At 51.5% G+C, this 54273-nt stretch carries 63 protein-coding genes and 5 pseudogenes (1 of these 68 only partly in view); 26 read left to right on the top strand and 42 right to left on the bottom strand.

All coding sequences use genetic code 11. From position 1 onward, the window contains the following. Both SK32_RS20560 and SK32_RS20555 read left to right on the top strand, forming a co-directional pair. Positions 1–645, top strand: partial view of an ABC transporter ATP-binding protein gene (locus tag SK32_RS20560; protein ID WP_004393997.1) — the 3' portion only. Its footprint begins 66 nt before the window's first position; only the last 645 of its 711 coding nucleotides appear in the window; the start codon falls outside the window, past its left edge; its stop codon occupies positions 643–645. Positions 646–673: 28 nt separating this feature from the next. After that, positions 674–907, top strand: coding sequence for a hypothetical protein (locus SK32_RS20555; RefSeq protein ID WP_231591594.1), 234 nt, complete (start codon positions 674–676; stop codon positions 905–907). A gap of 33 nt (positions 908–940) precedes the next feature. Here SK32_RS20555 and SK32_RS25295 read toward each other — a convergent pair. The 3 genes and pseudogenes from SK32_RS25295 to SK32_RS20535 all read right to left on the bottom strand — a co-directional run. Beyond that, a pseudogene (locus SK32_RS25295) lies at positions 941–1645 on the bottom strand (IS6-like element IS26 family transposase). Positions 1646–1837: 192 nt separating this feature from the next. Further along, positions 1838–2989, bottom strand: a complete 1152-nt coding sequence (nhaA, locus tag SK32_RS20540) for a Na+/H+ antiporter NhaA (RefSeq protein WP_001000602.1) — start codon at positions 2987–2989, stop codon at positions 1838–1840. A 160-nt stretch (positions 2990–3149) separates the two neighbouring features. Then, positions 3150–3392, bottom strand: a pseudogene (locus tag SK32_RS20535) (IS3 family transposase); the annotation flags it as partial. Between the two features lie 56 nt (positions 3393–3448). Here SK32_RS20535 and SK32_RS20530 point away from each other — a divergent pair. Then, positions 3449–4146 (top strand): IS1-like element IS1B family transposase gene (locus SK32_RS20530; RefSeq protein WP_231591593.1). Its coding sequence is split into 2 segments (ribosomal slippage): positions 3449–3698 and positions 3698–4146, totalling 699 coding nucleotides; the frame shifts between segments, so codons are not numbered across the junction. 126 nt (positions 4147–4272) lie between these two features. Here the strand turns inward: SK32_RS20530 and SK32_RS20525 are convergent. The 10 genes from SK32_RS20525 to SK32_RS20480 form a co-directional block, all read right to left on the bottom strand. After that, the gene (locus SK32_RS20525; RefSeq protein ID WP_000286799.1) at positions 4273–5502 is read right to left on the bottom strand and encodes an EAL and HDOD domain-containing protein; all 1230 of its coding nucleotides are present in this window, start codon (positions 5500–5502) and stop codon (positions 4273–4275) included. A gap of 104 nt (positions 5503–5606) precedes the next feature. Beyond that, positions 5607–6311, bottom strand: a complete 705-nt coding sequence (locus SK32_RS20520) for an IS6-like element IS26 family transposase (protein WP_023312637.1) — start codon at positions 6309–6311, stop codon at positions 5607–5609. Positions 6312–6395: 84 nt separating this feature from the next. Further along, complete coding sequence (locus SK32_RS20515) at positions 6396–6953, bottom strand: recombinase family protein (protein ID WP_001162010.1); 558 nt, start codon at positions 6951–6953, stop codon at positions 6396–6398. Between the two features lie 129 nt (positions 6954–7082). Then, on the bottom strand, positions 7083–7295 hold the full coding sequence (locus SK32_RS20510) for a DUF3330 domain-containing protein (protein WP_000993245.1): 213 nt from the start codon (positions 7293–7295) through the stop codon (positions 7083–7085). Between the two features lie 65 nt (positions 7296–7360). Continuing rightward, on the bottom strand, positions 7361–7597 hold the full coding sequence (merE, locus tag SK32_RS20505; RefSeq protein WP_001087807.1) for a broad-spectrum mercury transporter MerE: 237 nt from the start codon (positions 7595–7597) through the stop codon (positions 7361–7363). Continuing rightward, a complete protein-coding gene (gene merD / locus SK32_RS20500) occupies positions 7594–7959 on the bottom strand; it encodes a mercury resistance co-regulator MerD (RefSeq protein WP_001277463.1) in 366 nt (121 codons plus the stop codon). The genes merE and merD overlap by 4 nt, the downstream gene beginning before the upstream one ends. A gap of 17 nt (positions 7960–7976) precedes the next feature. After that, the gene (gene merA, locus SK32_RS20495) at positions 7977–9659 is read right to left on the bottom strand and encodes a mercury(II) reductase (protein WP_000281123.1); all 1683 of its coding nucleotides are present in this window, start codon (positions 9657–9659) and stop codon (positions 7977–7979) included. Positions 9660–9697: 38 nt separating this feature from the next. Beyond that, on the bottom strand, positions 9698–10105 hold the full coding sequence (gene merC, locus SK32_RS20490) for an organomercurial transporter MerC (RefSeq protein ID WP_000522993.1): 408 nt from the start codon (positions 10103–10105) through the stop codon (positions 9698–9700). A gap of 27 nt (positions 10106–10132) precedes the next feature. Then, positions 10133–10408, bottom strand: a complete 276-nt coding sequence (gene merP, locus SK32_RS20485) for a mercury resistance system periplasmic binding protein MerP (RefSeq protein WP_000732276.1) — start codon at positions 10406–10408, stop codon at positions 10133–10135. Between the two features lie 15 nt (positions 10409–10423). Then, positions 10424–10774, bottom strand: coding sequence for a mercuric transport protein MerT (locus SK32_RS20480; protein ID WP_001294660.1), 351 nt, complete (start codon positions 10772–10774; stop codon positions 10424–10426). A gap of 71 nt (positions 10775–10845) precedes the next feature. On the opposite strand from SK32_RS20480, the gene merR reads away from it, so the two are divergent. After that, complete coding sequence (gene merR / locus SK32_RS20475) at positions 10846–11301, top strand: mercury resistance transcriptional regulator MerR (RefSeq protein WP_001166628.1); 456 nt, start codon at positions 10846–10848, stop codon at positions 11299–11301. 32 nt (positions 11302–11333) lie between these two features. On the opposite strand, the pseudogene SK32_RS20470 reads toward merR, so the two are convergent. Then, positions 11334–11507 (bottom strand): annotated as a pseudogene (locus tag SK32_RS20470) (DUF4158 domain-containing protein); the annotation flags it as partial. 182 nt (positions 11508–11689) lie between these two features. Between SK32_RS20470 and SK32_RS20465 the strand changes: the two are divergent. The 4 genes from SK32_RS20465 (at position 11690) to SK32_RS20450 (ending at position 13269) form a co-directional block, all read left to right on the top strand. Then, on the top strand, positions 11690–11956 hold the full coding sequence (locus SK32_RS20465; RefSeq protein WP_016487057.1) for a nucleotidyltransferase family protein: 267 nt from the start codon (positions 11690–11692) through the stop codon (positions 11954–11956). Beyond that, positions 11953–12354 carry a HepT-like ribonuclease domain-containing protein gene (locus SK32_RS20460; protein ID WP_001293886.1) on the top strand — a complete coding sequence of 134 codons (402 nt, stop codon included), beginning with the start codon at positions 11953–11955 and terminating at the stop codon, positions 12352–12354. The genes SK32_RS20465 and SK32_RS20460 overlap by 4 nt, the downstream gene beginning before the upstream one ends. Continuing rightward, on the top strand, positions 12344–12700 hold the full coding sequence (locus tag SK32_RS20455) for a cupin domain-containing protein (protein WP_000215515.1): 357 nt from the start codon (positions 12344–12346) through the stop codon (positions 12698–12700). The genes SK32_RS20460 and SK32_RS20455 overlap by 11 nt, the downstream gene beginning before the upstream one ends. 254 nt (positions 12701–12954) lie before the next feature. Continuing rightward, positions 12955–13269: a hypothetical protein gene (locus tag SK32_RS20450; RefSeq protein WP_000091613.1), complete on the top strand. Its 315-nt coding sequence runs from the start codon at positions 12955–12957 to the stop codon at positions 13267–13269. Between the two features lie 335 nt (positions 13270–13604). Here SK32_RS20450 and SK32_RS20445 read toward each other — a convergent pair whose 3' ends face one another. The 3 genes from SK32_RS20445 to SK32_RS20435 form a co-directional block, all read right to left on the bottom strand. Next, entirely contained in the window at positions 13605–14609 is a 1005-nt protein-coding gene (locus SK32_RS20445; RefSeq protein WP_000427623.1) for an IS110-like element IS4321 family transposase, read from the bottom strand. A gap of 363 nt (positions 14610–14972) precedes the next feature. Then, positions 14973–15995 (bottom strand): IS110 family RNA-guided transposase, encoded by a 1023-nt coding sequence (locus SK32_RS20440; protein ID WP_048213815.1) that lies wholly within the window; start codon positions 15993–15995, stop codon positions 14973–14975. Between the two features lie 306 nt (positions 15996–16301). Next, complete coding sequence (locus SK32_RS20435; RefSeq protein ID WP_039265220.1) at positions 16302–16835, bottom strand: carboxymuconolactone decarboxylase family protein; 534 nt, start codon at positions 16833–16835, stop codon at positions 16302–16304. A gap of 121 nt (positions 16836–16956) precedes the next feature. Between SK32_RS20435 and SK32_RS20430 the strand changes: the two genes are divergently transcribed. The 6 genes from SK32_RS20430 to arsC all read left to right on the top strand — a co-directional run bounded on the left by SK32_RS20430 (position 16957) and on the right by arsC (position 22787). Then, on the top strand, positions 16957–17934 hold the full coding sequence (locus SK32_RS20430) for an AraC family transcriptional regulator (protein WP_231591592.1): 978 nt from the start codon (positions 16957–16959) through the stop codon (positions 17932–17934). Between the two features lie 545 nt (positions 17935–18479). Further along, entirely contained in the window at positions 18480–18833 is a 354-nt protein-coding gene (arsR, locus tag SK32_RS20420; RefSeq protein WP_001114073.1) for an As(III)-sensing metalloregulatory transcriptional repressor ArsR, read from the top strand. A gap of 47 nt (positions 18834–18880) precedes the next feature. After that, on the top strand, positions 18881–19243 hold the full coding sequence (arsD, locus tag SK32_RS20415; protein ID WP_000783215.1) for an arsenite efflux transporter metallochaperone ArsD: 363 nt from the start codon (positions 18881–18883) through the stop codon (positions 19241–19243). Positions 19244–19260: 17 nt separating this feature from the next. Next, the gene (gene arsA, locus SK32_RS20410) at positions 19261–21012 is read left to right on the top strand and encodes an arsenite efflux transporter ATPase subunit ArsA (RefSeq protein ID WP_001556710.1); all 1752 of its coding nucleotides are present in this window, start codon (positions 19261–19263) and stop codon (positions 21010–21012) included. Between the two features lie 47 nt (positions 21013–21059). After that, the gene (gene arsB / locus SK32_RS20405) at positions 21060–22349 is read left to right on the top strand and encodes an arsenite efflux transporter membrane subunit ArsB (protein ID WP_003026002.1); all 1290 of its coding nucleotides are present in this window, start codon (positions 21060–21062) and stop codon (positions 22347–22349) included. A gap of 12 nt (positions 22350–22361) precedes the next feature. Next, a complete protein-coding gene (gene arsC, locus SK32_RS20400; protein ID WP_000065758.1) occupies positions 22362–22787 on the top strand; it encodes a glutaredoxin-dependent arsenate reductase in 426 nt (141 codons plus the stop codon). Between the two features lie 30 nt (positions 22788–22817). Here the strand turns inward: arsC and SK32_RS20395 are convergent, their stop codons facing one another. Further along, positions 22818–23222 carry an ArsA-related P-loop ATPase gene (locus SK32_RS20395; RefSeq protein ID WP_004118313.1) on the bottom strand — a complete coding sequence of 135 codons (405 nt, stop codon included), beginning with the start codon at positions 23220–23222 and terminating at the stop codon, positions 22818–22820. 8 nt (positions 23223–23230) lie between these two features. Continuing rightward, positions 23231–23803: a recombinase family protein gene (locus SK32_RS20390; RefSeq protein ID WP_001556711.1), complete on the bottom strand. Its 573-nt coding sequence runs from the start codon at positions 23801–23803 to the stop codon at positions 23231–23233. A 163-nt stretch (positions 23804–23966) separates the two neighbouring features. Between SK32_RS20390 and SK32_RS20385 the strand changes: the two genes are divergently transcribed. Continuing rightward, a complete protein-coding gene (locus SK32_RS20385) occupies positions 23967–26975 on the top strand; it encodes a Tn3 family transposase (protein ID WP_012817690.1) in 3009 nt (1002 codons plus the stop codon). 131 nt (positions 26976–27106) lie between these two features. Here SK32_RS20385 and SK32_RS20380 read toward each other — a convergent pair whose 3' ends face one another. From SK32_RS20380 to SK32_RS20330, 11 genes are all read right to left on the bottom strand, one after another. After that, positions 27107–27418 (bottom strand): type II toxin-antitoxin system RelE/ParE family toxin, encoded by a 312-nt coding sequence (locus SK32_RS20380; RefSeq protein ID WP_015059150.1) that lies wholly within the window; start codon positions 27416–27418, stop codon positions 27107–27109. Beyond that, a complete protein-coding gene (locus SK32_RS20375; protein ID WP_014542884.1) occupies positions 27406–27684 on the bottom strand; it encodes a CopG family ribbon-helix-helix protein in 279 nt (92 codons plus the stop codon). Before SK32_RS20375 ends, SK32_RS20380 begins: the two co-directional genes overlap by 13 nt. Positions 27685–28358: 674 nt before the next feature. Beyond that, positions 28359–28853 carry a peptide-methionine (S)-S-oxide reductase MsrA gene (msrA, locus tag SK32_RS20365; protein ID WP_021243016.1) on the bottom strand — a complete coding sequence of 165 codons (495 nt, stop codon included), beginning with the start codon at positions 28851–28853 and terminating at the stop codon, positions 28359–28361. After that, positions 28843–29304 carry a peptide-methionine (R)-S-oxide reductase MsrB gene (gene msrB, locus SK32_RS20360; RefSeq protein ID WP_021243015.1) on the bottom strand — a complete coding sequence of 154 codons (462 nt, stop codon included), beginning with the start codon at positions 29302–29304 and terminating at the stop codon, positions 28843–28845. Before msrB ends, msrA begins: the two co-directional genes overlap by 11 nt. Before the next feature lie 23 nt (positions 29305–29327). Continuing rightward, positions 29328–29465, bottom strand: coding sequence for a hypothetical protein (locus SK32_RS26115; protein ID WP_021243014.1), 138 nt, complete (start codon positions 29463–29465; stop codon positions 29328–29330). 73 nt (positions 29466–29538) lie between these two features. Further along, positions 29539–30045, bottom strand: a complete 507-nt coding sequence (locus tag SK32_RS20355; protein WP_001567380.1) for a DUF417 family protein — start codon at positions 30043–30045, stop codon at positions 29539–29541. Positions 30046–30075: 30 nt separating this feature from the next. Continuing rightward, positions 30076–30336, bottom strand: coding sequence for a DUF1471 domain-containing protein (locus tag SK32_RS20350; RefSeq protein ID WP_001567381.1), 261 nt, complete (start codon positions 30334–30336; stop codon positions 30076–30078). A 212-nt stretch (positions 30337–30548) separates the two neighbouring features. Beyond that, complete coding sequence (locus SK32_RS20345) at positions 30549–31106, bottom strand: TetR/AcrR family transcriptional regulator (RefSeq protein WP_001567382.1); 558 nt, start codon at positions 31104–31106, stop codon at positions 30549–30551. A 96-nt stretch (positions 31107–31202) separates the two neighbouring features. Continuing rightward, positions 31203–31469 (bottom strand): YdgH/BhsA/McbA-like domain containing protein, encoded by a 267-nt coding sequence (locus SK32_RS20340; RefSeq protein ID WP_001567383.1) that lies wholly within the window; start codon positions 31467–31469, stop codon positions 31203–31205. A gap of 374 nt (positions 31470–31843) precedes the next feature. Continuing rightward, on the bottom strand, positions 31844–32848 hold the full coding sequence (locus SK32_RS20335; protein WP_047721751.1) for an IS110-like element IS5075 family transposase: 1005 nt from the start codon (positions 32846–32848) through the stop codon (positions 31844–31846). Positions 32849–32926: 78 nt separating this feature from the next. After that, positions 32927–35911, bottom strand: a complete 2985-nt coding sequence (locus SK32_RS20330; protein WP_021242989.1) for a Tn3 family transposase — start codon at positions 35909–35911, stop codon at positions 32927–32929. A 159-nt stretch (positions 35912–36070) separates the two neighbouring features. Between SK32_RS20330 and SK32_RS20325 the strand changes: the two genes are divergently transcribed. The 4 genes from SK32_RS20325 to SK32_RS20310 all read left to right on the top strand — a co-directional run bounded on the left by SK32_RS20325 (position 36071) and on the right by SK32_RS20310 (position 38463). Next, on the top strand, positions 36071–36655 hold the full coding sequence (locus SK32_RS20325; RefSeq protein WP_012695450.1) for a recombinase family protein: 585 nt from the start codon (positions 36071–36073) through the stop codon (positions 36653–36655). A 184-nt stretch (positions 36656–36839) separates the two neighbouring features. Beyond that, positions 36840–37397: an OsmC family protein gene (locus SK32_RS20320; protein WP_000108589.1), complete on the top strand. Its 558-nt coding sequence runs from the start codon at positions 36840–36842 to the stop codon at positions 37395–37397. Between the two features lie 141 nt (positions 37398–37538). Then, complete coding sequence (locus SK32_RS20315; RefSeq protein ID WP_020277920.1) at positions 37539–38120, top strand: TetR/AcrR family transcriptional regulator; 582 nt, start codon at positions 37539–37541, stop codon at positions 38118–38120. A gap of 4 nt (positions 38121–38124) precedes the next feature. Further along, the gene (locus SK32_RS20310) at positions 38125–38463 is read left to right on the top strand and encodes a carboxymuconolactone decarboxylase family protein (RefSeq protein WP_021242988.1); all 339 of its coding nucleotides are present in this window, start codon (positions 38125–38127) and stop codon (positions 38461–38463) included. 29 nt (positions 38464–38492) lie between these two features. On the opposite strand, the gene SK32_RS20305 is transcribed toward SK32_RS20310, so the two are convergent. After that, positions 38493–38822, bottom strand: a complete 330-nt coding sequence (locus SK32_RS20305) for a thioredoxin family protein (protein WP_021242987.1) — start codon at positions 38820–38822, stop codon at positions 38493–38495. Positions 38823–39035: 213 nt separating this feature from the next. On the opposite strand from SK32_RS20305, the gene SK32_RS20300 reads away from it, so the two are divergent. From SK32_RS20300 to SK32_RS20290, 3 genes are all read left to right on the top strand, one after another. Next, the gene (locus SK32_RS20300; RefSeq protein WP_021242986.1) at positions 39036–40142 is read left to right on the top strand and encodes an alkene reductase; all 1107 of its coding nucleotides are present in this window, start codon (positions 39036–39038) and stop codon (positions 40140–40142) included. Between the two features lie 65 nt (positions 40143–40207). Then, the gene (locus SK32_RS20295) at positions 40208–40909 is read left to right on the top strand and encodes a DsbA family oxidoreductase (protein WP_001194072.1); all 702 of its coding nucleotides are present in this window, start codon (positions 40208–40210) and stop codon (positions 40907–40909) included. A gap of 65 nt (positions 40910–40974) precedes the next feature. Then, positions 40975–41748, top strand: coding sequence for an SDR family NAD(P)-dependent oxidoreductase (locus SK32_RS20290; protein WP_004729618.1), 774 nt, complete (start codon positions 40975–40977; stop codon positions 41746–41748). Between the two features lie 185 nt (positions 41749–41933). Here the strand turns inward: SK32_RS20290 and SK32_RS20285 are convergent, their stop codons facing one another. Then, positions 41934–43157, bottom strand: a complete 1224-nt coding sequence (locus tag SK32_RS20285) for a MalY/PatB family protein (protein WP_023287190.1) — start codon at positions 43155–43157, stop codon at positions 41934–41936. A gap of 133 nt (positions 43158–43290) precedes the next feature. Then, entirely contained in the window at positions 43291–44160 is an 870-nt protein-coding gene (locus tag SK32_RS20280; RefSeq protein ID WP_001567390.1) for a DMT family transporter, read from the bottom strand. Between the two features lie 240 nt (positions 44161–44400). Here SK32_RS20280 and SK32_RS20275 point away from each other — a divergent pair, with 240 nt between their 5' ends. The 3 genes and pseudogenes from SK32_RS20275 to SK32_RS20270 all read left to right on the top strand — a co-directional run bounded on the left by SK32_RS20275 (position 44401) and on the right by SK32_RS20270 (position 46597). Then, positions 44401–45153, top strand: a complete 753-nt coding sequence (locus SK32_RS20275; RefSeq protein WP_004729622.1) for an alpha/beta hydrolase family protein — start codon at positions 44401–44403, stop codon at positions 45151–45153. Between the two features lie 26 nt (positions 45154–45179). Then, positions 45180–45493, top strand: a pseudogene (locus tag SK32_RS26110) (Tn3 family transposase); the annotation flags it as partial. A gap of 99 nt (positions 45494–45592) precedes the next feature. Further along, positions 45593–46597, top strand: a complete 1005-nt coding sequence (locus SK32_RS20270; protein ID WP_000427623.1) for an IS110-like element IS4321 family transposase — start codon at positions 45593–45595, stop codon at positions 46595–46597. A 396-nt stretch (positions 46598–46993) separates the two neighbouring features. On the opposite strand, the gene SK32_RS20265 is transcribed toward SK32_RS20270, so the two are convergent. The 9 genes from SK32_RS20265 to SK32_RS20230 all read right to left on the bottom strand — a co-directional run bounded on the left by SK32_RS20265 (position 46994) and on the right by SK32_RS20230 (position 53596). After that, positions 46994–47527, bottom strand: coding sequence for a phospholipase D family nuclease (locus SK32_RS20265; protein WP_000792636.1), 534 nt, complete (start codon positions 47525–47527; stop codon positions 46994–46996). Then, positions 47527–48183, bottom strand: coding sequence for a CpaF/VirB11 family protein (locus SK32_RS20260; RefSeq protein ID WP_000874714.1), 657 nt, complete (start codon positions 48181–48183; stop codon positions 47527–47529). The genes SK32_RS20265 and SK32_RS20260 overlap by 1 nt, the downstream gene beginning before the upstream one ends. Before the next feature lie 105 nt (positions 48184–48288). Continuing rightward, positions 48289–49056 carry a DUF1883 domain-containing protein gene (locus SK32_RS20255; RefSeq protein WP_001159650.1) on the bottom strand — a complete coding sequence of 256 codons (768 nt, stop codon included), beginning with the start codon at positions 49054–49056 and terminating at the stop codon, positions 48289–48291. Positions 49057–49182: 126 nt separating this feature from the next. Continuing rightward, the gene (locus SK32_RS20250) at positions 49183–49887 is read right to left on the bottom strand and encodes an IS6-like element IS26 family transposase (protein ID WP_001067848.1); all 705 of its coding nucleotides are present in this window, start codon (positions 49885–49887) and stop codon (positions 49183–49185) included. A 312-nt stretch (positions 49888–50199) separates the two neighbouring features. Beyond that, the gene (locus SK32_RS26105; RefSeq protein WP_119906220.1) at positions 50200–50529 is read right to left on the bottom strand and encodes a hypothetical protein; all 330 of its coding nucleotides are present in this window, start codon (positions 50527–50529) and stop codon (positions 50200–50202) included. A gap of 27 nt (positions 50530–50556) precedes the next feature. After that, positions 50557–50946, bottom strand: coding sequence for a hypothetical protein (locus SK32_RS20245; protein WP_040120332.1), 390 nt, complete (start codon positions 50944–50946; stop codon positions 50557–50559). Between the two features lie 65 nt (positions 50947–51011). After that, positions 51012–51770, bottom strand: a complete 759-nt coding sequence (locus SK32_RS20240) for a hypothetical protein (protein WP_040120333.1) — start codon at positions 51768–51770, stop codon at positions 51012–51014. 232 nt (positions 51771–52002) lie between these two features. After that, positions 52003–52734 carry a plasmid SOS inhibition protein A gene (locus SK32_RS20235; RefSeq protein WP_043016708.1) on the bottom strand — a complete coding sequence of 244 codons (732 nt, stop codon included), beginning with the start codon at positions 52732–52734 and terminating at the stop codon, positions 52003–52005. Positions 52735–52993: 259 nt separating this feature from the next. Continuing rightward, positions 52994–53596, bottom strand: coding sequence for a hypothetical protein (locus SK32_RS20230; RefSeq protein ID WP_004181720.1), 603 nt, complete (start codon positions 53594–53596; stop codon positions 52994–52996). Between the two features lie 223 nt (positions 53597–53819). On the opposite strand from SK32_RS20230, the pseudogene SK32_RS20225 reads away from it, so the two are divergent. Beyond that, positions 53820–54273 (top strand): annotated as a pseudogene (locus tag SK32_RS20225) (IS6-like element IS26 family transposase); the annotation flags it as partial.

Below are 54273 nucleotides of genomic sequence, written 5' to 3'. Positions count from 1 at the left end.
TTTGCCTTGAGAGACGTGAATATGCATGTTGCGCCTGGTGAAGTGGTGGGACTGATCGGCCCTTCCGGGTCCGGCAAGAGCACGCTGCTCAAGTGTCTGGGTGCGGTGATCGAACCGACCGCCGGTCGCATGACGCTGGGCGATGAAGTGATCTACGCCGATGGCTGGAAAGTCCGCGACCTGCGCGCCTTACGGCGTGACAAGATTGGTTTCGTTTTCCAGGCGCCGTACCTGATTCCGTTTCTCGATGTCACCGACAACGTGGCGCTGCTGCCGATGCTTGCAGGCGTCGCGAATGGAGAGTCGCGCGCGAAGGCACTGGAATTGCTCACAGCGCTTGATGTGCAACACCGAGCTCGCGCAATGCCCTCGCAACTCTCCGGTGGCGAGCAGCAACGGGTCGCCATCGCGCGCGGACTGGTCAATCGTCCGCCGGTGATCCTGGCCGATGAACCCACTGCGCCGCTGGATTCCGAGCGCGCCATGGCTGTAATCCGCATCCTCAACGACATGGCCCGGAAGTTCGAGACCGCCATCATCGTCGTCACCCATGACGAAAAGATCATCCCCACATTCAAGCGCATCTACCACATCCGCGACGGCGTGACCCATGAGGAAGCTGGCGAAGGGCGGGAGTTCGAATGAGAGAACGATTGAATTACAGGAGAATTTCATGACCCACCGCAAACACAGCCACGCATTTGGAACTATCACCCTGACCGTTACGGCCTGCCTGCTTTTATGGGGTTTTCAGTTGCCAGCTTGGGCTGGTGACGCTACCCAGGTTGAGCCACTGGCGCTACGCAAGATCATGCAGGAACTCGGGCGCAACATGCAGGCTATTACCGGTGCGATTTCGCAGGAGGAATGGGTTCAGGTCGTTCAGCTGGCACTGTTGCAAAGTTAGCGATGAGGCAGCCTTTTGTCTTATTCAAAGGCCTTACATTTCAAAAACTCTGCTTACCAGGCGCATTTCGCCCAGGGGATCACCATAATAAAATGCTGAGGCCTGGCCTTTGCGTAGTGCACGCATCACCTCAATACCTTTGATGGTGGCGTAAGCCGTCTTCATGGATTTAAATCCCAGCGTGGCGCCGATTATCCGTTTCAGTTTGCCATGATCGCATTCAATCACGTTGTTCCGGTACTTAATCTGTCGGTGTTCAACGTCAGACGGGCACCGGCCTTCGCGTTTGAGCAGAGCAAGCGCGCGACCATAGGCGGGCGCTTTATCCGTGTTGATGAATCGCGGGATCTACCACTTCTTCACGTTGTTGAGGATTTTACCCAGAAACCGGTATGCAGCTTTGCTGTTACGACGGGAGGAGAGATAAAAATCGACAGTGCGGCCCCGGCTGTCGACGGCCCGGTACAGATACGCCCAGCGGCCATTGACCTTCACGTAGGTTTCATCCATGTGCCACGGGCAAAGATCGGAAGGGTTACGCCAGTACCAGCGCAGCCGTTTTTCCATTTCAGGCGCATAACGCTGAACCCAGCGGTAAATCGTGGAGTGATCGACATTCACTCCGCGTTCAGCCAGCATCTCCTGCAGCTCACGGTAACTGATGCCGTATTTGCAGTACCAGCGTACGGCCCACAGAATGATGTCACGCTGAAAATGCCGGCCTTTGAATGGGTTCATGTGCAGCTCCATCAGCAAAAGGGGATGATAAGTTTATCACCACCGACTATTTGCAACAGTGCCAAAAATACCCTCAGCAATTAGTGTACTGAGGGTATTGTTAACCATCCGTAGGATCGTTCAACTGATCAATGCCTTAACTGATCGGTGTTATCCCGATTGGGAGGCTTTACAAAATAGCTCATTTTTATCTTACGCTTGCGCTTTCTTAGGCAAAGAAAAGTGCAGTAAGGCATAGCCAAGTAATGCTGCTGTCGTAGAACCCATTAAGATACCGAGTCGAGCATAGGTATCAAATTCAGGACTTACATTTCCGAACGCTAAAGAGGAAATGAAGATAGACATTGTAAAGCCAATACCACACAACACAGATACCGCAAAGATATGCTTGAAGTTAACGCCTTCAGGTAACTTAGCAACGCCCATTTTTACCGCTGCCCAGCTAAAGGTAAAGATACCTAGAGGCTTACCAACCAGTAGACCCAAAGCAATACCGAGTGGCAGCATTGAAGTTAGACCTGACATCGATACGCCTTCTAACGAAATCCCCGCATTGGCAAATGCGAATAGAGGCAGAATACCAAATGCCACGTATGGGTGAAGCGCGTGCTCCATATGTTTAAGTGGAGAATGTTCGCCCTGCTTTCCCTTTAGTGGGATAGCAAAACCAATCACTACACCTGCCAATGTTGCGTGAACACCAGATTTAAGCACCGCGAACCATAAGATCGCACCGACGATCATGTATGGCGTAAGTTTTGTTACTTCCTTCGCATTCAACATGAATAGGACACCAGTCATGATGAAGCCAACAAGCAACGCCATGGTCGACAGGTCACCGGTGTAAAATAGCGCGATAATAACAACTACACCTAAATCATCGATGATAGCAACCGCCAGCAAGAACACTTTTAGGCTTACTGGTACACGCTTACCTAATAACGCCATGATACCTAAAGCAAAAGCGATATCTGTCGCCGCTGGAATTGCCCAACCAGAAATCGCCTCAGGATCGTTGGCATTAAAGGCTACGTAAATAAGAGCAGGAGTTAATATACCGCCAACCGCTGCAATCGCAGGGAAAATTGCGGTTTCTTTTGATTTTAACGCACCTTCAAGCAGCTCTCGCTTAACTTCAAGGCCAATGAGTAAGAAGAAAACAGCCATTAGGCCGTCATTAATCCAGTGAGAAACTGACATACCAAATACATAAGTATGCAGTACAGATTGATAAGTTTCGCCCAGCGGTGAGTTAGCAATGGTCATCGCAATTGCCGCGGCAATCACGAGAAGAATACCACCAGCTGATTCCATTTTGAAAAAGTCACGAATGACATCGTTCATGGTTTCGTCCTTATATTTATTATCTTAATAAACGATTAACAAAGAATGATAAGAGTGTATAGCGGTCGAAAACTTTAGAATAATTGAATCGCCACGGATAATCTAGACACTTCCGAGCCGTTGATTGGACTGACCCCACGCCCGTAGACAAATTCTGTCCTCACGACGAGGCCTGTTCGAAGGCCTCCGGACTGACGCCGCCGAGGTGACTGTGGCGCCGGGCCCGGTTGTAGAACACTTCAATGTAATCGAAGATATCCGCCCGGGCTAGATCCCGGGTTTTGTATATTCTCTTCCTGATGCGCTCTTTTTTCAGTGAACTGAAGAACGATTCGGCCACCGCATTATCCCAGCAGTTGCCACGCCGGCTCATGCTCGGGACCAGGTTATTAGCCCGGCAGAAGGGTGATGCTGCCAACTTACTGATTTAGTGTATGATGGTGTTTTTGAGGTGCTCCAGTGGCTTCTGTTTCTATCAGCTGTCCCTCCTGTTCAGCTACTGACGGGGTGGTGCGTAACGGCAAAATCACTGCCGGACATCAGCGCTATCTCTGCTCTCACTGCCGTAAAACATGGCAACTGCAGTTCACTTACACCGCTTCTCAACCCGGTACGCACCAGAAAATCATTGATATGGCCATGAATGGCGTTGGATGCCGGGCAACCGCCCGCATTATGGGCGTTGGCCTCAACACGATTTTCCGCCATTTAAAAAACTCAGGCCGCAGTCGGTAACCTCGCGCATACAGCCGGGCAGTGACGTCATCGTCTGCGCGGAAATGGACGAACAGTGGGGATACGTCGGGGCTAAATCGCGCCAGCGCTGGCTGTTTTACGCGTATGACAGGCTCCGGAAGACGGTTGTGGCGCACGTATTCGGTGAACGCACTATGGCGACGCTGGGGCGTCTTATGAGCCTGCTGTCACCCTTTGACGTGGTGATATGGATGACGGATGGCTGGCCGCTGTATGAATCCCGCCTGAAGGGAAAGCTGCACGTAATCAGCAAGCGATATACGCAGCGAATTGAGCGGCATAACCTGAATCTGAGGCAGCACCTGGCACGGCTGGGACGGAAGTCGCTGTCGTTCTCAAAATCGGTGGAGCTGCATGACAAAGTCATCGGGCATTATCTGAACATAAAACACTATCAATAAGTTGGAGTTATTACCATGATAATAGTGTCTCGTTGTGTCTGGATAAGCGGATATAACGGCGTTCACCGGTATTTCTTTAATTAAAAAAATGATGTGTATGACTGATTTGTCTTGTGATAAATATCCTTAACAGACGGCGAGCTCGTCCGCCCATTTTGTTGCGGCCTGCATGGTTTCTATAACAGTGAACTCGCTGATATTGAGGGTATTACATATTTTCGCGGTTTCCTCCCAGTTAAGTTTCTCATAACATAACGACAGGGTCAGTATGTCAAAAAGTTCACCTTTATGTTCACAAAGCGCGGCAGTTACGTTTTGCGGGATTGAAATCTGTTTAATTAAATCGTCCATGGGGAGTTCAAGAATGACATCCAGCAATGAAAACAGACCGCATATAAATGCGTTATAGGATAATGAAACATTATTTATTTTTTCGGCAATTAATTCGCAGAATTTTCCGCGAACCATGCTCAGATGATAAAGTTCACTGATGCCGGAACGCCCCATATTTGAAAGGGCGGCCACCGCAACAAACCGCCGGAGTTCTTTGCCCCCCATATACATCAGCATTTCTTTCAGGGTAAGATTGTCCGCCTGAATTATGCCATGTGATTTAAACAGCATGTTTCTGACGTAGCGCATGATTTTATATGACAGCGTCAGATCGGTTTTAAGCAGACGTTCGACCGCGGCAAAGTCCGGGTTTTCCCTGTTCACCTCCATCATCAGCCTGGAGAGTGGCAGGGGGTTCTGGGAAAGGCATTTATTTCTGAGGATTTCCGGGCGACTGAAGAAAAATCCCTGGAAAAGCGCGAAACCCGCCCGGCTGTAAAGCTCAAACTCGTCCCTTGTTTCCACTTTTTCAGCAAGGAATTTTATGCCCTGCAGAAGCTGACTTTTTCTGTGGATATATTGCCGGATATCTTCATAGTCATTGTCTCTGACATCAAATTTGATGACAGAAATATACTGCATAAAGCGGTCCCATTCATCATCCATCGTGAAATCATCGAGCGCAAGCTGGTAACCCCTGTCGTGCATATCCTTTACGGCACAGAAAAGCGCATCATCCGGGACTGCATTTTCCAGAATTTCGATGACCACTTTTTCATTCGGCAGCGTATCGCCCAGTCCGTTAATGATCATCTGGTGCGGCACATTAATAAAAGAACTGTGATTGTTGGCTATACGGGGAACAGGGATGCATAAAAACTGGTCAGAAATCATTCTGGACGTGGCGTATTCTGGTGAAACATCGGGAAAGGCATTGTTCATTCCGTCTCTGAAAAGCAGCTCATAAGCGACGGTCTGCATTTTTGTGTCAAAAATAGGCTGGCGTGCGATAAATGAATACATATTCCCGGTCCCCAGGTCAGCGTTATAATTTTTAGAAATGTAACCTTTCTATGGCACTGTTGCAAAGTTAGCGATGAGGCAGCCTTTTGTCTTATTCAAAGGCCTTACATTTCAAAAACTCTGCTTACCAGGCGCATTTCGCCCAGGGGATCACCATAATAAAATGCTGAGGCCTGGCCTTTGCGTAGTGCACGCATCACCTCAATACCTTTGATGGTGGCGTAAACCGTCTTCATGGATTTAAATCCCAGCGTGGCGCCGATTATCCGTTTCAGTTTGCCATGATCGCATTCAATCACGTTGTTCCGGTACTTAATCTGTCGGTGTTCAACGTCAGACGGGCACCGGCCTTCGCGTTTGAGCAGAGCAAGCGCGCGACCATAGGCGGGCGCTTTATCCGTGTTGATGAATCGCGGGATCTGCCACTTCTTCACGTTGTTGAGGATTTTACCCAGAAACCGGTATGCAGCTTTGCTGTTACGACGGGAGGAGAGATAAAAATCGACAGTGCGGCCCCGGCTGTCGACGGCCCGGTACAGATACGCCCAGCGGCCATTGACCTTCACGTAGGTTTCATCCATGTGCCACGGGCAAAGATCGGAAGGGTTACGCCAGTACCAGCGCAGCCGTTTTTCCATTTCAGGCGCATAACGCTGAACCCAGCGGTAAATCGTGGAGTGATCGACATTCACTCCGCGTTCAGCCAGCATCTCCTGCAGCTCACGGTAACTGATGCCGTATTTGCAGTACCAGCGTACGGCCCACAGAATGATGTCACGCTGAAAATGCCGGCCTTTGAATGGGTTCATGTGCAGCTCCATCAGCAAAAGGGGATGATAAGTTTATCACCACCGACTATTTGCAACAGTGCCGGATTGAGCGGCGTGGCATGGTCAGTCTTCCCGCAGGTACTGGTACAAAGTTTCGCGGCTGATGCCGAAGTCACGGGCCACCAAGGTTTTCTGGTCGCCTGCCGCAACTCGCCGTTTCAACTCGGCAATTTGTTCGCTGTTCAGCGATTTCTTTCGTCCCCGGTAGGCCCCGCGCTGCTTAGCCAGCACGATTCCCTCGCGCTGACGTTCGCGGATCAGAGCGCGCTCGAACTCAGCAAAGGCTCCCATGACCGACAGCATCAGATTGGCCATCGGTGAGTCCTCGCCGGTGAACGTTAGCCCTTCTTTGACGAACTCCATGCGCACGCCCCGTTGTGTCAGCCCTTGGACGATGCGGCGCAGGTCATCAAGGTTGCGTGCCAACCTGTCCATGCTATGCACCACCACGGTGTCGCCCTCGCGGACGAAGGCCAGCAGCCTTTCAAGTTCGGGACGTTGTGTGTCCTTGCCTGAAGCCTTATCGGTGAATACCTTGCCGACTTCTATTTGTTCCAGTTGTCGATCAGGATTCTGGTCGAAGCTGCTGACGCGAACGTAGCCGATACGTTGACCTTGCAAGATGCCTCCAAAGGTAAAAATGTCAGGATGAAATCTATTACCCTTGGCTGAATGTGTCAATAAATATAAATTAATACCCTACTCTGACGTTGTTTGTGCTCAACATCTGACATCAGGTTAGGGTATGCCTCAATCTGACGGCTGCGAACCGCCAGGGACAGGCGCAATGTCAGATTCTGTCGCGGCCTTGGCGCGTGCCTGGAAGCGTTCATAGCAATCCAGCCCGCAGAAATGTTCGACGTATTCCGCGCCTTCCGGGGTGAAGGCGGCATCGAGCGGAATTTCTTTGCAGCATACGCAGCAGGTGGTGCAACTGGCAGTGTTCGGGGCGTTTGCGTTCATGGTGGTACTCCTCCAGATTGGTAGCGAAGCTCAAAGCTGCCCACTCTCGGCTGGCTGGGAAGCGGTCATGATCTTCCCTTGAAGGCCCGCAGCAGCCGCGTCACAGACAGGACAAACAAGCCGGTCAGCGTGAGGGCTGCAATACCCCAGTGCTCCCCGATGAACGCGCCGGCCGTCGTGCCGGCTAGCACAATGGCGAGAATCGGCAAATGGCAGGGACAGGTGAGCACGGCCAGCGCGCCCCACAAGTAGCCGGTGATCGGTTTGTGCGTCTCAGACGGCAAGTGCTCTGGGCTGTTCATGGCAGACTCTCCGCGTGCTGTGCCGGTTCGGTTGGCATGGCGGCCAGTTGCATTTCGAGGCTGGCCAGGGCCTCGCGCCGACGCTCGACGAGTTGCCGCAACACGGCAAGCTGCGCAGACGCACCGTCACCGTCCGCAGCATCCAGCGCCCGGCACAGCCGCGCCAGTGCGTCCAGGCCGATACCCGCTTCGAAGGCAGCCCGTACAAAGCGCAGCCGTTGCAACGCGGTGTCATCGAACAAGCCGTAGCCGCCCGTGGTGCACGCGACCGGCCGTAGCAATCCGCGCAGCAGGTAGTCGCGCACGATATGCACGCTCACCCCGGCATCAAGGGCCAGCCGGGACACTGTGTAGGCGCTCATTGAACACCTCCTTTTCCTCATCCGGCGCAGCACGAAAGCTGCTTCACGTCCTTGCTGAAGGTCTGCGCCGCGAGCTTCAGCCCTTCGACCATGGTCAGGTAGGGGAACAATTGGTCGGCCAGTTCCTGCACGGTCATACGGTTGCGAATGGCGAGCACCGCCGTCTGGATCAGTTCACCCGCTTCCGGGGCCACCGCTTGCACGCCGATGAGCCGTCCGCTACCTTCCTCGATGACCAGCTTGATGAAGCCGCGTGTGTCGAAGTTGGCAAGCGCACGCGGCACGTTGTCCAAGGTCAAGGTGCGACTGTCGGTCTCGATCCCGTCGTGATGTGCTTCCGCCTCGCTGTAGCCCACGGTGGCGACCTGCGGGTCGGTGAACACCACGGCCGGCATTGCGGTCAGGTCCAGGGCCGCATCGCCGCCAGTCATGTTGATCGCAGCACGGGTGCCGGCCGCTGCCGCCACATAGACGAACTGAGGCTGGTCGGTGCAGTCGCCAGCCGCATAAATGTGTGGCGTACTGGTGCGCATGCCCTTGTCGATGACGATGGCCCCCTGCGCATTGGCAGCGACTCCCGCCGCTTCCAATGCCAGGCTGCGCGTGTTCGGTGCCCTGCCAGTGGCGACCAGCAGCTGGTCGGCGCGTATTTCACCGTACCCGGTGGTCAGCACGAATTCGCCGTCCACATGCGCGACCTGGCTGGCTTGCGTGTATTCCAATACCTTGATCCCTTCGGCACGGAACGCGGCTGTAACGGCCTCGCCGATGGCCGGGTCTTCGCGGAAGAACAGCGTGCTGCGTGCCAGGATCGTCACTTTGCTGCCCAGCCGGGCAAAGGCTTGCGCCAGTTCCAGCGCCACCACAGACGAGCCGATCACGGCCAGGCGCTCGGGAATGGTGTCGCTGACCAGGGCCTCGGTGGAAGTCCAGTAGGGTGACTCTTTCAGGCCCGGAATCGGCGGCACGGCCGGGCTGGCACCCGTGGCGACCAGGCAGCGGTCGAACGCCACCACACGCTCGCCGCCATCGTTTAAACGGACGGCAAGGCTCTGGTCGTCCTTGAAACGCGCTTCACCATGCAGCACGGTGATGGCCGGGTTGCTGTCCAGGATGCCTTCGTACTTGGCGTGGCGCAGCTCATCGACGCGCGCCTGCTGCTGGGCCAGTAGTTTGCTGCGATCAATCGCAGGCACAGTCGCCGCGATGCCACTGTCGAATGGGCTTTCACGGCGCAAATGGGCGATATGGGCAGCGCGGATCATGATCTTGGACGGCACGCAGCCGACATTGACGCAAGTACCGCCGATGGTGCCGCGCTCGATCAGCGTGACGTTCGCACCTTGCTCGACGGCCTTCAGCGCCGCCGCCATCGCGGCTCCGCCGCTGCCAATAACGGCGACGTGCAGTCCGTCCCCATCACCACCAGCCTTGTCGCCACCGCCCAGCCATCCCAGCGCCTTGCCAAGCAGTCTGCCCCGCGCTGAAGTGGATGGGGCATCGGCGGGTGTGGCCTTGTAGCCGAGGCCGGCCACAGCGGCGGTCAGCGCCTCTGGCGAGGTGCCGGGATCGGTGGCGAGTTGCGCGGAGCCTTTCGGGTAGGACACGAGCGCCGACAGCACGCCCGGCACTTTCTCCAGGGCGTCCTTGACATGTGTCGCGCACGAGTCGCAGGTCATTCCGGTGATATTCAAATACATTGCATCGTTCCTTTTCGTTTCGGCAACTGCCAATGCAGTTAGCCGTGTTTGGGTGGTAGTTCGCAGCGGCGGTTGGCCGGTGAGAGCAGATCCCAGATCGACACCCCGATCATCAAGGCCAGACCGACATAGAGGAGGTTCGCCGTCCACCAATTGCCAAAAAACAAGAGCATGGCCGCCAGCACGATGGCTGGGCCGACCATCCCGAGCAGGCTGCGGTACCATTGCCGATGACTCAGCCAGCCCAGTGCATTCGCCAGCAAAGCCACGACTGCGAACAGCGGCAGCAGCTTGGAGATAAACAACCCTTCGTATTCCTGTAGAAAGCCAAGGCCGATGGCCGCGCCCAGGCTGGCGATAGCCGGGAAACAGGCAGCGCATCCCATCGCGGAAACAACGCTGCCAAGCGCGCCAGCCTTGTCGGCAATGCGTGTAATCAGTCCCATGATCGCCCCAGGTTCGGGTTCAGTGGCTCACTGCTTGACGCTGGACGGATAGCCCGCGTCTCCGGTTGCCTTGGTCAGCTTCTGCACGCTGGTCTTGGCATCATCGAACGTGACAACCGCTTCGCGTGTCTCGAAGGTCACGTCAATTTTGCTGACGCCTTCGACCTTGGAAATCGCCTTCTTGACGGTGATCGGGCAGGTGGAGCAGGTCATGCCCGGTACGGACAGCGTGACGGTCTGGGTGGCGGCCCACACGGGGGCAACAACGGCAGCGAGGGCGAGGGCGGCAAACAGTTTTTTCATGATGAACTCCTGTGATTAATAGAAAAATGGCATGACGTAGGGAAATCCGAGCGCGACCAGGACCAGCGCGGCCACGATCCAGAAAATGAGCTTGTAAGTAGCTCGCACTTGGGGAATCGCGCAGACCTCACCCGGTTTGCAGGCTTGCGCCGGGCGGTAGATGCGCCGCCAGGCGAAAAACAGCGCGACCAGCGCTGCGCCGATGAAGATCGGGCGATAGGGTTCCAGCACCGTCAGGTTGCCGATCCATGCCCCGCTGAACCCCAAGGCGATCAAAACCAGCGGCCCCAGGCAGCAGGCCGACGCAAGAATGGCGGCCAGCCCACCGGCGAAGAGCGCGCCGCGCCCGTTTTGTGGTTCAGACATACGCTTGTCCTTTCAAATTTGGTTTGGATAGCTTAAGCTTACTTCCGTAGTTATGTACGGAGTCAAGCGATATGCAAATTAATTTTGAGAATCTGACCATTGGCGTTTTTGCCAAGGCGGCCGGGGTCAATGTGGAGACCATCCGGTTCTACCAGCGCAAGGGCCTGCTGCCGGAGCCAGACAAGCCCTATGGCAGCATTCGCCGCTATGGCGAGGCGGATGTAACACGAGTGCGGTTCGTGAAATCGGCCCAGCGGCTGGGCTTTAGCCTGGACGAAATCGCCGAGCTACTGCGGCTGGAGGATGGCACCCATTGCGAGGAAGCCAGCGGCCTGGCCGAGCACAAGCTCAAGGATGTGCGCGAGAAGATGGCCGACTTGGCACGCATGGAGGCCGTGCTGTCTGAACTGGTGTGCGCCTGCCACGCGCGGAAAGGGAACGTTTCCTGCCCGCTGATTGCGTCACTGCAAGACGGAACGAAGCTCGCTGCATCGGCGCGGGGGAGTCACGGGGTGACTACGCCTTAGCGTGCTTTATTTTCCGAATTCTGAGACGACCCCAGGTAGCAGAGCTGCACCGCGAAGCCCAGCCGATTGGCCGGGCCGCGCCGCTGCCGGATGATGGAGAGGTCGCTTTCGCTGAACGTGTAGTGACGGATCAACTCATCCTTGGTGTCCGGCAACGCCAGCAGGCTTTCGCGCTCGGCGGCGGAGAGGATCGAACGGCGGGGCATGCGGTTTCCTTCTTCTTGAAAACGTAGGTTTGTGACAAGCCCGCCAAGGCAACCGGCGCGGCACGGGAATCAAGGCATTGCGATTCTCGAAAATAGTTCTTGAAATTCTATTCTTGATTGCATATCATCTCAACGAGTTTCGATAAGAAAGGATGCGCATGCGACCGTCTGTTGTGCTTGACATGAAGCGAAGCGCAGTGCGTGAAGCGGTAGGCCGCTTTCGCGCCGCGAACCCGCGCGTCTTCGGCTCGGTGCTGCATGGCACCGACCGGGATGGCAGCGACCTCGACCTGTTGGTCGATGCGCTGCCCGGTGCCACGTTGTTGGACTTGGGCGATTTGGAAGAAGAACTGAAATCGCTGCTCGGCGTTGACGTCGATCTGCTGACTCCCGGCGACCTGCCGCCGAAGTTCCGGGCCAAGGTGCTCGCGGAGGCGCAACCGATATGAGCGAGAACCGCCTGCCCGATTACCTCGACCACATTCAGCAGGCCGCAACCGATGCGCGCAGCTTCGTGGAAGGGATGGCCAAGGACGACTTCTTGGCCGACAAGCGCACCCAGCAGGCCGTCATCATGAGCCTGATCGTCATCGGCGAGGCGGCCACAAAGGTGATGGATGGCTACGTCGAGTTCACCCAGGCGCATGCCGACGTGCCGTGGCGCAGCATGCGCAATATGCGTAATCGCATGGCTCACGGCTATTTCGACATCAACCTCGATGTGGTGTGGGAGACGGTACAGGAATGGCTGCCGGCGTTGCTCCAGCAATTGCCCGCCGTGCGTCAGGATGCCGACGATGAAGACCGTAACGACAACTGTGAAAGAGGGATCTCCGATGACTGTTGAATCGAGAATATTTTCTGTAGCCGAGTATGTTCAGCCGTCCGAAGGCGAGCCTATTCGTTCCGTTGTGCTTGAAACCCGAGACTCAATTATCGTGGTTTGGCATGTCCATCCCGGGCAGGAAATTGCGGCTCACATTCATCCTCACGGCCAAGACACGTGGACTGTTTTGTCGGGAATGGCTGATTACTTTCAGGGCAATGGGATTGTTCGTGCCCTCAGGGAAGGTGAGATAGCCGTGGCAAGACCGGGCCAAGTGCACGGGGCGCGAAATACAGGTACCGAGCCATTTGTGTTAGTCTCGGTTGTGGCATCAGCCAATGCCGGTTTCGTATTGGCTGAGCGATAGAGCCCAATCTCTGGAGTTGGTCCAATGAGCGGTCGGGGAGATAGGTAACAGACATGCAGCGGACACGGCTGCTAAACCAGGTCGCAAACCTCCTTGCGTCGCAGCGTGCCGCAAGCGACGCGATCAATCGAATGGGGTCGGCATGAGACTGAACACCATCCAGTTCCCGACCGCGTAGCCGCCTGTCCTGCCGATCAGGTCTTGACCATCGACGCCTGGGATCAGTCCTGAATGTTCTTGGAGACCACTACGTTATGAGCCGCAGCCGCCGCAAAACACCCATCGTCGGGCACACGACCTGCGGCAGCGAGCGCGAGGACAAGAAGCTCTGGCATCAGCGCTGGCGCACCCGTGAGCGCACGGCGCTGACCAGCGCGTCGCCCGAAGCCCTGAGCGCCCATCTGCCCCTGCTGGAAAACCAGGCCAGCAGCGTCTGGTCGATGGGCAAGGATGGCCGCTCCTACTGGCCCGTCAAGCGCCAGGCCGCCACGGCGGATCGCATCGCCAATCACAAGGGACGCAACCCGCAAGAACGCGCCTCCCTGAAAAAGCGCCTGCTTACACTGTGATTCCTTCAAAATATCTCAACGAAATTTCCCGACACCTGTTTAAGCTATCTTGCTGATAGGGATCGTCTCAGAAAACGGAATCTATGGTCACTCCCGTTTTTGCAACACCGATTTTGACGACAAGTTGGCTTGCTTGAATCTATCCGGCGTCTGAATGGGATTTTATTCCCGCGCCTTGATGAGTTCCGCGCCTGATGAACCTCCAGAAAATATACGGCTTCAATGAGCCTTTCCGTTTTACAGGTTCCTCAACAGGCCGGTGGGCCGTTAGTATCATCAATATCAGTATTCGCAAAACCAGATCAGTAATTCTTTAAACCGGTGTATTTCTGCCGTTATGCTACATAAGTTTGCTGTCGTGCCGTTAGGGCCCAGGCTATTCTGGCCAGCTTGTTTGCCAGAGCACAAGTGACGACAAAGTTGCTTTTCCGGCACAGTAAATCCCTGACCCAATCGGCCAATTTGCCAGACTGGTGTTCCAGTTTTTGTATGAATACCCTGGCACATTGAACCAACAAAGTTCGGATCTTTTTATTACCTCGCTTACTAATTCCCAGCAATGTCGTCCTGCCTCCCGTGCTGTACTGCCGAGGTACAAGCCCTGTTGCCGCCGCAAAGTCACGGCTGCTGGCGTACTGCTTCCCGTCGCCAATCTCAGTTGAAATAGTACTCGCTGTCAGTGTTCCGACGCAGGGAATGCTCAGCAAGCGCTGTCCAACCTCATCTTCGTCCAACTTTCGTTTCAACTGGGATTCCAAATCTTTAATCTGCTCAACAAGATAGTGATAATGCTGTTGTAATTTCAGCAATAACTGGCTGAGGTAAAGAGGCAAACTATTATCCTCAAGAATGGTACTCAGTCGGCTAATAACGGCAGCTCCTCGGGGAACGCTAATGCCAAATTCCAGCAGAAAAGCATGCATTTGATTGGTTGTTTTTACCTTATCCTGAACCAGGGATTCACGGACACGATGCAGAGCCCGCATTGCCTGCTGAGATTCCGTTCTGGGCTGCACAAAACGCATAGACGGACGCGATGCAGCTTCACAAATAGCTTCGGCGTCGACAAAGTCGTTTTTATTGCTTTTAACGAACGGGCGGACAAATTGTGGTGATATCAGCTTTGGGGAATGCCCCAACTCTTCCAACTTGCGTGCCATAAAGTGAGAACCGCCACAGGCTTCCATTGCGATGGTTGTAGCGGGGCATGTCGCCAAAAATTCGATCAACTTTGGCCGGGTAAATTTTTTACGGTAAACAGCCTTCCCGCGACGATCCTGGCAATGAATATGGAAAGAGTTTTTACCCAGATCGATACCAATGAGCGCAATGTTTTCCATGATAGTTCTCCGAATGAAAGCCTGTCCTCAGCATAGTACCGGGAAGGAGGGAGTGACCATCTCATTAAATAAGGGGTCAGTTTGGATATCGAAAATTATTGTACTATAAGGGCTTCCCCGGCGTGTCAACGCCGGTGTTTATGGTTTCTGTCTGCTCTTCAGTAAAAATAAAGGGGAGAGACTGCGGTACTATAAACGGCCATGATGAATCGTCATCGATTCGGACCCTGATGAAAGACGCGCGTGAGGTTCTTGTTCGTTAAGCGGATACGTATATCCTGTACAATAGCCAGATAGGCCTCACGGGGTCTAACCCTTTATCATCAACGAATTGCAGGTCAGATGGTTATTTTGTTTCGTGCTTTAGCTGGCTGAGTACAGCCTGAAATCATCACCGTAATGCAATGATGCCCAGCACAGCCTTGCGTTTTTGGCGGCGATGGCTACAACGGCACGCCAGTATCCTCTGCGATCGACCAGTGAACAGACCCAACGACTGAATAAATCAGTCCTTTTCTCGGCACCAATCAGAACCGAACGAGCCCCCTGAACCAGTAGCGTTCGCAGATACGAATCGCCAGCTTTAGTTATCCTGCCAAGCTTTGATTTCCCACCACTGCTGTACTGCGATGGCGTTAGTCCCAGCCAGGCTGCCAGTTGTCGCCCATTTTTAAAATCGTGTGCATTACCGATACTGGCGACCAGCGCACAGGCCGTTGTGGGACCAATCCCTTTCAGTTCCATCAATCGCTGGCTGCGGTGATCTGTTTTTGCCATGCGGGACAAAATCCGGTCATATTCAGTAATATTATCTTCAATACGATCAATGTGTTCCAGCAGGTCATTAACACATTGTTGAACCTGAAGTGGCAAAGAACTCTTCTGCTCAGAAACCATGTGACGCAGGGCATCTGTACTTTGTGGGGCGATGACACCGAATTCCGATATCAAACCTCTCAATCGGTTATATGTTGCTGTTTTCTCTTCGATAAAACCCTGTCTGATACGGTGTAGGCATTGCATCGCCTGCTGGTTCTCATCCTTCACTGGTACAAACCGCATATGCGGGCGACGAACTGCTTCACAGATAGCCTGAGCATCAGCTGCATCATTTTTGCCTGATTTACCGGCCATGCGGTAAGGAGATACAAATTTAGCAGCCATCAGCCGTGGTTCATGACCATATTGCCGAAACAACCTTGCCCAGTAGTGAGCCCCGGAGCATGCCTCCATCCCGATAACACAGGGAGGTAAACTGGCAATCAGCTCAGGAAGGGCAGCACGCGATACTTTGGGTTTAACCAGAACAGTTTTACCGTGTTGGTCAACGCAGTGAACAGCGAACACATTTTTAGCAAGATCGATACCGACAGTCGTGATGGTCATAACGAATCCCTCCGGGGCTATGTTTACCCCATGATTGCACAAGAGTTAATCAGGCGCATATCCAGGGGAAGTCCCTTCCATTCGTTAAGGTGATTTTTTATACCCCTGGTCTGCGATAAGGGAGCTTGACCACGTTGACAGGCAGCTATGAGCGAGGAGCGGACCTTGATAGATCACCATAACTGTTGTCGGTTCACGAGATAATTTATCGTTACTCAAATTCAATTCTCGCTGACGACTGAGGCTAAATGGTCCATTTGCATAATTGTTGTGGCAGAAAGAGATGCCTTTCTGCCACATGTGGGGTTAGTTTACTTTTGGAAAGTCCACCAGGGTGTCATTCACACGGTTGATCATATTCGTAAACAGAATCGCACTGACTGCACTGATGACTTCCACCACCTGCCGATCGCTAAAGCCTGCTGCCAGAAAACGACTGACGGATTCTTCTGGTAAGGTGTTGCGGGTCGTCACCAGCGTTTTTACAAATTTGACCAGTGCATCAATGTGCGGATCTTCCGGGAACTCTCCCCGGCGTAATGCCTGAATTTGCTCAACGCTGTAACCTGCCATTTTTCCGGTCAACGTATGCGCCGCCAGACAGTAATCACACCCTGAGACTTCACTGACCACAAGGTTAACGGCTTCAATTTCCTGTTTGCTCAACTGACTTTTAGCCAGCGTGGCGTTGTGTTGCAATGCATGACCTAGAATGTCGGGGGCGATGCCAATGGTCTGGTAGGCATTCGGGACTTTACCCATCGCCCGTTTAATGGCGCTGAAGAGTTCTGCTGTCGTGCCAGTGGCATTTTCAGGTTGTACGGAAGTTAAACGGCTCATCATTTTTTCCTTTCAGTTTAAGGGTTTCGCCGTATCGGCGATGAGCACATAATAGAGCGCAGCCGGCGGGCATGCAGGCCGTATCGTCTCGATTATTTGTCTTATCGTCTCAGGAGTCAGAGTGGACAATCTCAGCCGCTTGCTTTCCTTACTGGCACCAACATGTAGCGTCAATCTTCACTGTCGTTTTACCGGGCGCTGGGATGCCGACCATCCGCAACAAGCCGCCGGTATTGTGCCTTGGCACGTCATTCTTCGTGGCGAAACCCGGCTGATTGTTGGGGGGAAGACGTTCGACGTGCGTGCGGGTGATATCATTCTTTTCCCGCACGGATCGCCACATTTACTGCAAAGTCTGGTGGACTGGGGGCAGGTCGTACCTGCTCAGGTCAACAATAATGGCATCGTCACTGAAGTGTGGACGGAAGGACTGGGGCCTGCGGTCGAGGTATTGTGTGGCGAGTTTCATTTCGGGCCGGGTTATCGCTGGATGTTCGCCGATGAAACAACGCTGATCCATCTCCATGCCGATGAGCAACACGATGTCCCTGAACTGGAAACACTGCTGGGTATGCTGGTACGCGAAAGTCTTGGCGGTTTGCCGGGCAGTACGAGTATCGTGAAGGGGCTGGCAGATACGTTGCTCGCGCTAATCCTGCGTATTTTGCTGTCGTTGCACGAGCCTCCCGCGGGTGTGTTACGGCTGCTGAGCGACACACGTCTTGCTCCCGCCATACTGGCCGTCATCGCCGATCCTGCGTCGCCATGGACGATGGAATCGATGGCGAAACGCTGTTTTCTGTCCCGTGCCACTTTCGCCCGCCACTTTTCATACAGCTATCATCAGACGCCCCAGGTCTGGCTCAACCAGTTACGTATGGTGCTGGCGGCAAGACTGCTTTCAGAAGAGAAAAACCTGACAACGGAGAGAGTAGCCGAACAGTGTGGTTTTTTGTCGCTGTCGTCTTTTTCTAAAGCGTTCAAAAAAACCTGGGGCATAACGCCTGCTCTGCACCGTAAACGTGGGTACAGCACAACGATCACTGGCAACGAGCCCACCGAGGTGGATAAGATTAACGGTCAACAGGCTGAGAATTAGACTGCAGAGATTAGCGAAGTAACCTGCAGCTCGGCCATACCGTCAATTGCGTGGACCAGTGTGTTGAACGGTGCTGCCTGGGTATGCTTTTCCAGCATCAGGGCTGACTGTCAGCGTTCAATCATCATAAACTGGTGATCATTTTCACGGTTCATGTACAACTGATACTGTAAACACCCGGGTTTCCCCCTGCACATCGTGTTCGACAGTTTTAAGTGCCAGAAGTACCTTTTCGCGTGCGCCCTGCCGGGCGGTAATAGTGGCAACAAGGGGGTCTGAGGGCCAATGGAACGAAAACGTACGCTAAGGAAATAACCAATTGTTATAATTGATATTATTCATTCTTCTCTATGAACTGAAAGCCCGCACTAAGCAATGTTTTAGCCTCAAATGACTTTTTTACCTACCCAACTAACGTAACGATCGCACATCAGGTCGTTTTTCAACCGCATAGTGACACCTGCACTCACATGCGAGAAAACACATATGATTTTGACTTCTTGTTTTGGTGGAGAGACAATACCCATTCATAGCAGGAGTACATAATGCCAGAAATTGCATCCCTACAACTTTTCAAAATACTATCTGATGAAACCCGCCTGGGTATCGTGCTACTGCTCAGGGAGATGGGGGAGCTGTGCGTATGCGATCTCTGCACAGCGCTGGAACAATCACAACCCAAGACCTCCCGCCATCTGGCGATGCTTCGGGAAAGTGGCCTGTTGCTGGATCGCAAGCAGGGGAAATGGGTTCATTATCGCTTATCCCCGCATATTCCTTCCTGGGCTGCCCTGGTGATTGAGCAGGCCTGGTTAAGTCAACAGGACGACGTACAGGCCATCGCCCGTAAGCTGGCATCGGCCAACTGCTCTGGCAGCGGTAAGGCTGTTTGTATCTAAAAATTTTGCCTGTACATATATGTTTTTACGAATATGAGGTGTTAAAGATGAAAATGTTAACGGTGTTTGATCCGGCGATGTGCTGCAGTACCGGCGTTTGTGGTTCAGATGTCGATCAGGTTTTGGTCAATTTTTCTGCTGATGTGCAATGGCTGAAAGGGCGTGGGGTTCAGATCGAACGTTATAACCTGGCGCAGCAGCCTATGAGCTTCGTTGAGAACGAAAAAGCGAAAGCATTCCTTGAGGCTTCTGGAGCTGAAGGGCTTCCGCTGCTGTTGCTTGATGGTGAAACGGTGATGGCCGGGCGATACCCAAAACGCGCTGAACTGGCTCGCTGGTTTGGTATACCGCTGGAAAAGGTGGGTTTAGCTTCCACCAGTTGCTGTGGTGGTAAAACTTCCTGTTGTTGAGTATGTCAGGAGGACATATGAAATTCTTAGAGAATATCCCGTCTTACCTGTTTTTCACCGGTAAGGGAGGTGTAGGCAAAACTTCGATTTCCTGCGCAACGGCTATACGTCTGGCTGAACTGGGAAAGCGTGTTCTGCTTGTCAGTACCGACCCGGCTTCCAATGTCGGTCAGGTATTCGATCAGACTATCGGTAACACTATCCAGCCCGTGACTGCTGTGTCTGGTCTTTCGGCTCTGGAGATTGACCCGCAGGACGCCGCCCAGCAATACCGCGCCAGAATCGTTGACCCTATTAAAGGTCTTTTGCCTGATGACGTTGTTAACAGCATCAGTGAACAGCTTTCAGGAGCTTGTACGACAGAGATCGCTGCATTCGACGAGTTTACTGGCTTACTGACTGACGCTTCTCTGCTGACCCGCTTTGATCACATCATTTTTGATACTGCCCCAACTGGCCACACTATTCGCCTTCTTCAGCTTCCCGGAGCCTGGAGCAGCTTCATCGAAAGTAACCCGGATGGTGCTTCCTGTCTTGGTCCAATGGCTGGGCTGGAAAAACAACGCGAGCAATATGCTCATGCGGTTGAGGCATTATCCGATCCTGAACGAACTCGCCTTGTGCTGGTCGCGCGATTGCAAAAATCAACACTGCAGGAAGTCGCTCGTACTCATGACGAATTATCAGCTATTGGCCTTAAAAATCAGTATTTAGTCATTAACGGTGTCCTGCCTGCGAGCGAAGCAGAACGTGATGCACTGGCCGCTGCAATATGGCAACGGGAGCAAGAGGCGCTGGCAAATCTTCCTGCCGGGTTATCTGATTTGCCGACAGACAACTTATACCTGCAGCCGCTGAACATGGTTGGTGTATCCGCATTGAAAGGCCTGCTCAACGAACACGCTGAGATAACATCGCTTCCTGAACAAAGCCCACAGAACAAGCCAGAGAATATGTCGTTGTCTGTCCTGGTTGATGATATCGCCCGCAGTGAACACGGTTTGATTATGCTGATGGGCAAAGGTGGTGTGGGCAAAACCACAATGGCTGCGGCTATCGCCGTCAGTCTGGCGGATAAGGGTTTTGATGTGCATCTCACCACCTCAGATCCTGCTGCACATCTCAGTACAACGCTCAATGGCAGCCTCAAAAATCTGCAGGTCAGCCGAATCAACCCTCACGATGAAACTGAACGCTATCGTCAGCATGTTCTTGAGACGAAAGGCAGGGATCTGGATGAGGCTGGGAAACGGCTGCTCGAAGAGGATTTACGTTCTCCTTGCACAGAAGAGATTGCGGTGTTCCAGGCGTTTTCACGCGTAATTCGTGAAGCTGGCAAACGGTTTGTGGTCATGGATACGGCACCTACCGGGCATACGCTATTACTGCTTGATGCTACCGGGGCTTATCACCGTGAGATTGCCAGGAAGATGGGGGATAAAGGTCATTTTACCACTCCGATGATGCAGCTTCAGGACCAGGAACGTACCAAAGTTTTGCTGGTCACTCTGCCTGAAACCACACCTGTACTGGAAGCGGCAAACCTGCAGTCCGATCTTGAACGTGCGGGGATTCATCCCTGGGGCTGGATTATCAATAACAGCCTTTCGATTGCACAGACGCAATCGCCGCTGCTTTGCCAGCGCGCCCTACAAGAGCGTCCTCAAATCGAGGTTGTGAAAAACCAGCATGCAAGCCGCATAGCGTTAGTACCGGTAATGGCTGCAGAGCCCACTGGCATCGAGAAACTCAGAGAGCTGGTTGTTTAATTTTTTTGTATATACAGGGCGGCAAAGCCGTCCTGTCTGGAGGATTTATGTTACTGGCAGGCGCTATTTTTGTCCTGACCATCGTTTTGGTTATCTGGCAACCGAAGGGATTAGGGATCGGCTGGAGTGCGACGCTGGGCGCGGTACTGGCGCTGATCTCTGGCGTAGTCCATTTTGGTGATATCCCTGTAGTGTGGAATATTGTCTGGAATGCGACGGCGACCTTTATTGCCGTGATTATTATCAGCCTTCTGCTCGATGAATCGGGCTTTTTCGAATGGGCGGCGCTGCACGTTTCACGTTGGGGTAACGGTCGCGGGCGTTTGCTGTTTACCTATATCGTTTTGCTCGGCGCAGCGGTGGCGGCACTGTTTGCCAACGATGGTGCGGCATTGATTCTGACGCCAATTGTTATCGCCATGCTGCTTGCATTAGGTTTCAGCAAAGGCACTACGCTGGCATTTGTCATGGCCGCCGGGTTTATTGCCGATACGGCCAGTCTGCCGCTTATCGTGTCCAACCTGGTTAACATCGTTTCTGCAGACTTCTTTGGGCTGGGTTTCACTGAGTATGCGTCGGTAATGGTGCCGGTGGATATCGCAGCCATTATCGCCACGCTGGTGATGCTGCATCTGTTCTTCCGCAAAGATATTCCGCCAACTTACGACCTGGCTCTCCTGAAAGCACCGGCAAAAGCGATTAAAGATCTGGCAACCTTCAGAACCGGCTGGATAGTGTTGATCCTTCTTCTGGTTGGCTTTTTCGTCCTTGAGCCGTTGGGTATCCCGGTCAGTGCGATTGCTGCTGTAGGGGCTGTCATTCTGTTTGCGGTGGCGAAGCGAGGTCATGCCATTAACACTGGCAAAGTGCTTCGCGGTGCGCCATGGCAGATCGTCATATTCTCTCTGGGAATGTATCTGGTGATCTATGGTCTGCGTAATGCCGGACTAACAGAATACCTCTCCGGTGTGTTGAACGTGCTGGCAGATAAAGGACTTTGGGCCGCGACGTTTGGTACTGGCTTCCTGACGGCTTTCCTCTCTTCCATCATGAACAATATGCCTACCGTGCTGGTTGGTGCTCTCTCTATTGATGGCAGCACTGCAACAGGCGTTATCAAAGAGGCGATGATTTTTGCCAACGTGATTGGCTGCGATCTTGGACCGAAAATTACACCTATTGGTAGCCTGGCAACGTTGCTCTGGCTGCATGTCCTTTCACAGAAGAACATGACCATCACATGGGGATACTATTTCCGCACCGGGATCGTCATGACTCTGCCTGTGCTGTTTGTAACGCTGGCCGCGCTGGCGCTACGTCTCTCTTTCACTTTGTAATGAGATACTGATATGAGCAACATCACCATTTATCACAACCCAGCCTGCGGCACGTCGCGTAATACGCTGGAGATGATCCGCAACAGCGGTATCGAGCCGACCGTTATTCTTTACCTTGAGACTCCACCTTCACGCGATGAGCTGCTCAAACTCATTGCGGATATGGGCATTTCCGTCCGGGCTTTGCTGCGTAAGAACGTCGAGCCGTATGAGGAACTGGGTCTTGCAGAAGATAAATTTACTGACGACCAGCTCATCGACTTTATGCTACAGCATCCGATTCTGATCAACCGTCCGATCGTAGTGACGCCACTGGGAACTAAACTTTGCCGTCCTTCAGAGGTTGTTCTCGATATCCTTCCAGATGCCCAGAAAGCGGCTTTCACCAAGGAAGACGGTGAAAAAGTCGTTGATGATTCAGGTAAAAGACTGAAATAAAGACGAAGGGGGCATTTGCCCCCTTCATTATTACTTCGCCATTTCTTCCAGCAGGTCAATACCAACCGGCTCTTCGCTCTGTAGCGCTGTTAATGCAATACGCTTTGCATACTGCTCTTCCACATCAGAGATGAGAGGCAGCTCGCGGTTCGCCCTGATCTTCAGGAAAGGCGAAGACGGTTGAGCAGCTGCCAGGCTGTTATTAACGACCCATGCCCACGGCTCGATGCCAGCTCGGCGTAGATCCTGCTGCAGGTTAGCGGCTTCCAGTACAGGTGTCGTTTCGGCAAGCGTCACGATAATCACCTTCGTCTTCTCCGGGTCTGCTGCTTTTTCGCTATCACCTGTCTTCGATGTCAGAAAGCGAGAGAATTCGGCTTCATGCTGTCGCCAGAACACACTCATGCAATTGTTGAATGCCTTTACATCACTCATGTTCGTCCTCAAATTTTGCTCAGATTAACCCGGCTCTCATCTTCCAGAATTTTATAAACAGTGGAACGGGCAATACTGAGCCGGCGGGCAATATCTGTTGCACCAGTTCCCTGCTGATGAAGTGCCAGTACACTATTTCTGTCGATGATGCGCTTTCGGCCAAACCGGATACCTTTCAGCCTGGCCTCCTGCCGTCCTTCGTTCGTACGCTCCAGAATCCTCCTGCGTTCGGCCTGGGCTACAGCTGAAAGAATGGTCACAACCATTTTCCCCATTTCACCGTCGGTGCTGATCCCGTCGTCTATGAATCGGACCGCGACTCCCTGAGCGTCGAATTCTTTTATCAGTTGGATCATATCGGCAGTGTCGCGGCCAAGCCGGTCGAGTTTCTTCACCAGGATGACGTCACCTTCCTCCACCTTCATTCGCAGCAGATCCAGTCCTTTCCTGTCGGTAGAACTGCCGGATGCTTTGTCGGTAAATATGCGACTGGCTTTCACCCCCGCCTCTTTAAGCCCCTTGATCTGAATATCGAGGGACTGCTGGCTTGTTGATACCCGTGCGTAACCAAAAAGTCGCATAAAAATGTATCCTAAATCAAATATCGGACAGTGGGTGTCTGTTATAACAAAAAATCGATTTAATAGACACCTAGACAACACCATTTTAGTGTGTCCGAGAATTTATAATATTTCGGACGGTTGCGAAATTGTTAATTCATGACCATCAGGCAGGGAGGCCGGTATGCCCGTCGATTTTCTGACCACTGAGCAGGAACTGAATTATGGTCGCTATGTTGCAGAACCCAATGACGTGCAGCTGGCGCGCTATTTTCATCTTGATGAGCGGGATCTTGCCTTCATTAACCAGCGGCGGGGAAGGCATAACCGGCTGGGAATTGCGCTTCAGCTCACCACCGCCCGTTTTCTGGGCACCTTTCTGACAGACTTAACCCGGGTTCTGCCAGGTGTTCAGCAATTTGTCGCGGTGCAGCTTAATATTCGCCGTCCAGAAGTCCTTACCCGCTACGCAGAACGGGTTACCACCCTCAGAGAGCATACTGCGCTGATTAAGGAATATTACGGTTACCATGAATTTGGCGATTTCCCCTGGTCTTTCCGCCTGAAGCGCCTGCTGTACACCCGCGCATGGCTCAGTAATGAGCGACCCGGCCTTATGTTTGATTTTGCCACCGCGTGGCTGCTTCAGAATAAGGTCCTGCTGCCCGGAGCAACCACACTTGTACGTCTCGTCAGTGAAATACGCGAACGGGCAAATCAGCGGCTGTGGAAGAAACTGGCCGCGTTGCCGGACAGCTGGCAGACCGCCCGCGTGACGGAGCTTCTGGACATTCCTGAGGGGCAGCGTACTTCACCGCTGGAGCAACTGAAAAAGGGACCGGTCACCGTCAGCGGCCCGGCATTTACCGAAGCGCTGGAGCGGTATATCCGGCTGCGAAACCTGGAATTTTCCCGACTGAATTTTACCGGTCTGCCTGCTATACAACTGCGTAATTTGGCCCGTTACGCAGGCATGGCGTCGGTAAAATATATCGCGCGAATGCCACAGCAGAGAAAACTGGCCGTACTCACAGCATTCGTTAAAGCGCAGGAGACTGCGGCGCTGGATGAGGCCGTTGATGTGCTCGATATGCTGATACTGGATATCACTCGTGCGGCGAAGAAAACGGGGCAGAAAAAACGGCTCAGGACGCTTAAAGATCTTGATCGTGCTGCGCTAATATTGGCGCGGGCATGTTCATTGTTGCTGGATGAACAGGCTGACGATGCTGAACTGAGGGAGACCATATTCAACAGCATACCGAAAAGCAGGCTGGCAGAATCCGTCTGCAAGGTAAATGAGCTGGCCCGGCCTCAGAACAACAATTTCCATGACGAAATGGTGGAGCAGTACGGGCGGGTAAAGCGCTTTCTTCCGGCGGTATTGCGCGACCTGCATTTCCAGGCAGCGCCAGCCGGAGAACATACGTTGTCCGCCATTCATTATCTGACCGAACTGAACTGCTCGAAAAAGCGCATCCTGGACAATGCGCCTGAACATATTATTACCGGCCCCTGGAAACGCCTGGTATACGATGCGGAGGGCCGGATACAGCGTGCCGGTTACTCGCTTTGTCTGCTGGAGCGCCTTCAGGATGCACTACGTCGAAGGGACATCTGGCTCGAAAACAGCGATCGCTGGGGAAATCCCCGCGAGAAGCTGTTGCAGGGGGAAGAATGGCAGGCTCAGCGGGTCCCCGTTTGCCGGGCGCTGGGACATCCCACTGATGGACATAAAGGCGTGCAACAGTTGGCGGTCCAGCTAGATGAAACCTGGAAAACCGTCGCATCCCGCTTTGAAGGAAATGCGGAGGTTCATATTTGCCATGACGGTAAACATCCTTCCCTGACTATCAGCAGCCTGGAGAAACTGGAGGAGCCAACATCGTTGCATCGTCTCAACAGTCGGGTAAGGCTGCTACTCCCGCCAGTAGATTTGACGGAACTGTTGCTTGAAATAGATGCCAGAACGGGATTTACACGTGAGTTTACGCATGTCAGTGAATCCGGGGCCCGGGCACAGGATCTGCACATCAGCCTGTGCGCGGTCCTGATGGCAGAGGCCTGCAATATCGGGCTGGAACCGCTGATAAAGCACAATATACCGGCGCTGACGCGCCACCGGCTTAGCTGGGTAAAACAGAATTACCTCCGGGCAGAAACGCTGGTCAGCGCCAATGCCCGCCTGGTTGATTTTCAGTCCACACTGGAGCTTGCTGGCCGCTGGGGTGGTGGCGAAGTGGCTTCAGCTGATGGCATGCGCTTTGTCACGCCGGTGAAAACCGTCAATTCAGGACCTAACAGAAAATATTTTGGTTCCGGACGTGGCATCACCTGGTACAACTTCGTCTCTGATCAGTACTCTGGATTCCACGGCATCGTTGTCCCCGGCACATTACGAGATTCCATTTTTGTGCTGGAAGGCCTTCTGGAGCAGCAGACAGGGCTGAATCCGGTTGAGATCATGACAGACACAGCCGGTACCAGCGACATTATTTTTGGCCTCTTCTGGCTGCTGGGATACCAGTTTTCCCCCCGGCTTGCCGATGCCGGTGAAGCGGTATTCTGGCGAGTGGATAAATCGGCAAATTACGGTGCACTGGACGAACTGGCACGTGGTTGTGCCGATCTGTCGAAAGCCGAGGATCAGTGGGATGAGATGATGCGAACCGCCGGTTCGCTGAAACTGGGCACCATTCATGCTTCAGAACTCATTCGCTCTTTGCTGAAAAGCTCGCGCCCATCAGGGCTGGCACAGGCGATCATGGAAGTGGGGCGCGTCAACAAGACGCTGTACCTTCTTAATTATATTGATGATGAGGATTATCGTCGGCGGATCCTGACGCAGCTAAACCGGGGGGAAGGCCGCCATGCTGTGGCGAGGGCGATCTGCTACGGGCAGCGCGGTGAGATCAGAAAGCGCTATCGTGAAGGTCAGGAAGATCAGCTGGGGGCACTGGGCCTGGTCACTAACGCAGTGGTACTGTGGAACACACTTTATATGCAGGAAGCCCTGAGCTGGATACGCAGTAATGGAGAAGAAATCGGGGTTGAAGATATCGCCCGGTTGTCCCCACTGATGCACGGGCATATCAATATGCTGGGGCATTATACGTTTACGCTACCGGAGGATATTTTGAAGGGGGAACTGAGAGAACTAAATTTCAATTTAAACAATGAATTAACTTCTTAGCGTACGTTTTCGTTCCATTGGCTCTCAAACCCCTGAAGGTGGTGGGACTGGTACTGGAGGCGCTGATTCTGGCTATCGAGTCCGGTCTGCTCCGACGGTGAACGGCAGAGCAGATCGGTGCTCAAGGGGGATTATTCCTGCAGGCCGTGATAGCCGGCTTCTTTCTGGTGCCGGACAGTCAGGATCACTATCCGGTCCGTTTCCCGGTCGTGGCGATAGAGCATCACATAACCACTGTCGCCAAATCCGATCACCAGTTCCTGGTATTCCAGTGGGAGAAGAGAAACCGGGCGGCCCATGTCAGGCTGCGTTTTCAGCTGCTGGATAGCCCGGATGATCACTTCACCGGCTTTTCTGGCCGCCAGCCGGTTTTTGGTTTTGAGAAAGTCCTGCAGGCGCTGTAAATCCCGCTGCGCCAGTGCGGAGACAATTACCTGTGGCATGGTGGAGCATCCTGCTCATTCTCAGTTCCCCAGGTATCTATCCACGCTTCCACCTCTTCGGCGCTCAGGTGCAGACCGGTTTCCTGATAGTGCTGCCATGCGGCCTGTCCATCCCTCAGGTACTGGCTGCGCTTTTCTTCCCGGTCGATGTATTCGGTGATCGCTTCCAGCATCAGGGCATGAGCGGAGCGATGGCGGTCATCGGCAAGGGTTTTCAGGCGGTCTTTGAGTTCATCATCAAGCCTGATGGATGTCGCAGCTGACATAAAATCACCTTTGTAGTCATGTGTAATACATGTGACTACTTTAATCGGAGTCAGTGATATTTGCCAGAAATACGGCTTACGTTGCCCGTTTTCCGCCAAACCCGGACTCATGCACCTGGCTGCATAGCCATGCATCCGGGTATGATTTATCCGGTGCGTTTCTGGCGGGTTTTCGGGTGGTTTGTTGCCGCTTTTACCGGTTATCCGTCAGAAACGCGCTGAGTCAGTCTGGGCGGTGCGCGTAATGAAGCCTTTATGTTAAATAGGGGCTTTTGTTGTCCGGAAAAGGCTGAGCAAAAATACGATAAACAGTGTCATACCGGTAACCAGCATGACATAGCCGGCTGTTGGGTTATAAGTCAGACAGAAGGCTGTGCAGGCACTGGGGGCGTGTATGCGAAAAAGCCCGGCAAAACACAGACTGGCCGAGAGTCCGTAAAATAACGATCCTGCGATAACGGTCAGCATAATTCTAAACATTGTCCCTTTGTCCCTTTGACCCTAATCATCCTCATCTTTTTTCTAATATGCCCCTTAAAATCAGGATGTTGATTGTTTTGTATGCAAGAAATGGACTAAAGAAATTTGTTTGTGATCCCATTCTCGTTTCTGCATATGAACAAAAAAGCCCCGCACATGGGCGGGGCTGAATGCTGCGAGTCTGCGACGGTGACTTATCCCGGAAGCGTCCAGTCAGGTCGTTCAAAATGGCAGGTATAGCCGTCGGGATTATGCTGCAGGTAATCCTGATGCTCTGGCTCTGCAGACCAGAACTCACCGGCCTGCTCTACTTCTGTCACCACGACTCCGGGCCAGACTCCTGAATCATCTATTTCACGGATAAGCTGGTTTGCCTGCTGCTTTTGCTCCTCTGTGGTGAAAAAGATGGCTGAGCGGTAGCTTGAGCCGACGTCATTACCCTGACGAAGTATTGTTGTAGGGTTGTGAATACTAAAGAAATATTCCAGTAGTTTTCGGTAGCTCAGTTTATCCGGGGAATACACCACCTTCACCGCCTCCGCATGTCCTGGGTGGTGCTGGTATGTCGGGTTATCATTACGTCCGCCGGTATAGCCCACTTCGGTGCTGACCACGCCATTGAGTTTGCGGATCAGCTCCTGGACACCCCAGAAACAACCACCGGCAAGGATTGCCACATCAGTTTTCATGCTTATCTCCTTTCTCAAACAGGGGAAGAAATTCACCGTATCCTTCTGTTTCCAGAGCGCCTTTCGGGATAAAACGCAGTGAAGCCGAGTTAATGCAGTAACGTAATCCACCGGTATCCTGTGGCCCGTCAGGGAAGACGTGTCCCAGATGGCTGTCACCGTGACGGGAACGCACTTCAGTACGCACCATGCCATGACTGAGGTCGCTCAGGTTGTGGACGTTGTTTTCCACTGGTTTGCTGAATGCCGGCCAGCCACAGCCCGAATCAAATTTGTCCTTCGACGAGAACAGTGGCTCACCGGAGACGATATCCACGTACAGTCCGTCCTCAAAGTGGTCGTCATATTCTCCGGTAAACGGGCGCTCAGTGGCGCTTTTCTGGGTGACGCTGAACTGCAGTTCCGTCAGTGCCTGAATGGTCTGTGGGTCTTTTTTATACGGTTTGTTCATATCGCTCTCCTGACAAATCTCACTCACCGGGACGGGTCCTGCTCATGAATAAGATCCAGATAGTGTTTTTCAAAGTCCGGGTTGGCGGGGAGCGACTTATTTTCCAGGTAGCGCTCTAAAAAGTAGCGGGGAGTGATCCCCGCCCGAAAGGCGGCTTCCATGCCTCTCACCATGAACCCGGGAGTGGTGTCATATTTGCTGGCCAGAAATATCAGGCTGCTGCGTAATTCAGGGTCACCCCATGGCTGACAATGCGTCAGACGAGCGGGGTTTGTGCACGGCGCTGAGTTGCTTCGCCCTCCGGTTAATCAGTGTCCGTCGCAGGTCATGACGCAACAGCACCAGTCCAGCCCCAATCAGAAGAACATCCTTGATAATGAAGCTGTCAATGCGACCCAGCTGCGGCAGAAGGCTCAGGGTGACGATGCCGGTGCCTGCCACCATCAGGGCGCCTGCTGCACCCACTGCCGGCCGGAAAAATCCGGCAATCAGGGCCAGAAGGGTGATATTTTCCACCACGCCGAGTGCGTAGCTGAGCCCCTGAACGCCGAGAGCCGGATACAGCGCACCGAGCCAGGTGCCTGGCAGCAGGTGGTGAAGGGCATTGGCCTCGAAGGCAAACCATTTGTAGGTGCCAAACAGGGCGAAGATGAAAATCACTGACAGCCGCAGAACCATAATGTCCAGGCCTGACGTTTTACGAAGTAACCGGCGCAGTTGTGTCTCGACGTTATTTTTCATGGTGTGTGTCCTTTTATTTTCGTTTTGTGTTTATGCAAACAGCGTGGCGCGGGCATGAACGAAACGGGCCTGCTCAAGCTCAGAAATCAGATAAGCGGCAGCGCCATGTTCAAGGGCTTCGCGGATAACCTCCCGCTCCAGCTCATCCACGGAAGACACCCAGCCAACAGAGAGTGTACGGACCGGTACCAGAGCTGCTTTTTCTTCCTCAGTAAGATCGGATTTGATGATGACCGGTCCATGGGCTTTACGGGTGAAGACAGCGATAACGTCGTTGATAAGTGCTTTCATGATGATGCCCCCTGCATGTCTGTTTTATTGTGTTGTCGTGTTGTTAATATTTATTCTACCTACCAGTAGATAGATTGGCAAGGGGTAACTGGAAATTAAACGCAAGGAAAGTCTTAATGTCTTCTGAGGCCCCCGGAATACAGGCGTTGTCAGCGGTGATTTTTTTGAGTGCTGGCTGCCCCGGTTAAACCGGGGCAGCCACAGGCGTGGCTTTACGGGCGGGAGAGTAGCTGAATAAGCGCGCTCATGGTGCGGGAACAGGCATCATGAGGAGGGATCCGATTGAGCATCAGGGCCCCTTTAATGGCGCTGCCGATGATAATGGCCACGTCAGCCGGCTCAGCAGTAAAAGCCAGTTCACCGCTTTCACGACCCGAAACCAGCACACTGGTCAGGATGCGCAGGTCGGTTTGTGCCAGTCGTGAGGTGGCTTTCTGAAGAGGTTCTTCAAACAGGGCGCTGTCGGACAGCATGGCGTGAATGCCACACATCTGGCCGCTGTCGGCGCATTTGAGAAATGCGTCCATATAACCCTGCAGACGGGCTTTACCCGGTGGCAGCTGTAACAGGGCAGCTTCCAGTTTCAGCAGGCTGGCCTCCTTGTATTCACAATAGGCAAGCCCGAGGTCGGTTTTGGTCTGAAAATGGTAATGGATACTGGCCTTCCGTATTCCCAGACCGTCAGCGAGATCAGCATAGCTGAAGCCCTGGTAGCCGTTCTGCTGGATAAGGGTATCAGTCAGTTCAATCAGACTGTCATGGGTGGACATAATGTTCTCCTGGCACCTGCGGGTGCCTGTTATTCAGACACAACTGCGCCCGGAAACCAGAAGGGTTCCGGGCGCAGTTGCGAGGGTAACGGGTATTCAACGATACAGGACAGCGGTACCGGAAAGTTTATTCATACCGGTGGCACTGGTGATGCGGTAGTGTGTGGCCCCGGCATCAGCGGCTTTCATATCCAGTGAGGCCACCAGGTCATCCAGGGTGGTGAAGCCACCGGAAGAGACCACCCCAATTTTTTGCAGCGATGCTGCTTCGCTGCGGGAAACCATTTGCGGGCTGGCGGCATAGCTCAGTGCGCTGGCGGACAGGGCGATGATGGCAAGGGTGGTTTTGATGATGTTTTTCATGATGACGCTCCTGATGTTCTGTTGTGTGTTTTTGTTTGTGTGTCGTGTTGTTAAAATCAAATCTACCAACCAGTAGATAGGTTGGCAAGTGTTAATTGGGGTCCGCTTGGAAAACGGAATCTATGGTCACTCCCGTTTTTGCAACACCGATTTTGACGATAAGTTGGCTTGCTTGAATCTATCCGGCGTCTGAATGGGATTTTATTCCCGCGCCTCGATGAGTTCCGCGCCTGATGAACCTCCAGAAAATATACGGCTTCAGCGAGCCTTTCCGTTTTACAGGTTCCTCAACAGGCCGGTGGGCCGTTTGTATCATCAATATCAGTATTCGCAAAACCAGATGAATGATTGTTTAAACTGGTGTATTTCTGCCTTTATGCTTCGTAAGTTTGCTGTCGCGCCGTCAGTGCCCAGGCTATTCTGGCCAGCTTGTTTGCCAGAGCACAGGTGACGACAAAGTTGCTTTTCCGACACAACAACTCCCTGATCCAGTCGGCCAACTTGCCAGACTGGTGTTCCAGTTTTTGTATGAATACCCTGGCACACTGAACCAACAAAGTTCGGATCTTTTTGTTGCCCCGCTTGCTAATCCCTAACAATGTCGTCCGACCTCCCGTGCTGTACTGTCGGGGTACCAGCCCTGTTGCCGCCGCAAAGTCACGGCTGCTGGCGTACTGCTTCCCGTCGCCAATCTCAGTTGAAATAGTACTGGCAGTCAGCGTTCCAACGCAGGGAATACTCAGCAAGCGCTGTCCAACCTCATCTTCGTCCAACTTTCGTTTCAACTGAGATTCCAGATCTTTAATCTGCTCAACAAGATAGTGATAATGCTGTTGTAATTTCAGCAGTAACTGGCTGAGATAAAGAGGCAAACTACTGTCCTCAAGAAGGGTACTCAGTCGACTAATAACGGCAGCACCTCGCGGAACGCTGATACCAAATTCCAGCAGAAAAGCATGCATCTGATTAGTTGTTTTCACCTTATCCTGAACCAGGGATTCACGGACACGATGCAGAGCTCGCATTGCCTGCTGAGATTCGGTTCTGGGCTGCACGAAACGCATAGATGGACGTGATGCTGCTTCACAGATAGCTTCAGCATCAACGAAGTCATTTTTGTTGCTTTTAACGAATGGGCGGACAAATTGCGGTGATATCAGCTTTGGAAAATGCCCTAACTCTGCCAGCTTGCGTGCCATAAAGTGAGAACCGCCACAGGCTTCCATCGCGATGGTTGTTGCTGGGCATGTCGCCAGAAATTCGATTAGCTTTGGTCGGGTGAATTTTTTACGGTAAACGGCCTTCCCACGATGATCCTGACAATGAATATGGAAAGAGTTCTTACCCAGATCGATACCAATAAGCGCAATGTTTTCCATGATGGTTCTCCGAATGAAAGCCTGTCCTCAGCATAGTACTGGGAAGGAGGGAGTGACCATCTCATTAATTATCCCACGCTAAGACTGTTTTTTGTACAAAGCGGTATCGACTGTACGTAATGAGCGGTATTTTCCGGATCCCAGCTTAAGATTATTACGCCAGACGTAATCTCCACTCAGATTGATATGTTCCCAGCCCAGGGGAGAAAGATGAGAGACCAGTTGCTCATTTATCGGGATACCCTTTCGTTTTAGTGACTCAATAGCTCTTTCTATATATACCGTGTTCCACAACGTGATCGCTGCTGTCAGTAATGTCAGCCCGCTGGCGCGATAACTCTGATTCTCCAGCCCACGATCCCTTATTTCACCCAGACGGTGCAAAAAGACCGCTCGCGCAAGGGCATTACGGGCCTCACCCTTATTCAGCCCCGCCTGCACGCGTCGGCGCAGACCGGGATCACGGAACCAGTCCAGCATAAATAGTGTCCGTTCGATGCGGCCAATCTCTCTCAGCGCTTTGGCAAGTCCATTCTGTTTTGGGTAACTGGCTAACTTTTTCATCATCAGTGATGCGGTGACTGTCCCCTGCTTAATCGAGGTTGCCAGGCGCAATACCTCATCCCAGTGCGACTCAATGTCTTTGATATTTAGGCAGGTTGTTGATATGACAGACTGAAGCCCCGGATAGCGCTCGGCCTTTCCATGAATAAACAGCCGCTTGTCATGAAGATCACGGATCCTTGGCGCAAAAGCGAATCCCAGCAGGTGCATCAGGGCGAAAACATGTTCAGTGAAGCCTGCGGTATCGGTGTAATGCTCGGTAATTTCCAGATCGCTTTCATGGTACAGCAGGCCATCAAGCACGTGGGTTGAGTCGCGCACCCGGCTGATCACTTTGGCGTAGAACGGGCTGTATTGGTCTGAGATATGCGTATAAATCTGCACGCCCGGCTCCTGACCATATTTAAGATTGACCTGACCGGCATAACGTCCGTGACTGCCTACCCGAAAGTTCTGCCCGTCTGACGACGATGTTGTCCCGTCGCCCCAGAATGCGGCCAGAGGCCGCTCTTTCTGTGCGTTGACCAGCTCGGCCAGTGCCGCTGAATAAGTTTCATCCCTGATGTACCATGCCTGAATACCTTCGAGTGACGATCTTGTGGCCCCAGGGCAGGATTCCGCCATTTTTGTCAGCCCAAGGTTGATGCCGTCAGCCAGAATGGTGGTCAGCAACAGTCTTCCGTCTTTTGGTCTGACGTTATTATTTTTGAGGTGCGCGAAGTGACGCGTAAATCCCGTCCAGCTATCAACTTCTTCCAGTATCTCCGTAATTTTCGGATGGGGAAGCATGCCATAGACCAAATCTGCAAAGGGCGAAACACCTGAAGGAACGCTGTTCTCCAGTGGAGTGATTTTTACGCCTTTATCTGAGATATCTACATCGGGCAAATCACCGGCAAGCGCCATCGCGTTAACTTCTTCCAGCCGAGATGCAAGAAGAGTCATACGGGCCTGAAGGTATGCCTGGCTATCGGTCTGAACGGCCAACTGTAACTGGTCATTATGTCGGGATTTCTCAAACTCAGCAGTCGGGATGAGATAATCATCAAAATTTTTGTAGCGGCGCGATCCTTTTACCCAGATATCACCGGAACGTAATGCACCCTTGAGTTCATTCAGTACGCAAAACTCGTAGTACTTGCGGTCGATGCCTGAAGGCGTGAGCACCAGTTTTCGCCAGCTTTCAGGGATAAACCCTGTTGGCGCTGATGGCGGCACTTTACGAAGTTGTTTACGGTACATTTCCGTTATGGTGTCCAGCGCATCGCTGAGCGCCTGCGCCGCAGGTGTCGCCATGAACTGCAATGCTGACAGCATACGCGGGGCATATTTACGCAACGTACTGTATTTTTCGGTGATCAGATGAAGCGCGTCGAAATTGCCCTTACGGGAAAGAAACCGCGTTTCTTCCACGCTGTTGATGAATTCCTGCCAGGGAAGGACATCTTCTATTGCAGTCCAGGGATCTTCCCCGGATTCTCTGGCGTTAAGTAACGCCTGCCCGACGGTAACGTACTGCTTCAGCTTGCTCTGAATAAGCTTTCCCGTTTGCTGGAGCCGTTCGGCCTGCGTGCGTTTTGCCCTGCTGAACAGACTACCCAGGATACGCTCGTGCAGATCAATCACTTCGTCAGTCAGGGTGGCCCTGGCCTCTGTTATTATACAAACCAGCGTAGCGTAACGTCTGACATCGGTGAATTTTGCCAGGTCCCTGCTGCTCATTTTCCGGCCCTCACGCGCCAGTTTAAGCAACCTGTTCTGGTGAACGGAAAGTGCAATACCATCAGGCAACCCCAGCGCAGCGATGGAATTAAGCCGGTCGATATGTTGCAGCACATTTTTACCGTTTATTTTACCCGGAGGCTGTAGCAGCCATGCCAGACGGGAAGGTTGTTCACCCTCTGATATGAGCAGGCTGTCGAGTGCTGATTTATGCTGCTTTTCCAGTTGCGCGGTAAGTGTCGAAAATACCGATCTGTTAGCGAGCGTGACGACTTCGGCAAGCGTCCGTTCGATCACTTCAACAGAAGGGAAAATAACATTATTGTTATGTAGCCAGCTGAGCATTTCTTCCGCCAGCATAAATCCTTTGTCAGTTCGCATGGCATAGGGGTGCAGATGACGGATACAGTCTTTTTGCATTGACCGGCTGAACGGGGATAGTTCCAGGTAGCGATAAAGTTCGGTCAGATGTTCCCAGCGGGTTTGCTCTCTGGATGCATATTCCGGCCATAAATCAGGCTGAAGTTTCAGTCGGGAAGCAACCCTGGATACAACGCCATTGTGAGGAGCACTGCTTTTGTCCGGAATAAATCCAGGTCCACGCAGATAACAGAGTAATACAGCAAAGCCCAGGCGATTCGCTGGCCTTCGGTGCTTATTAATGAGCGCAATATCCGGTTCGTTCAGAAAACACATTCGGGTCAGAATAATTTCATCATCTGGTATAACCAGTAAGCGTTCCTGCTCTTCGCTGCTCAGTATCTGTCGCCGTGGCATAAATGCCTCCCTCGCGTATAGTTTTCATCTGTTATTTGTTCGCTGTGACCGAAACCGGTCGGTTTCGTACACCACTTACAGCACATGTCCGAAACTTAGTGAAATTAATTTCGGACACACGTTATAATTCGGACATCCATTTCGTACGGAAAGTTTCCCATGTCACGTGTTTTTGCCTACTGCAGGGTCTCAACTCTGGAACAGACCACAGAAAACCAGCGTCGTGAAATTGAAGCGGCGGGTTTTGCCATCAGATCCCAACGACTTATTGAGGAGCATATCAGTGGCTCGGTTGCTGCCAGCGAACGCCCCGGATTTATCCGGTTGCTAGATCGCATGGAAAATGGGGATGTACTGATTGTCACCAAACTTGACCGTCTGGGTCGTAATGCGATGGATATCCGAAAAACAGTAGAGCAACTGGCGGCTTTAGATATTCGCGTTCATTGTCTCGCACTCGGAGGCGTTGACTTGACCAGTCCGGCCGGAAAAATGACTATGCAGGTAATTTCTGCTGTAGCGGAGTTTGAGCGGGATTTGCTGCTTGAGCGAACGTATTCAGGTATTGCGAGGGCAAAAGCGGCTGGAAAACGCTTCGGTCGCCCCCCCATCCTGAGCGAGGAACAAAAGCAAACAGTGACAGAGCGCCTAAATGCTGGCATCAGTATCAGTGCTATTGCCCGGGAATTTAATACCACCCGCCAGACTATCCTTCGGGTAAAGGCTGGATTGCTGCAAGAGTGAGCGGCTGGGAAGATTATAAAAAAATCAAATGGTTATTATGAAATAAAACAGCCTGCTGGGTTCTTTTCCCCCTATTTTTTATAAAAGAGTAGACAAAAGAGGTTCGCGACACTAATCTACCAACTAGATGATTGGTGCTGGTTACACCAGCTATACCTTTTATCAAGAAATTACAGGAGCCATTATGTCTACTACCGTTAAACCTTCTGCAGACGCAGCTGCGATCCACAATACCCGTGAAGCAGTTCGCAGCCAGCCTGGCCTGGGTAACCTGACTTTCCAGATGAAAGCCCGTTCCAGCGGCGGATTAACCGTTCGCACAGAGACCGGCGCCACAATCCAGAACGGCGTTATCGATACCAGCCGTGTGGGGAAATTTTCTAATATCGGTGATGAACCCGCAGGTTTACTCGGCACCGATACCGGCATGAGCCCGACTGAATACATCATGCAGGCGCTGGCTGGCTGTTATACCGCCACCCTTACCATGATGGCTGCTGAAAAAGGGATCGACCTGGACGGTATCGAGCTGGATCTTAATTTCGATATCAACCTCAACGGCTTCCTTGGGCTGGACAGCAACGTGCGTAAAGGTGCGAAATCTATTCGCGTCGATGTTCACCTTACGAGCAAGACCGCCAGTCGCGAGGAGTTAGAAGCGCTGGTCAGCGAAATGCAAAAGAATTCGCCAATCCACGATACTCTGGCTAATCCGGTTGAAATGATTACACGCCTGGCGTGATGTCAGAGATGTAATGCTGCCATTCAGAATGCAGGATGGCAGTGACGTTCAGCTCTGCACGATACTGAGTCAGTGATACAACTTGCTACGGAAAAATAGCAACAATATAATCTATCAACTAGTAGATTATATGGAGTAATTATGACAACCATGACACGGGAACGGCTGCTCAGCGAAGCAGAACACCTGATGCGCGAAAAAGGGTATTCAGTATTCAGCTATGCTGATTTATCAAAAATAGTGGGTATCACCAAGGCCAGTATTCATCACCATTTCCCGACCAAAGATATTCTGGGTGAGCAGGTGGTAATACAGGCGTTCTCTGATACACAACGCGTATTTGAGCAGATAGAGGCGACTGAGAAAAGCGCGGAGAGAAGAATTGCGGCTTACATCGATATCTTCGCGCAAAGCCATAAAGCTTCGCTACTGCCACTGTGTTGTGCGTTGTCAGCAGAGACCGCCAATCTGCCTCAGGCAATTACTGTACAGACATCACTTTATTTCGATATGCAAATCGAGTGGCTCACAAAAGTCGTCAGGGCGGGCATGGAGTCAGGTGAGTTTTCATCCCATGCCGAACCATCAGATATTGCTTTGATGATCATTAATGTCTGTGAAGGCTCAAGCGTAGTGGCGCATGCAACGGCCAGACCCGAAGTCTTCGCCAACAGCCTTAAGTATATAAAACTGCTTCTTAATACCCCTCATTCAGGAGAATGACACTATGCTGGACTGGAACAACTATCGCTCAGAGTTAATGCAACGTTTAGGCGAGTTGGGCAAACTGACCCCCGAGACCATGAAAGGCGTGGTTGCCCTGGGCAACGCAGGTAACAAAACTGACCTTTTGGGCGCAAAAGTGCGTGAACTCATTGCCCTGGCGTGCGCAGTCACAACCCACTGCGACGGCTGTATTGCTTTTCACGCCGACGCCGCTGTGAAAGCCGGTGCAACCGACGCTGAAATTGCTGAAGCGCTGGGCGTGGCGATTAACCTCAACGCTGGCGCGGCGGTCATTTATTCAGCCCGCACTCTGGATGCCGTCGGTCAGGCACGCGGTTAAGCATTAATAAATTCCACGTTAAAAGGGCATTACTGCCCTTTTTTTATGTCCGCAATAGCCTGAGCATATACCGATGCAGGTTTCACACCCGGTATGCGTTTAACTAATTGCCCTTCATGAAATATCAGCACAGACGGCAGCCCCCAGATCTCGTATTTGGTTGTCAGCACCGGCGCCTGATCTACATTGACTTTCCCCACCTGAATATCTCTATCGAGCCGGTCTGCAAACTGACTGAACATTTCTTCGCTGGCCTGACAGGGCGGACACCAGGGTGCAGAGAAACGTACCACCGATATTCCGTTGTACTGCTCTATCTGGCGGAAATTATCTTCGTTATAAGCTGTTAATGTACGCATGGTGATGACCTCGCAAAATGAGTGACAATTCAGAAATGGCTGCGTTATGACAAAAAAATACGACACAGCCATTGACCTACCTACTAGATGGTTGGTATATTGCCACCCATCAGATGTTTATGCAACTCCAGTGCGCGACGTCCAGTCGATGATACTGCCGGGCTGTGCAAATCCCTGCCGGGATACTCCTTTTTGTTTTTTGTGAGGTATACGATGAGTAAGCTTTTCACCCCCTACAATCTGTCTGGCCTGGCGTTAAAAAACCGTGTAGTCATGGCACCGATGACCCGCACCCGCACCATGAATGACGTGCCGGATGAGGTCGTGGCTTTGTACTATGCACAGCGTGCTTCTGCTGGCCTGCTCATCACCGAAGGGATGCCGGTTTCAGAAGAAGGCCGGGGTTACCTTTATACCCCTGGTATCTACAACGACGAACACGTCCAGGGCTGGCGTAAGGTGACACAAGCGGTTCACGCCAAAGGTGGCCGTATTTTCGCGCAGCTCTGGCACGTCGGCCGTATGTCTCACGTCTCTCTTCAGCCAGGCCACATAGCGCCGGTTTCAGCGGGCACCGTTCAGGCGGTCAATACCACCGTTTTTGCGCTGACCGAATCCGGAGAACCGGGCCCGGTTGTACCAAGCCAGCCACGCGCGCTGGAAACGCATGAAGTTAAACGCATCACTGCAGACTTCGTGCACTCCGCACGCCTGGCGATGGAAGCCGGCTTTGACGGCGTGGAAATCATGGCGGCAAACGGATTCATCTTTGACCAGTTCCTCAGTAGCGAACTGAACACCCGCACCGACGAATACGGCGGCTCGGTGGAAAATCGTCAGCGTTTCCTGCTGGAGACCATTGACGCCGTGGCGGAAGCCGTGGGTAACAGCCACGTTGCCGTGCGCCTGTCACCGTTCGGCCGCATTTATGACCTCGCGCCGTATGAAGGTGAAGAGCAAACCTGGTCAGCCATCACCGACGCGCTCGGTCAGCGGGAACTGGCCTACGTACACCTTTACTATCAGCCGGTGTACATCAAAGCGCCACTTCCGGAAGGCTTCCGCCGCCGTTTTCGCAACACGTTTAAAGGCACCATCATCGCTGCCGGCGGTTTTACCCGTGATATCGCAGAGCAGGCTCTGGAAGATGATGAGCTGGATCTGGTGGCATTTGGTGTGCCCTACATCGCTAACCCGGATCTGGTTGAAAGAATGCAAAACGGCTGGCCACTGGCAGAAAGTGACCGCGCCACCTACTACGGCGTCAGTGGTTCCCCGGAAAAAGGCTATACCGATTACCCGGTCTGGCAGGCGCAATAAATCCCATACGGTCGCGGTTCTCTGATAAGTGAGATCCGACCGCCCAACGTCTTTGAGGAATCATTATGCAAACGCTGAAACCCACCCTTACCATCGATATCTGGTCAGATTTGGTCTGCCCGTGGTGCTGGATTGCTAAAAAAAGATTTGAACAGGGTCTGAATCGCTTTGAATTTCGCGACCAGGTGGTGATCCGCCATCACAGCTACCGTCTGGCCGGTGGTACTCCCGCGATGCCTTTTAAGGATGCCATCGTTAAAAAGCTGGGCAGTCAGCATTCAGCGGAGCTGATGATGAATCAGGTGGGCACCGCCGGTAAATCTGAAGGTCTGATCTACAACTTCGACGGCATGATGTTTGGTGATACAGAAGATGCACACACCCTGCTGGTTGCCGCGCGTAAGGCCGGAATTGCGGACGCGGTGGAAGAACGTTTTTATCATGGCAGTATCACCGAAGGTCGCTCTCTCTTTGACCGTCAGCAGCTCGTTGCCATGGCCGTAGAAGCCGGTATGCCGAAAGCTGACGCTGAAGCCGCCCTGGAAAATGACGATTTTCGCGCCACCGTTTCCGACGATGAAGCCCACGCACAGTCTATTGGCCTCAGCGGCGTTCCGGTTTTTGTGATGAACGAAAAATATGCCATCAGCGGGGCTCAGGCAGCAGATAACTTTTTGAATGCCCTGCGTCAGGTCTGGGATGAACAGCAAACCGAATTTTCAGCCACTGCGGGTCAGACCTGCGGAACGGATGGCTGCAGTATTTAATCCGTCAACCGCCGGCAGTTTCACGCTGCCGGCAACGTCTTACCCACCAGTAATGGAGTCAGAAAATGAACACTTTTTTCAAAGGTAAAAAACTGCTCGTCGTCGGCGGTACCAGCGGCATGGGCCTGGCCGTGGCACGCATGGTACTGGAAGCGGGCGGCAGTGTCGTGCTGACCGGGAATAAAAAAGACAAAGCCGAAGCGGTGCAAAAAGAACTGAGCCCTCTGGGACCGGTTGCGGTCATCGCGGCGAACCTGATGACCGAAGAAGGTATGGAAACTATCCGTCAGGAAATTAATGCTCACCATCGCGATATCAGCCTGATGGTGAATGCCGCCGGTATCTTCATGCCCAAAGGATTTACCGAGCACAGCTTTGCCGATTATGACATGTATCTTTCGCTGAACCGAGCCACGTTCTTTATTACACAGGATGTCGTGAAGAACATGCTCGCCGCGAAGCTCGAAGGGTCTATCGTCAACGTCGGTTCGATTGGTGCTCAGGCTGCACTGGGTGACTCGCCGGCCTCGGCCTATTCAATGGCAAAAGCGGGTCTGCATGCCCTGACGCGTAATCTGGCGATTGAGCTGGCCAGCGCGGGTATTCGTGTCAACGCGGTGTCTCCCGGGATTGTTCATACGCCGATATACGAAGGCTTCATGGACAAAGCGGATATCGCAGATGCTATGAAGTCGCTGAACGATTTCCACCCGCTGGGACGCGTCGGAACTGCCGAAGATGTGGCAAACACTATTCTCTTCCTGTTGTCTGACAAAACCTCATGGGTGACGGGCGCTATCTGGGATGTCGATGCGGGCATCATGGCGGTCAGACGATAACCCCGTGACGCTGGCATAAGCCGCCCCTTAAGGGCGGCATTTTTTTGTCGCCAGACATGTCATCAGCAGGCTTCACTAAGAATATTCACGACCTGTTCATCCGTGCCTTTTGTGTTCCCGGCACAGGGTGTTATGCCGGGTTCTGACGACATCCTGACAGGACAAAACGGCCAGAGAGAAAGGGGTTATACACGATGAGGAGCCGGTATCCGCAGTACCTGTGAAATTCTTTTCATCCCTGCTGTCAGCATACTCCGTGGGCAGGCCAGATTTAACCGGATATATCCGTCCCCATTGTCGACAAACAGCAAGCCCCCTTCAAGAAGGACCCCTGACTCCCGGGCAAAATACAGCGATAAATCCTCACCTGCGGTGTCGGGCAGGTAGCGGCTAATATCTATCCAGGCCAGATATGTCCCTTCGGGGATCGAGAACCTGGTTTCGGGTAAATAGCTTTTGAGATAGTCGTGCAGGTACTGGAAATTGCCGTCAATATATTCCCTCAGATGGACAAGCCAGTCATCACATTCACTCCACGCCGCTTTGTTTGCTGCCAGGCTCAGTGGAGAGATGAACTCGTCGTGTCTGAGACGCCACTCGCTTCTGACACCGGGATCCGGAATAATGATATTTGCCAACAAATTCCCGGCCAGATTGAATGTTTTACTCGAGGACATGCAGGTAATAATGCGTGTAGAATCAGGGAAAAGAGAGGCGGCCGGTGTATGACCGATACCGCTTCGGGACAGGTCGCAGTGAATTTCGTCAGATATCACCCAGATGTCATTGGCCAGGCAAATTTCAATAATCCGCTTAAGTTCATCAGGCCGCCAGACTCGTCCGGTCGGGTTATGCGGATTACACAGGAAAAGAATTTTCACACGTAAATCGGCCTGACTGGCTTTGCGTGCAAAGTCTTCCCAGTCAGGTTCCCAGCCGCCTGCTGATTTTTTTAACGCCGAGTACACCACGCGACGCTGACTGTATTCACCCGCCTTTTTAAACGGGCCATATGAAGGCGTCATAATAAGAATACTGTCATCCATGTCGGTCAGAAGCGGGACGAGACGGTTCAGCGCGGGAATAATGCCCGGAGACAGCACAATGTCTTCCGTTTTGAAACGGTGACCATATTGTCGCTCACACCAGCTGCCAAAGATCTCATAGTATTCTTCGTCGTAGATTTTAGTGTAGCCGAGTATTTTTCTATCCAGACGGTCTCTGATGGCCTGAAGAATCGGCTCTGGTGTGGCAAAAGCCATGTCAGCAACCCAGAGGTTGATTAGCCCTTCTGCCGGATACCGCATTGCAAATTCGGACTGTCCCGAAAACAGGTATTCCCGCCAGCCGTCCACGGTGAGACTGTCTGTTTTCTCTCTGCTTACGTACTCATCAAAATCATATTTCATTTCATAAACCTGCCTTAGGTGTAGTCAGAAACGTCGACCTCAGTATTACTGTCAGTCTGATGCCGGAGCGGGAAAACTGGCTCGTGTGATTAACATAAGAGAATCATCACAACTGCATGAATTAATTGCGTTATTAAGGTTCTCTCGCCTTTGTCATCGACTGACGGGGGGATTTCTCGCGTGTCACCATCACAATGCCAGTCAGCACCGCCAGGGCAGAAAATATCGTTCTGACCGTCAGTGATTCATCCAGGAATACCACACCCCCTAGCATTGCCAGACAGGGAACGCTGAGCTGAAGGGTACTGGCGGTGATAGAGCCGAGAGAGGGTAAAAGGGTATACCACAATACATATGCACCGGCTGAGGCGGCGGCACCGGACAGCAATGACAAAGCAATGCCCGCAGCATCATAGTGACCCTGCTTCATAAACAGCAACGAAAGAGCGAGAGCCATCGGCGTGGCGAGTACAAAATTTGCCGCCGTTGAAGCCCCGGCCGCCTGGCCCGCCCTCCCCCTGACGGAATAGGCGGCCCAGGCTAATCCGGCAACGATCATCATAAGTGCACTGTAAAGCGGCGGTGCCTTCGCCCCGGGTAACAGCAGGGCAGCAATTCCTGCCAGAGCAATAACTAAACCGCAAGCCCGCATAACGGAGAGTGATTCCCCTTTAAATAATCCGTGGATCACCATCGCAAACTGTACGGCACCAAAAAGTAACAGCGCACCTGCCCCGGTATCGAGATGGATATAGGCGACAGAGAAGAGCACTGCGTACACCATGAGGTAAAATCCGCTCAGCGGACGCCACAGCGATAATGTAGTTTTTGCGTGATAAAACAAGAAAGGTGACAGGACGAGTGCACCACTGGCCAGCCTGAGGCTGCTGAATGAAAGGGGATCAATGTGGCCTCCCTGCAGGGCCAGACGGCACAGAATAGAGTTTGCAGCAAACGCCAGCATTGCCAGGGATATTTTAAGAATGAGCGCGCAATTGGCCATTCAGTGAGACCTCATAAAATTCTTGTAAACTACCATCTAGTTGGTAGCATAGCGTAAGTGATCACCGAACAGGAAGCAATAATCAGCTTTCAAACTGGAAGGTGAGGACAGGCATTCGGAATGAATTCTGTTTCACATCCCCAGTAGAGGAAGGAAAACGCGTAATGCCAGATGCAGAGCAGAAGATTATTTTTCCCTGCGATCAAACATATGAAATCAGTTTAAGACCTGGAATATCCTATGAAAAAACTAAAATTTACGTTCAAAAATGCGGCTGGTGAAGAACTGGCCGGATTGCTTGAACTTCCTGAAAATCCTAAAGCGTTTGCGCTGTTAGCTCATTGTTTTACGTGTGGCAAAGACCTCAAAGGCGCGGCGCGTATTGCGCGGAAACTGACAGAGAATGCTATCGCCGTTCTCCGGTTTGATTTTACTGGTCTGGGAAACAGCGAAGGGGATTTTTCCAACACCAACTTCTCATCCAATATTTCGGACCTGCTTTGCGCGGTAGATTATCTCCGCCGACAGTACGAAGCGCCTTCTTTGCTCATCGGCCATAGCCTGGGGGGATCGGCCATTCTGTCTATTGCCGGCGAAGTTCCTGAGGCAAAGGCCGTTGTCACCATAGGATCACCCGGAGAACTGACACACGTAAAACGTCTTTTTAAGGATGATGTTGAAAACATTAACCAGCATGGAGCCTATCCCGTTGAGCTGGCCGGGCGGGTATTTACCTTAAAGAAACAGATGCTGGACAATATTCAGGAACACAAAATCGCTCATAAGGTGTTCGCCATGAACAAGCCTCTGCTTATTTTTCATGCGACTGAAGATGATACTGTGTTAATTGAGCAGGCCGAAAAAATATTCAAAGCAGCAAAGCATCCCAAGAGTTTCATTTCGTTGGGTAAGGCGGATCACCTTCTGACTCATGCTCAGGATGCTGAATACGTTGCCGATATCATTATATCGTGGAGCGAATGTTACCTATAAACAGAGTAAATGCGTTCAAACTCGTAGCGCAGAGGGCGATTTTCTGCAGAGATCGGACGCTGTTTATGCTGGACTGATTTTGCGATAAAGGCTTAGGCCGATGCATACAGGCGGGGCTGAATAAGGGTGAGGCCCTTGGGCGAGCATCCTTCATGCACCGGCTGAATGAAATCAGGGATCTGGGGGTGGGAGGATCAGCGTTACCACGCCACCGGCGCTGACACTACATACGGCGGCGATAACACTCTGGAATACGGTTTATATAGAAAGAACCATTGAGCCGCTTAAGCAAAAAGGAGTCCCTGTTAATGAACTGCTGGTCTCTCATCCTTCTCCACTGCTGTACAAAATATAGTCTTAGCGTGGGATAATTAATGAGATGGTCACTCCCTCCTTCCCGGTACTATGCTGAGGACAGGCTTTCATTCGGAGAACTATCATGGAAAACATTGCGCTCATTGGTATCGATCTGGGTAAAAACTCTTTCCATATTCATTGCCAGGATCGTCGCGGGAAGGCTGTTTACCGTAAAAAATTTACCCGGCCAAAGTTGATCGAATTTTTGGCGACATGCCCCGCTACAACCATCGCAATGGAAGCCTGTGGCGGTTCTCACTTTATGGCACGCAAGTTGGAAGAGTTGGGGCATTCCCCAAAGCTGATATCACCACAATTTGTCCGCCCGTTCGTTAAAAGCAATAAAAACGACTTTGTCGACGCCGAAGCTATTTGTGAAGCTGCATCGCGTCCGTCTATGCGTTTTGTGCAGCCCAGAACGGAATCTCAGCAGGCAATGCGGGCTCTGCATCGTGTCCGTGAATCCCTGGTTCAGGATAAGGTAAAAACAACCAATCAAATGCATGCTTTTCTGCTGGAATTTGGCATTAGCGTTCCCCGAGGAGCTGCCGTTATTAGCCGACTGAGTACCATTCTTGAGGATAATAGTTTGCCTCTTTACCTCAGCCAGTTATTGCTGAAATTACAACAGCATTATCACTATCTTGTTGAGCAGATTAAAGATTTGGAATCCCAGTTGAAACGAAAGTTGGACGAAGATGAGGTTGGACAGCGCTTGCTGAGCATTCCCTGCGTCGGAACACTGACAGCGAGTACTATTTCAACTGAGATTGGCGACGGGAAGCAGTACGCCAGCAGCCGTGACTTTGCGGCGGCAACAGGGCTTGTACCTCGGCAGTACAGCACGGGAGGCAGGACGACATTGCTGGGAATTAGTAAGCGAGGTAATAAAAAGATCCGAACTTTGTTGGTTCAGTGTGCCAGGGTATTCATACAAAAACTGGAACACCAGTCTGGCAAATTGGCCGATTGGGTCAGGGATTTACTGTGCCGGAAAAGCAACTTTGTCGTCACTTGTGCTCTGGCAAACAAGCTGGCCAGAATAGCCTGGGCCCTAACGGCACGACAGCAAACTTATGTAGCATAACGGCAGAAATACACCGGTTTAAAGAATTACTGATCTGGTTTTGCGAATACTGATATTGATGATACTAACGGCCCACCGGCCTGTTGAGGAACCTGTAAAACGGAAAGGCTCATTGAAGCCGTATATTTTCTGGAGGTTCATCAGGCGCGGAACTCATCAAGGCGCGGGAATAAAATCCCATTCAGACGCCGGATAGATTCAAGCAAGCCAACTTGTCGTCAAAATCGGTGTTGCAAAAACGGGAGTGACCATAGATTCCGTTTTCTGAGGCGACCCCTGATATTTCTGTTTTTCGATTTTTGCCGGCGCGATGCCGGCGACGTTGGCCAGCTGCCCCGGGCGCGATACTGAGATCAGTTTCTTTGAACAAAAAAACCGCCTTTTGGCGGTCAGTATTCAGTAGCTGGAACGGTAGTCTCTCCCCCGATTCCAGCGGTCTTGCCAGTGTTCGAGGAATGATTCAGCGAGCTTAGGCATGTTCCAGATCACCACCGCATTCTCCGAGTTTTTCGTTTCGGCCGCTTTGGTGAAATTAAAGCTGCCAGTTTCAACGGTCACATTATCCACGATGATCACCTTGTCATGCTGGATAGGGAAATCACTGTCAGTACGCAAAGGGATGCCGCTGTTCGCTATGTAGTTCATGGCCGCAATGCTGGCGCGCCCCGTATTGCCCCTTTCATCAATTACGATTTTCACATCAACTCCCCGTTTTTTGGCTGCTACCAGTGCTTTCATAATATCCGGGGCGGTAAAAGAATAAGCCATCATCCGTATCGAGGTTTTTGCGGAGTCAATGGCGCTCAGGACGAGAACGCGGGCGCTTCCTTCAGGCGAGTAGCCAACCTGAACGGATGGTTCCACCGCAAAGGCGGGCAGGGCGGCTGTCGTAAATGCTGCGGCCAGAAGCCAGGTTGCTAAGTTTTTCATTACAGGCTCCCGTTCACACACTGCATTTTATATTCAGGGTCAAAATAAATTTCTTTGATTTTCCGCTTTTCCATATGCACCACAACGTCAATGGTGGAGTAGAGCATTCGCATAATATCGCTCATATCGAGCATACGGCCGATAGGGGTCGCCTTGATAAGCAGCCCAATACGGTTAAAGGCATCGCGCGCAGAGTTAGCGTGCGTTGACATAACACCGCCTGGATGGCCGGTATTAAGTGCTTTAAGATAATCCCACGCAGCATCATCCCTAAGCTCAGTCATGATGATACGGCCCGGTGTCAGACGCATACAGGCTCGCAGGGCATCAGTGGCGCTGACGCGGCCGATCTTTCCTGCATCGCCGTACATCATATAAACGGCTTCTACAACGTGATCGACCGTGACTTCGTGAACGTCCTCTAAAATAATTACACGCTCGTCTTTATGTAGCGATTTTAACAGCGCGCGCGTGAGTACCGTTTTCCCCGACCCGGTTTCACCGCAGATCACGATAGTGCGTTTCTTCTCAACGGCGGTTTGCAGGAATGCGGGCCATTTTTCGCTGCTGTGCAGCTCTTTAAGGAAAAAATCATCATCCGTTAGGCTTTGCTTGCTGCCGGTAATCTTCCGGCAGTCACGGGGTTTGAAGGCCAATGGAACGAAAACGTACGTTAAGAATGTAATTTATTGATATTCATAAAAATAAAAAAAGGATCGCTGATTGATCCTTTTGTTTTGCTATTTGAATTTCGATAAACATTAACCACGAGAATGCAGTAGCTCGGCTATCTCATGAGCAATTTCATCGATTGTATGAGTTGCAGTACTACGAGCAACTTTGTCTGCTAATGATGGACTAAAATCGACAACTTCTTGTTTTGTAATATTATGCCATATGGGAAGCAATATTTGCTCACCAGAAATAGCACGAGTGACGATTCCATCAAGTTCATAATTTGTCCAACCTTTGCTTATAAACGCCGGAGACAAAACTACTAACCCAACACGACTGTTTGCTAAACCTTTGTCTATTTTTTGTCTCAGGCTGTCACCAATTCTTAACGTCATTTCGTCATACCATACATTAAGGCCGTGACTGATTAATGAGTTTGCCAGAGAGCGAACAAAATCATCTTTATCCTCTGAGGCATGCGAAATAAATACGTCATGTATCTCGTTGCTCTGTGCTGTTGACGGTGGTCTGTTATCTCTTACCAGACTAGGAACTTCGCTTAACGGCCTATCCTGAATTTCAGGAAGAACCCCTGGAAGAACGCGAACAGAAGCCCTGGTACTCCCCCTTAATCCCTGCATATCTACAGCAATATGCCAATGGCCTGATGAAGGGATCTGTAACCTTATGGGGGAGCGCTTTGCTAACCCACCAATGTAGGAATGTCGTCGGCCATTCTTATAACTACTGAAGTTAGAACTATCCATTAGTCTAACATTTGCACCACTGGTAAGGGTGATTTCAACAATCTCCCCTCTTTTTCTTTGACCAAGATCATTATGGATGAATTGCATGTAAGTCTGCTCTCTTCATTTGAATTGGAAGAATGTAGCCACTTCCTGATTATACTGTATCCAGTGGTTGAGAGGGCACTGTTGCAAAGTTAGCGATGAGGCAGCCTTTTGTCTTATTCAAAGGCCTTACATTTCAAAAACTCTGCTTACCAGGCGCATTTCGCCCAGGGGATCACCATAATAAAATGCTGAGGCCTGGCCTTTGCGTAGTGCACGCATCACCTCAATACCTTTGATGGTGGCGTAAGCCGTCTTCATGGATTTAAATCCCAGCGTGGCGTCGATTATCCGTTTCAGTTTGCCATGATCGCATTCAATCACGTTGTTCCGGTACTTAATCTGTCGGTGTTCAACGTCAGACGGGCACCGGCCTTCGCGTTTGAGCAGAGCAAGCGCGCGACCATAGGCGGGCGCTTTATCCGTGTTGATGAATCGCGGGATCTGCCACTTCTTCACGTTGTTGAGGATTTTACCCAGAAACCGGTATGCAGCTTTGCTGTTACGACGGGAGGAGAGATAAAAATCGACAGTGCGGCCCCGGCTGTCGACGGCCCGGTACAGATACGCCCAGCGGCCATTGACCTTCACGTAGGTTTCATCCATGTGCCACGGGCAAAGATCGGAAGGGTTACGCCAGTACCAGCGCAGCCGTTTTTCCATTTCAGGCGCATAACGCTGAACCCAGCGGTAAATCGTGGAGTGATCGACATTCACTCCGCGTTCAGCCAGCATCTCCTGCAGCTCACGGTAACTGATGCCGTATTTGCAGTACCAGCGTACGGCCCACAGAATGATGTCACGCTGAAAATGCCGGCCTTTGAATGGGTTCATGTGCAGCTCCATCAGCAAAAGGGGATGATAAGTTTATCACCACCGACTATTTGCAACAGTGCCTGCGGGGCTGAATGACGTTCATCGTGATCTTATTCCGTTGGATAGTAGGTTACTTCTGCCAGCCGCTGCACTATACCACCAGGACGCGAATAACAGTAACTGCACGTGAGGTGCTAACATCCTTCTCGCGTCAAAATGAAGGGCAGGGGTCCAGGCACCTCCTGAGAAAAAAGTAACTTTTTCGTGATTGTGTGCTCAGTAAAATCTGATGCGGTAACCCCATACTCTGGATCGGCGGAGGGCAGTATATTACTGTTCCTTCACAAGTAATGAGTTCTGATCTCTGTAAGCATACCTGTCACATTCAGCACCCTGAAACCGTACCCCGGAACTGTCTGGTGTCAGGACAAGTCCACCTTGTGCAGCATGTACGTGGAGAAGCTTATCCCCACCCGACACATTCAGATGTAGTGCAGGCACGCCATGATTGATTTCCAGTAAAACACCTAAGCAAAGCTGACCTGTATCGTCCGCCACCTCGATTGAGGTCTGGTTATCCAGATGGTAGGTGGCCGTATAAATTCTGCTATCCGCTTCATGGCAAACCGGTTCACCTTCAGGGATACGCCAGTCCGTCATTCGTTTAATAACAGGAGCACCGACAGATTATTTTTGTGCGGCCACAATAAGCAGAGATTGCAGGGCAGCTCTGTCAGAGTTTCGGATCGCCCTGTCGAGGATAGTTTCCTGTCCATCATCTGCCCAGGCTTCAACATGATAATTTGACCATACGTTACGTTCAGTCGAAGGCAGACGGTCATCGGGTTCAATGTGGAGTGTGGGGGTACACTCTATGTCTGAAAGATAGGGCTTTGCGACATCGCCATCCGTAATGCCGTTGACCCGTCCACCACAGTGATCAGCAATTACCCGCCCTATATCCAGCATGAAGGCCTGGTGCGCCTCACGGGAGTCAAGTTCACCCAGCAGTTCAGGTTTAATAAGAAGACCGGTTACGATTTCAGCCAGTTCATTGGGTAATATTTGCTTTGTCATAATGCCTCACAAAATAGACAGATCAGTACAGAAGAGTGGAGGGAGAATGCCCGGACCAAAGAGAGTCACATGACGTTCAGGTACGATTTCATCACCCGGAACTCATCAGGAGTGATTGGTTTCATACTGGATTTTTTGATGGCAGAGCCAGAACTAAATTGTATCCCTCCTTCGGCATCTTTTTCCCCACCATCGCGATAGTTAAGCTGAATCTCATCATACCTATGCGCTGCATTAACGCTGTTCGGGCAACGCAATATAAACGATACTGGATATTCAAGCTCACCGACGACCTCTGTAAATTCACAAAAGAAGTAATTCATCTTCTCGGCGAAAGCGGTTCGTTCAGCCTCCAGAAAATTGTGTAGACCTGTCCACCGGATGAAATCCTTACTCACGACACAGGCAGCGCCTCCAAACCCGTCAGGCCTTTTTAAGTTACTGCATGTAAAAGCAATTTTGAACTCTATCAATTCGTTCCTGTCAAATGCAATAAGTGCCGCCTGAGCAAACAGCGCACCATGTTCAGAATTGAAATCACCGAGATCACTGTTAATAAGAAAACCTTCAGGGCATTTTTCCCCATCAAAATGCCAGTCCAGGTCTTCAGGAATATCTGCAACATTTCTGAATGGATGGTTCAGGACACAGTGACGTACAATAATCTCCATTTCTGACAGGCCGTTTGTGTTATCACATGAAATGAGTTTTTGAATAAAACTATCATCCGGTTCAAACAATTCATTCATTGCCTCAAGTAATATATCAGCTTGAGTAGGATTTGCTTCAATAAGACAAGCACATTCTGAATAAAAGTCAGCCATGATAAACCTCATATCTGTTTAGATGAGTACGGTCGATTAGGAGTAAGACCATCATACTAAACCAAACCGGCTCATCAAGGGGGTATTTCCACCGGAAGCAATAATAATCAAGGTCAGATTCATAAATTCTGGATAATAATAGCCACCCCCTTAAATGGTACAAGAAACCCTTGAAAACGGTGAGAAATATTGGGCTTGCAAAATTTAGTTTTTCTGATTGAAGCTTTGTATTCTATCCAGTTTTATATATAAGAGATAATGGTAGCGCCGAAAAACAGACGTTAAACTCCATAATTGTAATAGTGCTAAGAACATAATCAATCTCGTCCAGCAATTCAGCCAGTGTGTAACACCAAATATAGTCCTTTCTGTATGAAGTTATCCAGAATGATGACCACCATTCCTTAATCAGCAGGTAAATATGATTAGTTGTAAGTCCTTGTCCATGGGTATCGTTTCGCCACTCTTCTAACCAGCGTTTATGTTGACCTGGAACACAGAAAGACAAGTAAAGCCTGGATTTTGCAACGTTAATTTCAAGTTGATATTTCAATAGGTTAGATTCTTTCTTTGTCAGGCGATCCACCCTTTGATCATGAATCCGGTCACGGTGTTCGCGGCGCTGAAAAACCCTGTTCTGTAACTCCGGGAACATGGAAACTGCCAGAGACCAGGAAAGAGGGAGAATAAAACACTCTCCACGAGATTCAATCAGAATATCGATAGCACGCAGGTATTCAACTTTAGTTGCTTCGCCACGAACAAATGGATCGTAACTCGAATCGACCTTTCTCAAGTCATTCGAGCTAATTTGCGATTTACCTGTAAGTTCTTTAAAAAAGGCTTTGACGTAGGCCAGTTCTCCTGTTTTCCGTCCCAAAGCTCTGCGATTCTCCACAGAAGAAATAGAAGCCATTGCACATCGCTGGAAAGGGTTAATCGGGACAAGCGTGGAAGATTTCATTAATTACCATCCTTAGAGAATAGGAAGCACATAAAGACATATTATCAGTAATTATTTCACTTGCCAGTACCTATTTATATAATAGTGCTTATGAATAATTTTCAAAAACATTTAATATTTTTCGGAGTCAACTTCAAACATGAGAAAGCAACTTTTAGCACACCCATAAACTGGAAGCATATAAAAACAGTGAGCAAAGGGAGGGTTAAAGCAATTACTAAGCCTTACATGAAAGGCTTAGTAAAGGAAATCAGGGATATTACTTAGTGATACAGCTTTCAACTAGTGAAGCAATGAATTTTCTTTCTGCATAACATCCTTTCATTGATTGCGGATCAAAAACAATATTATCAGCTTCGACATAGCGTAGCCTGTGGTATACAGACAAACGCGCTTCATTCCTTTTATGCTCTTCAAGTACCGGGGTGTAATCATGATCGGTCATTCCTATAACAAAGAAAGCACAAATGACAGATAGTCCAATGATAAAGAAGGGAGCATGTTCCAGGAAAGAAGACATTGTTTTAGATACGTTTACGTCAAAAATATCAACAACAGCATTACTGAATAAGGTAATAATTATAAGTAAAAACATTACACCGATAACACAGGAAATCCGGAGGACCATTTTTGTGTTGTCAGGCTCAGCAGTAACTTCATCAGGTGGTGCAAAGACAGTGGAACGAGTCGTCTTCTGCATTTCCGAACCGGCATAACCTCCGCCTCCCAGAATAACAGAGTCTCCCGAAATGCCGCCCCCCAGTACTGAACCTGATCGTTCAGTGGTTGAAGTTTCCTTCAGATAAAGGGAGTGCAAAGGGATCCCGTCAGTTGGTGAATAATGAACTTTCATGATAGTCATAGTAAGGCTCCTGATTATTGATACTTTTATAGTACTGTGAGCCTGAGGACAATTTTTCCTTTAAAAGGGTGAAATCGCTTTTTAACAATTTTTTTTACCGGGCACGAAAGGATAAAAACCGTAGTTGTCCTGCAAAAGCATCCAATTATGGAAAAACTATGGCACTGTTGCAAATAGTCGGTGGTGATAAACTTATCATCCCCTTTTGCTGATGGAGCTGCACATGAACCCATTCAAAGGCCGGCATTTTCAGCGTGACATCATTCTGTGGGCCGTACGCTGGTACTGCAAATACGGCATCAGTTACCGTGAGCTGCAGGAGATGCTGGCTGAACGCGGAGTGAATGTCGATCACTCCACGATTTACCGCTGGGTTCAGCGTTATGCGCCTGAAATGGAAAAACGGCTGCGCTGGTACTGGCGTAACCCTTCCGATCTTTGCCCGTGGCACATGAATGAAACCTACGTGAAGGTCAATGGCCGCTGGGCGTATCTGTACCGGGCCGTCGACAGCCGGGGCCGCACTGTCGATTTTTATCTCTCCTCCCGTCGTAACAGCAAAGCTGCATACCGGTTTCTGGGTAAAATCCTCAACAACGTGAAGAAGTGGCAGATCCCGCGATTCATCAACACGGATAAAGCGCCCGCCTATGGTCGCGCGCTTGCTCTGCTCAAAC

The sequence above is a fragment of the Citrobacter sp. MGH100 genome, from assembly GCF_001034465.1.
Taxonomy (GTDB): domain Bacteria; phylum Pseudomonadota; class Gammaproteobacteria; order Enterobacterales; family Enterobacteriaceae; genus Citrobacter; species Citrobacter youngae.
The sequence above is the reverse complement of the archived record's forward strand: the minus strand, read 5'-3'. Positions and strand labels throughout refer to the sequence as shown.

Excerpts from the sequence above, each read along its gene's own strand:
- SK32_RS20555 (WP_231591594.1), top strand. The coding sequence starts at position 674 with ATGACCCACCGCAAACACAGCCACGCATTTGGAACTATCACCCTGACC.
- nhaA (WP_001000602.1), bottom strand. The coding sequence starts at position 2,989 with ATGAACGATGTCATTCGTGACTTTTTCAAAATGGAATCAGCTGGTGGT.
- SK32_RS20525 (WP_000286799.1), bottom strand. The coding sequence starts at position 5,502 with ATGTATTCATTTATCGCACGCCAGCCTATTTTTGACACAAAAATGCAG.
- SK32_RS20520 (WP_023312637.1), bottom strand. The coding sequence starts at position 6,311 with ATGAACCCATTCAAAGGCCGGCATTTTCAGCGTGACATCATTCTGTGG.
- SK32_RS20510 (WP_000993245.1), bottom strand. The coding sequence starts at position 7,295 with ATGAACGCAAACGCCCCGAACACTGCCAGTTGCACCACCTGCTGCGTA.
- merE (WP_001087807.1), bottom strand. The coding sequence starts at position 7,597 with ATGAACAGCCCAGAGCACTTGCCGTCTGAGACGCACAAACCGATCACC.
- merD (WP_001277463.1), bottom strand. The coding sequence starts at position 7,959 with ATGAGCGCCTACACAGTGTCCCGGCTGGCCCTTGATGCCGGGGTGAGC.
- merA (WP_000281123.1), bottom strand. The coding sequence starts at position 9,659 with ATGTATTTGAATATCACCGGAATGACCTGCGACTCGTGCGCGACACAT.
- merC (WP_000522993.1), bottom strand. The coding sequence starts at position 10,105 with ATGGGACTGATTACACGCATTGCCGACAAGGCTGGCGCGCTTGGCAGC.
- merP (WP_000732276.1), bottom strand. The coding sequence starts at position 10,408 with ATGAAAAAACTGTTTGCCGCCCTCGCCCTCGCTGCCGTTGTTGCCCCC.
- SK32_RS20480 (WP_001294660.1), bottom strand. The coding sequence starts at position 10,774 with ATGTCTGAACCACAAAACGGGCGCGGCGCGCTCTTCGCCGGTGGGCTG.
- merR (WP_001166628.1), top strand. The coding sequence starts at position 10,846 with ATGCAAATTAATTTTGAGAATCTGACCATTGGCGTTTTTGCCAAGGCG.
- SK32_RS20465 (WP_016487057.1), top strand. The coding sequence starts at position 11,690 with ATGAAGCGAAGCGCAGTGCGTGAAGCGGTAGGCCGCTTTCGCGCCGCG.
- SK32_RS20460 (WP_001293886.1), top strand. The coding sequence starts at position 11,953 with ATGAGCGAGAACCGCCTGCCCGATTACCTCGACCACATTCAGCAGGCC.
- SK32_RS20455 (WP_000215515.1), top strand. The coding sequence starts at position 12,344 with ATGACTGTTGAATCGAGAATATTTTCTGTAGCCGAGTATGTTCAGCCG.
- SK32_RS20450 (WP_000091613.1), top strand. The coding sequence starts at position 12,955 with ATGAGCCGCAGCCGCCGCAAAACACCCATCGTCGGGCACACGACCTGC.
- SK32_RS20445 (WP_000427623.1), bottom strand. The coding sequence starts at position 14,609 with ATGGAAAACATTGCGCTCATTGGTATCGATCTGGGTAAAAACTCTTTC.
- SK32_RS20440 (WP_048213815.1), bottom strand. The coding sequence starts at position 15,995 with ATGACCATCACGACTGTCGGTATCGATCTTGCTAAAAATGTGTTCGCT.
- SK32_RS20435 (WP_039265220.1), bottom strand. The coding sequence starts at position 16,835 with ATGAGCCGTTTAACTTCCGTACAACCTGAAAATGCCACTGGCACGACA.
- arsR (WP_001114073.1), top strand. The coding sequence starts at position 18,480 with ATGCCAGAAATTGCATCCCTACAACTTTTCAAAATACTATCTGATGAA.
- arsD (WP_000783215.1), top strand. The coding sequence starts at position 18,881 with ATGAAAATGTTAACGGTGTTTGATCCGGCGATGTGCTGCAGTACCGGC.
- arsA (WP_001556710.1), top strand. The coding sequence starts at position 19,261 with ATGAAATTCTTAGAGAATATCCCGTCTTACCTGTTTTTCACCGGTAAG.
- arsB (WP_003026002.1), top strand. The coding sequence starts at position 21,060 with ATGTTACTGGCAGGCGCTATTTTTGTCCTGACCATCGTTTTGGTTATC.
- arsC (WP_000065758.1), top strand. The coding sequence starts at position 22,362 with ATGAGCAACATCACCATTTATCACAACCCAGCCTGCGGCACGTCGCGT.
- SK32_RS20395 (WP_004118313.1), bottom strand. The coding sequence starts at position 23,222 with ATGAGTGATGTAAAGGCATTCAACAATTGCATGAGTGTGTTCTGGCGA.
- SK32_RS20390 (WP_001556711.1), bottom strand. The coding sequence starts at position 23,803 with ATGCGACTTTTTGGTTACGCACGGGTATCAACAAGCCAGCAGTCCCTC.
- SK32_RS20385 (WP_012817690.1), top strand. The coding sequence starts at position 23,967 with ATGCCCGTCGATTTTCTGACCACTGAGCAGGAACTGAATTATGGTCGC.
- SK32_RS20380 (WP_015059150.1), bottom strand. The coding sequence starts at position 27,418 with ATGCCACAGGTAATTGTCTCCGCACTGGCGCAGCGGGATTTACAGCGC.
- SK32_RS20375 (WP_014542884.1), bottom strand. The coding sequence starts at position 27,684 with ATGTCAGCTGCGACATCCATCAGGCTTGATGATGAACTCAAAGACCGC.
- msrA (WP_021243016.1), bottom strand. The coding sequence starts at position 28,853 with ATGAAAACTGATGTGGCAATCCTTGCCGGTGGTTGTTTCTGGGGTGTC.
- msrB (WP_021243015.1), bottom strand. The coding sequence starts at position 29,304 with ATGAACAAACCGTATAAAAAAGACCCACAGACCATTCAGGCACTGACG.
- SK32_RS26115 (WP_021243014.1), bottom strand. The coding sequence starts at position 29,465 with ATGGAAGCCGCCTTTCGGGCGGGGATCACTCCCCGCTACTTTTTAGAG.
- SK32_RS20355 (WP_001567380.1), bottom strand. The coding sequence starts at position 30,045 with ATGAAAAATAACGTCGAGACACAACTGCGCCGGTTACTTCGTAAAACG.
- SK32_RS20350 (WP_001567381.1), bottom strand. The coding sequence starts at position 30,336 with ATGAAAGCACTTATCAACGACGTTATCGCTGTCTTCACCCGTAAAGCC.
- SK32_RS20345 (WP_001567382.1), bottom strand. The coding sequence starts at position 31,106 with ATGTCCACCCATGACAGTCTGATTGAACTGACTGATACCCTTATCCAG.
- SK32_RS20340 (WP_001567383.1), bottom strand. The coding sequence starts at position 31,469 with ATGAAAAACATCATCAAAACCACCCTTGCCATCATCGCCCTGTCCGCC.
- SK32_RS20335 (WP_047721751.1), bottom strand. The coding sequence starts at position 32,848 with ATGGAAAACATTGCGCTTATTGGTATCGATCTGGGTAAGAACTCTTTC.
- SK32_RS20330 (WP_021242989.1), bottom strand. The coding sequence starts at position 35,911 with ATGCCACGGCGACAGATACTGAGCAGCGAAGAGCAGGAACGCTTACTG.
- SK32_RS20325 (WP_012695450.1), top strand. The coding sequence starts at position 36,071 with ATGTCACGTGTTTTTGCCTACTGCAGGGTCTCAACTCTGGAACAGACC.
- SK32_RS20320 (WP_000108589.1), top strand. The coding sequence starts at position 36,840 with ATGTCTACTACCGTTAAACCTTCTGCAGACGCAGCTGCGATCCACAAT.
- SK32_RS20315 (WP_020277920.1), top strand. The coding sequence starts at position 37,539 with ATGACAACCATGACACGGGAACGGCTGCTCAGCGAAGCAGAACACCTG.
- SK32_RS20310 (WP_021242988.1), top strand. The coding sequence starts at position 38,125 with ATGCTGGACTGGAACAACTATCGCTCAGAGTTAATGCAACGTTTAGGC.
- SK32_RS20305 (WP_021242987.1), bottom strand. The coding sequence starts at position 38,822 with ATGCGTACATTAACAGCTTATAACGAAGATAATTTCCGCCAGATAGAG.
- SK32_RS20300 (WP_021242986.1), top strand. The coding sequence starts at position 39,036 with ATGAGTAAGCTTTTCACCCCCTACAATCTGTCTGGCCTGGCGTTAAAA.
- SK32_RS20295 (WP_001194072.1), top strand. The coding sequence starts at position 40,208 with ATGCAAACGCTGAAACCCACCCTTACCATCGATATCTGGTCAGATTTG.
- SK32_RS20290 (WP_004729618.1), top strand. The coding sequence starts at position 40,975 with ATGAACACTTTTTTCAAAGGTAAAAAACTGCTCGTCGTCGGCGGTACC.
- SK32_RS20285 (WP_023287190.1), bottom strand. The coding sequence starts at position 43,157 with ATGAAATATGATTTTGATGAGTACGTAAGCAGAGAGAAAACAGACAGT.
- SK32_RS20280 (WP_001567390.1), bottom strand. The coding sequence starts at position 44,160 with ATGGCCAATTGCGCGCTCATTCTTAAAATATCCCTGGCAATGCTGGCG.
- SK32_RS20275 (WP_004729622.1), top strand. The coding sequence starts at position 44,401 with ATGAAAAAACTAAAATTTACGTTCAAAAATGCGGCTGGTGAAGAACTG.
- SK32_RS20270 (WP_000427623.1), top strand. The coding sequence starts at position 45,593 with ATGGAAAACATTGCGCTCATTGGTATCGATCTGGGTAAAAACTCTTTC.
- SK32_RS20265 (WP_000792636.1), bottom strand. The coding sequence starts at position 47,527 with ATGAAAAACTTAGCAACCTGGCTTCTGGCCGCAGCATTTACGACAGCC.
- SK32_RS20255 (WP_001159650.1), bottom strand. The coding sequence starts at position 49,056 with ATGCAATTCATCCATAATGATCTTGGTCAAAGAAAAAGAGGGGAGATT.
- SK32_RS20250 (WP_001067848.1), bottom strand. The coding sequence starts at position 49,887 with ATGAACCCATTCAAAGGCCGGCATTTTCAGCGTGACATCATTCTGTGG.
- SK32_RS26105 (WP_119906220.1), bottom strand. The coding sequence starts at position 50,529 with ATGACGGACTGGCGTATCCCTGAAGGTGAACCGGTTTGCCATGAAGCG.
- SK32_RS20245 (WP_040120332.1), bottom strand. The coding sequence starts at position 50,946 with ATGACAAAGCAAATATTACCCAATGAACTGGCTGAAATCGTAACCGGT.
- SK32_RS20240 (WP_040120333.1), bottom strand. The coding sequence starts at position 51,770 with ATGGCTGACTTTTATTCAGAATGTGCTTGTCTTATTGAAGCAAATCCT.
- SK32_RS20235 (WP_043016708.1), bottom strand. The coding sequence starts at position 52,734 with ATGAAATCTTCCACGCTTGTCCCGATTAACCCTTTCCAGCGATGTGCA.
- SK32_RS20230 (WP_004181720.1), bottom strand. The coding sequence starts at position 53,596 with ATGACTATCATGAAAGTTCATTATTCACCAACTGACGGGATCCCTTTG.